The sequence below is a fragment of the Rhodococcus sp. 5A-K4 genome, assembly GCF_046097995.1.
In the GTDB taxonomy this organism is placed as follows: Bacteria; Actinomycetota; Actinomycetes; order Mycobacteriales; family Mycobacteriaceae; genus Rhodococcus_F; species Rhodococcus_F erythropolis.
Map to the genome: position 1 here is coordinate 395,066 of NZ_JBJURM010000003.1, position 46,734 is coordinate 441,799.

45 protein-coding genes, 4 tRNA genes and 1 riboswitch (1 of these 50 running past the window's edge) are annotated in these 46,734 nt (G+C 61.5%); of the genes, 27 read left to right on the forward strand and 22 right to left on the reverse strand.

Going from position 1 to position 46,734, the window contains the following annotated elements; genetic code table 11:
• Positions 1-259: the start of a LysR family transcriptional regulator gene (locus tag ACKAMS_RS06540; RefSeq protein ID WP_021332119.1), read on the reverse strand. Its footprint begins 617 nt before the window's first position; 259 of the gene's 876 nt are visible here — the first part of the coding sequence; it begins with the start codon at positions 257-259; its stop codon lies off the left edge, out of view.
• A 114-nt stretch (positions 260-373) separates the two neighbouring features.
• Here ACKAMS_RS06540 and ACKAMS_RS06545 point away from each other — a divergent pair, with 114 nt between their 5' ends.
• Positions 374-1,591: an MFS transporter gene (locus tag ACKAMS_RS06545; RefSeq protein ID WP_408988774.1), complete on the forward strand. Its 1,218-nt coding sequence runs from the start codon at positions 374-376 to the stop codon at positions 1,589-1,591.
• A 55-nt stretch (positions 1,592-1,646) separates the two neighbouring features.
• Here the strand turns inward: ACKAMS_RS06545 and ACKAMS_RS06550 are convergent, their stop codons facing one another.
• Positions 1,647-2,237 (reverse strand): DUF937 domain-containing protein, encoded by a 591-nt coding sequence (locus ACKAMS_RS06550; RefSeq protein WP_408988775.1) that lies wholly within the window; start codon positions 2,235-2,237, stop codon positions 1,647-1,649.
• A gap of 99 nt (positions 2,238-2,336) precedes the next feature.
• Positions 2,337-2,783 carry a hypothetical protein gene (locus ACKAMS_RS06555; RefSeq protein WP_020970602.1) on the reverse strand — a complete coding sequence of 149 codons (447 nt, stop codon included), beginning with the start codon at positions 2,781-2,783 and terminating at the stop codon, positions 2,337-2,339.
• A gap of 99 nt (positions 2,784-2,882) precedes the next feature.
• On the opposite strand from ACKAMS_RS06555, the gene ACKAMS_RS06560 reads away from it, so the two are divergent.
• Both ACKAMS_RS06560 and ACKAMS_RS06565 read left to right on the forward strand, forming a co-directional pair.
• A complete protein-coding gene (locus tag ACKAMS_RS06560; RefSeq protein ID WP_007733864.1) occupies positions 2,883-3,260 on the forward strand; it encodes an MmcQ/YjbR family DNA-binding protein in 378 nt (125 codons plus the stop codon).
• 45 nt (positions 3,261-3,305) lie between these two features.
• Complete coding sequence (locus tag ACKAMS_RS06565) at positions 3,306-3,890, forward strand: hypothetical protein (RefSeq protein WP_408988776.1); 585 nt, start codon at positions 3,306-3,308, stop codon at positions 3,888-3,890.
• 1 nt (position 3,891) lies between these two features.
• Here the strand turns inward: ACKAMS_RS06565 and ACKAMS_RS06570 are convergent, their stop codons facing one another.
• The 3 genes from ACKAMS_RS06570 to ACKAMS_RS06580 form a co-directional block, all read right to left on the reverse strand.
• Positions 3,892-5,091 carry a low temperature requirement protein A gene (locus ACKAMS_RS06570; RefSeq protein WP_408988777.1) on the reverse strand — a complete coding sequence of 400 codons (1,200 nt, stop codon included), beginning with the start codon at positions 5,089-5,091 and terminating at the stop codon, positions 3,892-3,894.
• 84 nt (positions 5,092-5,175) lie between these two features.
• A complete protein-coding gene (locus ACKAMS_RS06575; RefSeq protein ID WP_408988791.1) occupies positions 5,176-6,264 on the reverse strand; it encodes an NAD(P)-dependent alcohol dehydrogenase in 1,089 nt (362 codons plus the stop codon).
• 29 nt (positions 6,265-6,293) lie between these two features.
• Complete coding sequence (locus ACKAMS_RS06580; protein WP_019745072.1) at positions 6,294-6,767, reverse strand: DUF4334 domain-containing protein; 474 nt, start codon at positions 6,765-6,767, stop codon at positions 6,294-6,296.
• A gap of 120 nt (positions 6,768-6,887) precedes the next feature.
• Between ACKAMS_RS06580 and ACKAMS_RS06585 the strand changes: the two genes are divergently transcribed.
• On the forward strand, positions 6,888-7,430 hold the full coding sequence (locus tag ACKAMS_RS06585) for a TetR/AcrR family transcriptional regulator (protein WP_029256113.1): 543 nt from the start codon (positions 6,888-6,890) through the stop codon (positions 7,428-7,430).
• Positions 7,431-7,524: 94 nt separating this feature from the next.
• Here ACKAMS_RS06585 and ACKAMS_RS06590 read toward each other — a convergent pair whose 3' ends face one another.
• Positions 7,525-8,718, reverse strand: a complete 1,194-nt coding sequence (locus tag ACKAMS_RS06590) for a PrsW family intramembrane metalloprotease (protein WP_269576967.1) — start codon at positions 8,716-8,718, stop codon at positions 7,525-7,527.
• Positions 8,718-9,389, reverse strand: a complete 672-nt coding sequence (locus tag ACKAMS_RS06595) for a hypothetical protein (RefSeq protein WP_269576968.1) — start codon at positions 9,387-9,389, stop codon at positions 8,718-8,720. Before ACKAMS_RS06595 ends, ACKAMS_RS06590 begins: the two co-directional genes overlap by 1 nt.
• 424 nt (positions 9,390-9,813) lie before the next feature.
• Between ACKAMS_RS06595 and ACKAMS_RS06600 the strand changes: the two genes are divergently transcribed.
• Positions 9,814-10,080 carry a hypothetical protein gene (locus ACKAMS_RS06600; RefSeq protein ID WP_139120553.1) on the forward strand — a complete coding sequence of 89 codons (267 nt, stop codon included), beginning with the start codon at positions 9,814-9,816 and terminating at the stop codon, positions 10,078-10,080.
• A gap of 62 nt (positions 10,081-10,142) precedes the next feature.
• A complete protein-coding gene (locus ACKAMS_RS06605; protein ID WP_408988778.1) occupies positions 10,143-10,994 on the forward strand; it encodes an alpha/beta fold hydrolase in 852 nt (283 codons plus the stop codon).
• Between the two features lie 88 nt (positions 10,995-11,082).
• Here ACKAMS_RS06605 and ACKAMS_RS06610 read toward each other — a convergent pair.
• The 3 genes from ACKAMS_RS06610 to ACKAMS_RS06620 all read right to left on the reverse strand — a co-directional run bounded on the left by ACKAMS_RS06610 (position 11,083) and on the right by ACKAMS_RS06620 (position 13,047).
• Positions 11,083-11,155, reverse strand: a tRNA-Lys gene (locus tag ACKAMS_RS06610).
• 12 nt (positions 11,156-11,167) lie between these two features.
• Positions 11,168-12,559, reverse strand: coding sequence for an MFS transporter (locus ACKAMS_RS06615; RefSeq protein WP_408988779.1), 1,392 nt, complete (start codon positions 12,557-12,559; stop codon positions 11,168-11,170).
• Entirely contained in the window at positions 12,556-13,047 is a 492-nt protein-coding gene (locus tag ACKAMS_RS06620) for a MarR family winged helix-turn-helix transcriptional regulator (RefSeq protein WP_021345391.1), read from the reverse strand. Before ACKAMS_RS06620 ends, ACKAMS_RS06615 begins: the two co-directional genes overlap by 4 nt.
• Positions 13,048-13,452: 405 nt before the next feature.
• Here ACKAMS_RS06620 and ACKAMS_RS06625 point away from each other — a divergent pair, with 405 nt between their 5' ends.
• From ACKAMS_RS06625 to ACKAMS_RS06670, 10 genes are all read left to right on the forward strand, one after another.
• Positions 13,453-14,106: a TetR family transcriptional regulator gene (locus ACKAMS_RS06625; protein ID WP_019745065.1), complete on the forward strand. Its 654-nt coding sequence runs from the start codon at positions 13,453-13,455 to the stop codon at positions 14,104-14,106.
• Positions 14,107-14,217: 111 nt separating this feature from the next.
• Positions 14,218-14,290 (forward strand) — tRNA-Glu (locus tag ACKAMS_RS06630).
• Between the two features lie 135 nt (positions 14,291-14,425).
• Positions 14,426-14,499: transfer RNA gene (locus ACKAMS_RS06635), tRNA-Asp, on the forward strand.
• Positions 14,500-14,569: 70 nt separating this feature from the next.
• Positions 14,570-14,646, forward strand: a tRNA-Phe gene (locus ACKAMS_RS06640).
• 241 nt (positions 14,647-14,887) lie between these two features.
• Positions 14,888-16,516: an ABC transporter substrate-binding protein gene (locus tag ACKAMS_RS06645; RefSeq protein ID WP_020970592.1), complete on the forward strand. Its 1,629-nt coding sequence runs from the start codon at positions 14,888-14,890 to the stop codon at positions 16,514-16,516.
• 179 nt (positions 16,517-16,695) lie between these two features.
• Positions 16,696-16,791, forward strand: a riboswitch (SAM riboswitch).
• Positions 16,792-16,795: 4 nt separating this feature from the next.
• Complete coding sequence (locus ACKAMS_RS06650; RefSeq protein ID WP_408988780.1) at positions 16,796-17,875, forward strand: LLM class flavin-dependent oxidoreductase; 1,080 nt, start codon at positions 16,796-16,798, stop codon at positions 17,873-17,875.
• Positions 17,876-17,904: 29 nt separating this feature from the next.
• Positions 17,905-19,299, forward strand: coding sequence for an NtaA/DmoA family FMN-dependent monooxygenase (locus ACKAMS_RS06655; RefSeq protein WP_408988781.1), 1,395 nt, complete (start codon positions 17,905-17,907; stop codon positions 19,297-19,299).
• Positions 19,300-19,368: 69 nt separating this feature from the next.
• Positions 19,369-20,730, forward strand: coding sequence for an MFS transporter (locus tag ACKAMS_RS06660; protein ID WP_164840885.1), 1,362 nt, complete (start codon positions 19,369-19,371; stop codon positions 20,728-20,730).
• A gap of 224 nt (positions 20,731-20,954) precedes the next feature.
• Entirely contained in the window at positions 20,955-22,331 is a 1,377-nt protein-coding gene (ftsW, locus tag ACKAMS_RS06665) for a putative lipid II flippase FtsW (RefSeq protein WP_020908900.1), read from the forward strand.
• A 114-nt stretch (positions 22,332-22,445) separates the two neighbouring features.
• On the forward strand, positions 22,446-23,078 hold the full coding sequence (locus ACKAMS_RS06670; RefSeq protein ID WP_019745059.1) for a TetR family transcriptional regulator: 633 nt from the start codon (positions 22,446-22,448) through the stop codon (positions 23,076-23,078).
• A gap of 3 nt (positions 23,079-23,081) precedes the next feature.
• Here the strand turns inward: ACKAMS_RS06670 and ACKAMS_RS06675 are convergent, their stop codons facing one another.
• Positions 23,082-23,840, reverse strand: coding sequence for an SDR family NAD(P)-dependent oxidoreductase (locus ACKAMS_RS06675; protein ID WP_069145698.1), 759 nt, complete (start codon positions 23,838-23,840; stop codon positions 23,082-23,084).
• A 130-nt stretch (positions 23,841-23,970) separates the two neighbouring features.
• On the opposite strand from ACKAMS_RS06675, the gene ACKAMS_RS06680 reads away from it, so the two are divergent.
• A complete protein-coding gene (locus ACKAMS_RS06680; RefSeq protein ID WP_019745057.1) occupies positions 23,971-24,711 on the forward strand; it encodes a VIT family protein in 741 nt (246 codons plus the stop codon).
• 54 nt (positions 24,712-24,765) lie between these two features.
• Here ACKAMS_RS06680 and ACKAMS_RS06685 read toward each other — a convergent pair whose 3' ends face one another.
• The 3 genes from ACKAMS_RS06685 to ACKAMS_RS06695 all read right to left on the reverse strand — a co-directional run bounded on the left by ACKAMS_RS06685 (position 24,766) and on the right by ACKAMS_RS06695 (position 28,239).
• Positions 24,766-25,656: a universal stress protein gene (locus ACKAMS_RS06685; RefSeq protein WP_020970585.1), complete on the reverse strand. Its 891-nt coding sequence runs from the start codon at positions 25,654-25,656 to the stop codon at positions 24,766-24,768.
• A 48-nt stretch (positions 25,657-25,704) separates the two neighbouring features.
• Positions 25,705-27,240 (reverse strand): CYTH and CHAD domain-containing protein, encoded by a 1,536-nt coding sequence (locus ACKAMS_RS06690; protein WP_408988782.1) that lies wholly within the window; start codon positions 27,238-27,240, stop codon positions 25,705-25,707.
• A 75-nt stretch (positions 27,241-27,315) separates the two neighbouring features.
• Positions 27,316-28,239 (reverse strand): pseudouridine synthase, encoded by a 924-nt coding sequence (locus ACKAMS_RS06695; RefSeq protein ID WP_024487285.1) that lies wholly within the window; start codon positions 28,237-28,239, stop codon positions 27,316-27,318.
• A 140-nt stretch (positions 28,240-28,379) separates the two neighbouring features.
• Between ACKAMS_RS06695 and ACKAMS_RS06700 the strand changes: the two genes are divergently transcribed.
• From ACKAMS_RS06700 to puuE, 4 genes are all read left to right on the forward strand, one after another.
• Complete coding sequence (locus tag ACKAMS_RS06700) at positions 28,380-30,407, forward strand: CocE/NonD family hydrolase (RefSeq protein WP_024487284.1); 2,028 nt, start codon at positions 28,380-28,382, stop codon at positions 30,405-30,407.
• Positions 30,408-30,469: 62 nt separating this feature from the next.
• Positions 30,470-31,714, forward strand: coding sequence for a DUF6986 family protein (locus ACKAMS_RS06705; RefSeq protein WP_279163564.1), 1,245 nt, complete (start codon positions 30,470-30,472; stop codon positions 31,712-31,714).
• Positions 31,715-31,717: 3 nt separating this feature from the next.
• Positions 31,718-32,704 (forward strand): allantoicase, encoded by a 987-nt coding sequence (alc, locus tag ACKAMS_RS06710; RefSeq protein WP_060938101.1) that lies wholly within the window; start codon positions 31,718-31,720, stop codon positions 32,702-32,704.
• A gap of 16 nt (positions 32,705-32,720) precedes the next feature.
• Positions 32,721-33,650 (forward strand): allantoinase PuuE, encoded by a 930-nt coding sequence (puuE, locus tag ACKAMS_RS06715; protein WP_020908892.1) that lies wholly within the window; start codon positions 32,721-32,723, stop codon positions 33,648-33,650.
• Positions 33,651-33,657: 7 nt separating this feature from the next.
• On the opposite strand, the gene ACKAMS_RS06720 is transcribed toward puuE, so the two are convergent.
• Both ACKAMS_RS06720 and ACKAMS_RS06725 read right to left on the reverse strand, forming a co-directional pair.
• Positions 33,658-34,434: a class I SAM-dependent methyltransferase gene (locus ACKAMS_RS06720; protein WP_019745049.1), complete on the reverse strand. Its 777-nt coding sequence runs from the start codon at positions 34,432-34,434 to the stop codon at positions 33,658-33,660.
• A 46-nt stretch (positions 34,435-34,480) separates the two neighbouring features.
• Positions 34,481-35,731 carry an MlaD family protein gene (locus tag ACKAMS_RS06725; protein ID WP_153211727.1) on the reverse strand — a complete coding sequence of 417 codons (1,251 nt, stop codon included), beginning with the start codon at positions 35,729-35,731 and terminating at the stop codon, positions 34,481-34,483.
• A gap of 339 nt (positions 35,732-36,070) precedes the next feature.
• Between ACKAMS_RS06725 and ACKAMS_RS06730 the strand changes: the two genes are divergently transcribed.
• A complete protein-coding gene (locus ACKAMS_RS06730; protein ID WP_021345375.1) occupies positions 36,071-36,382 on the forward strand; it encodes a helix-turn-helix transcriptional regulator in 312 nt (103 codons plus the stop codon).
• Positions 36,383-36,481: 99 nt separating this feature from the next.
• Positions 36,482-37,657, forward strand: a complete 1,176-nt coding sequence (locus tag ACKAMS_RS06735) for an MFS transporter (protein WP_031333776.1) — start codon at positions 36,482-36,484, stop codon at positions 37,655-37,657.
• On the opposite strand, the gene ACKAMS_RS06740 is transcribed toward ACKAMS_RS06735, so the two are convergent.
• The 3 genes from ACKAMS_RS06740 to ACKAMS_RS06750 all read right to left on the reverse strand — a co-directional run bounded on the left by ACKAMS_RS06740 (position 37,624) and on the right by ACKAMS_RS06750 (position 40,765).
• Positions 37,624-38,352, reverse strand: coding sequence for an aspartate/glutamate racemase family protein (locus ACKAMS_RS06740; RefSeq protein WP_019745045.1), 729 nt, complete (start codon positions 38,350-38,352; stop codon positions 37,624-37,626). The two genes, ACKAMS_RS06735 and ACKAMS_RS06740, sit on opposite strands and share 34 nt — an antisense overlap.
• A gap of 5 nt (positions 38,353-38,357) precedes the next feature.
• Positions 38,358-39,932 carry an NCS1 family nucleobase:cation symporter-1 gene (locus tag ACKAMS_RS06745; RefSeq protein WP_070795779.1) on the reverse strand — a complete coding sequence of 525 codons (1,575 nt, stop codon included), beginning with the start codon at positions 39,930-39,932 and terminating at the stop codon, positions 38,358-38,360.
• 107 nt (positions 39,933-40,039) lie between these two features.
• Positions 40,040-40,765 carry a GntR family transcriptional regulator gene (locus ACKAMS_RS06750; RefSeq protein ID WP_020908886.1) on the reverse strand — a complete coding sequence of 242 codons (726 nt, stop codon included), beginning with the start codon at positions 40,763-40,765 and terminating at the stop codon, positions 40,040-40,042.
• Between the two features lie 196 nt (positions 40,766-40,961).
• Between ACKAMS_RS06750 and ACKAMS_RS06755 the strand changes: the two genes are divergently transcribed.
• The 3 genes from ACKAMS_RS06755 to ACKAMS_RS06765 all read left to right on the forward strand — a co-directional run bounded on the left by ACKAMS_RS06755 (position 40,962) and on the right by ACKAMS_RS06765 (position 45,019).
• A complete protein-coding gene (locus tag ACKAMS_RS06755) occupies positions 40,962-43,295 on the forward strand; it encodes an ATP-binding protein (RefSeq protein WP_408988783.1) in 2,334 nt (777 codons plus the stop codon).
• An 88-nt stretch (positions 43,296-43,383) separates the two neighbouring features.
• Positions 43,384-43,647: a hypothetical protein gene (locus ACKAMS_RS06760; protein WP_408988784.1), complete on the forward strand. Its 264-nt coding sequence runs from the start codon at positions 43,384-43,386 to the stop codon at positions 43,645-43,647.
• Positions 43,598-45,019: a LuxR C-terminal-related transcriptional regulator gene (locus ACKAMS_RS06765; protein ID WP_408988785.1), complete on the forward strand. Its 1,422-nt coding sequence runs from the start codon at positions 43,598-43,600 to the stop codon at positions 45,017-45,019. Before ACKAMS_RS06760 ends, ACKAMS_RS06765 begins: the two co-directional genes overlap by 50 nt.
• Here the strand turns inward: ACKAMS_RS06765 and ACKAMS_RS06770 are convergent.
• The gene (locus ACKAMS_RS06770; RefSeq protein WP_408988786.1) at positions 44,994-45,230 is read right to left on the reverse strand and encodes a hypothetical protein; all 237 of its coding nucleotides are present in this window, start codon (positions 45,228-45,230) and stop codon (positions 44,994-44,996) included. The two genes, ACKAMS_RS06765 and ACKAMS_RS06770, sit on opposite strands and share 26 nt — an antisense overlap.
• A 190-nt stretch (positions 45,231-45,420) precedes the next feature.
• Positions 45,421-45,960 (reverse strand): C40 family peptidase, encoded by a 540-nt coding sequence (locus tag ACKAMS_RS06775; RefSeq protein ID WP_021332140.1) that lies wholly within the window; start codon positions 45,958-45,960, stop codon positions 45,421-45,423.
• Positions 45,961-46,107: 147 nt separating this feature from the next.
• On the opposite strand from ACKAMS_RS06775, the gene ACKAMS_RS06780 reads away from it, so the two are divergent.
• Positions 46,108-46,533, forward strand: coding sequence for an alpha/beta fold hydrolase (locus ACKAMS_RS06780; protein WP_408988787.1), 426 nt, complete (start codon positions 46,108-46,110; stop codon positions 46,531-46,533).
• Positions 46,534-46,734: the final 201 nt, after the last annotated feature.

Below are 46,734 nucleotides of genomic sequence, written 5' to 3' on the forward strand. Positions count from 1 at the left end.
CCAGCGACTGGATTTCGCTCTGCGCCGCGTCGAGTGAGTGAAGAGCGGTGCGAGCGTGTCGGTAGAGGATCTCGCCGTACCGGTTCAGTTCGAGCCGGCGTCCCTGACGGTCGAAGAGCGTCACTCCGATCTGTCGTTCGAGGCGTGCGAGTTTGCGCGAGAGTGTCGGCTGCGACAGGTGAGTCAGATCCGCGGTAGCGGTCACCTGTTGGGTTTCGGCGAGAACGACAAACCATTCGAGGTCTTCGGTCAGCATCACGAACCCAATCTATATACCTATGACACATATAGAACTCCAAGTTTATGCATTTTCTTTTGTCGAAGCGCGGCGGGAGGATTCTTACCGGAGGTAAGTGATGCCTGGAGGTATGTGGTGACTGTCGAGAATGTGATCGAATCCGAAGTGGTGCCGCTTCGCCGCGGAACATCGGGGTATCGCACGGTGACCGTTGCGCTGTTCGCGGCCGGGCTGTCGACATTCATCTCGATGTACGCGGCACAGGCATTGCTGCCTGCGTTCGCCGAAGGCTTCGACGTCTCGCCCGCGGTGTCTGCACTTTCGGTCTCGGCGACGACGGGCATGTTGGCGTTGGCGATCATTCCGGCCAGTGCGCTCTCCGAGCGGTTCGGTCGCACACGGGTGATGATCGCGTCGGCGTCGGCATCCTGTGTGATCGGTTTGCTTCTGCCACTCAGTCCGACGATCGAGGTTCTGCTGATCGGACGCGCGGCACAAGGCTTGGCTCTGGCGGGGGTCCCGGCGGTAGCGATGGCCTATCTGGCCGAGGAGGTCGATCGCAAGGACCTCGGTGCAGCGATGGGAAGGTACGTAGCCGGCACGACGATCGGTGGGCTGATCGGACGGCTGGTTCCGTCGGCCGTCGTCGACTTCAGTACGTGGCGCTGGGCATTGGTGACTGCGGCCTTGCTGTCAGCGTTGTTCGCGCTCAACATGATCCGGAAGCTACCCGCGTCGAAGTTCTTTCGCCCGCAACCGGTCTCGGTGCGTGCGATCGCGTCGAATCTACGACGCCACCTTGCGAACCCGTCGCTGCGCACGCTTTTCGCCTTGGGGTTCATCCTCATGGGCGGATTCGTCTCGATCTACAACTTCCTCGGGTTTCGGCTCACGGCAGCACCTTTCAGACTTCCCGAAGCACTTGTCGGCCTGGTCTTTCTCTTCTACCTCGCCGGAACTTTCACCTCAGCGGTAGCCGGCGGGGCCTCGGACCGGCTGGGTAGGCGCAGTGTTCTGCTCGGCTCGGTTGTTGTCATCGGTATCGGTCTGGCACTGACCGTTCCGGACAATCTGGCGTTGACTCTCGTGGGGATGCTGCTCTTCACCGGAGGATTCTTCGCGGCACATTCGGTGGCCAGCGGTTGGGTGGGGCTGATCGCGACCGATCACCGGGCCGAGGCGTCGGCGTTGTATCTGTTTGCCTATTACGCGGGTTCGTCCGTGGCGGGCGCCCTCGCTGGTCTCGCGTACGCGGGCGGCGGTTGGGGTGGGGTCAGTGCCTTTGTGGGCGCGCTGCTGTTGGTTGCGTTTGCATTGTCGCTGAAGATGTTTCGATCTTCGACGGTCGAATGACAGAGCACTGCGGCGACCCCGAACGGGATCGCCGCAGTGCGTTCTGTCTAGCGTCTTACTTCTTGCCGCCGCCGAGGAGGCCGCCGAGCAGGTCTCCGAGGCCGCCGCCACCGGATCCACCCAGGATGCCGCCGAGTGCGCCGCCGATGCCGCCGCCGGAATTGCCGCCACCGCCGAGAATTCCGCCGAGGAGATCCCCGAGCCCGCCGCCACCGGAGGCCTGGGTCTGCGCGCCGGCGCCGCCACCGGTGAACTGCTTGGCGAGGTAGGCCAGGACGATGGGAGCGAGGATCGGCAGCAACTGCTTCACCAGATCGTTTCCACCGCCGCCACCGACACCGCCCAGTGTGCTGGCGACCTGATCGGTGTTGCCGCCGAAGATGTTCGAGACGATCTTCTGACCGTCAGCGGTGTCGACTTTGCTGATGTCGACGCCGTCGTCGAGAAGGCTGGTGTCAGCGTGCGACTGCAGCGCACTTTCGAGTGAGGCTGCGCCTGCGGGATCCTGAGCGTTGGCGCCGAGGCCACCGACGAGGGTCGGAAGTGCAGTCTTGACCGCCGATTCGGCAGTTGCCTGGTCCACGCCGAGTTGCTGCGCGATCTGGTCGATGGGGATCTGGGATAGAAGGTCGTCAAGCGATGCCATTGATGCCCTACCTCTTCTGGGGTACTACTCGTCAGTACCCGGCTGTTGCAGACACTAGTGAATGTCGGCGTCGACGGTAACCCTCCGGTTGCCGAGCGGTCAGGCTCGGGTCTTCTCGCGGGGGACCAGACACGCTAGGAGAGCGAGAATCAGTCCGCCGGCCGTCAAGATGAATCCTGTCTGATTTGTCAGGATCGTGGAGTAGTTTTCCCTGATGACATTGTCGAATTGATCGTTCACTCGGTAGTAGAACGTGCCCAGAGTTCCCAATCCCACGATGATTCCGATCCACGCTGAAATACGAGAACCGAACAAAGCGGCGATCAGAATCAATACGGCTGCAGCGAGCAGAAGTATCGCCATCGAACGGTAGAAGGTCACGGACTGATCGCCGAGTTGCTCGATTGCCCACCCGGCCGGAAAACCGTCCCGCAGGTCCTCGAGGCGAACGTTGTTGGGTTTGACCCCGGCCAGTACGTACATGAACGAGCCGACGGCAACGGCGATTCCACAAATGAGCAGAACCAGATGAACTAACGTGCGCATGCCACTCTCCCCGTGTTCGGAGTTCGGTAACGCGGTCGTCGCCGAGCCTAGCGGTGTCGCGGGTGTCAAGCGCGGTATCGAGCGTGCAGAATCGTCTCCATGCCCGACAACATGCGTCGACTCGAAGAGATCTCGTTGTCCCTGCCGGAGGCGGAGCGCGTCGACATCGAAGCGTGGGACGGCCACCCGACCTTCCGGGTCCGCGGCAAGAACTTCGTGTTCTGCAACGTCGAAGCCACCTCCTTGACCGTCAAGTTGAGCAAGGAGGAAGCCGAAGCGGTGGTGGCCACCGAACCAGGTGCAAGCGCTGCCGGCTACGGTCTCGGTCGTCACGGGTGGGTTGCGCTCGACATCGGCACCGACGTTTCCGAGGAGAAATGGTCGCAACTGGAGGAGTGGATCTACACCTCGTTCACCCTCGTTGCTCCGAAGCGGCTTGCCCGGATCGTTCTCGATGCGGATGAGGAACGCCCGTAACGGATAGATTCGTCAGTACAGACGCCGACTAGACGAGGATTTGTCATGACGACACCGGAAACTTCACCGGCCACCGCAAAACCGGGCATGCCGCCGTGGGTGAAGAAGGCCATCGGGATCGCAGTGATGGCGGTGGTCCTGGTCATCGCTTACTTCATCCTTGCCGCCTTCCTTCCGCGTTGGTGGGCGCAGCGAATTGCGTCGTTGGCGAACGGCAGCTTCAGCGCCGGAATCGCGTGGGGACTGCTGTTCGGTCTCGTCTGCACCCTGGTCCCGCTCATCTTCTTCCGGGCGGTCTGGCAGGTGCGCAAGCGCAAGCATGCTCGAATCATCCAGATCACGGCTCTCGCGTTGGGTGTGATCTTCGCGCTGCCGAATCTGCTCTCTCTGACAGTTGTTCTCGGCAACAACAATGCAGCGCATGCGGGCGAGCGGATCCTCGACGTCGACGGCCCCGGTTTCCGCGGAGCCTCCGTTGTCGGTGCAGTCCTGGGCGTTGCGTTGTTCCTGGGTCTTGTTGCGCTCGGCTACATGTACAAAAAGCGTGGCAAGGATCTCGACAAGATGCGCGGTGAGCTCAAGCAACACGAGCCGCAGAGTAAGGGCGAGGCTCCGGCCCCGGAAATCTGAGTCAGCTCTTCGACCGAGTGCTCAGGCCGACACCGACTCCGACGGTTCCCGCCGCCACCAGTCCGGCGAGCGGGACCGCCCAGTGTCCGGCAAATGTGCAGGCGAGAACCAGGATTGCGCTCACCGGTAGAACAGCCTGCTCGATCCTGTCACGCTTGAAGTGTCGTGAGTGCATGAGCCACACGAAGATCAGGAACATCGCGGCGGGGATCGTGACCGCGGCAGATGCTGCGAACGTCGAAATGTGCGCCTCGCCAACTGCTTCCTCGACGGCTACTTCGATGCCGGCGCCGATGGCCGCAGCGGATCCGAATACGAAGTAGTGCCCGTATCCCCACAACAGGACGGCGCGATTGCCCTGGTCTGCGAGATACTCGTGGATCGGGACGGCGAAGTAGATCCACAACGCGGAGAACACGATCAGAACTCCGCCGACAGCAATCGGAATCAGTAGGTCGGCGGCGTCGAAATCACGAATGCCGGATTGGACCGCGATGGTGGCGGCAGCAATGGTTTCGCCGAGCATGATGATGGTGAAGAGGCCGTAGCGTTCGGCGATGTGTTGCGGGTGCCACGGCGTCTGGTGGTTGCGCTCGGCGATTGCCGGCACCGCGAGTTCGGTGATCATGAGAACGAAGAAGCCGGGTATCCACGCCGACGCCGGCATCAGGAGCAGCACGATCCAGCCGGCCTGGACGATCACGAGCCCGGCGGCGTATTGCAGAGCAGTGGTTCGCGCTGCACCGGATTCACCGCTGGCGGCTCGAAGCCATTGGCAGGTGAGCGCAATTCGCATGATGAGGTAGCCGACGATGGCCGTCGTACGGTCGGTTCCGTCGAATGCGTCGGGGATTCCGGCGGCGAAGACGAGCACGCCACAAATCTGTACGAAGGTCGCGACCCGGTAGGGGACGTCGTCCGTGTCGTAGGCAGACGCGAACCAGGTGAAGTTCACCCACGCCCACCACAGCGCGAAGAAGACGAACATATAACCGGCGATGCCGTCGACGTAGTGGCCCTCGGCAACAGCATGCACCAGTTGAACTCCGGCCTGTGCGGCCGCAACCACGAAACACAGGTCGAAGAACAGTTCGAGTGGCGTCGATGCGCGATGGTTCTCGTCGCGGCTGCGTGCGCGCATCCGGATGATCGGCATAACGGCCCGGCCGTGGCCCGCGCCCGTACTGGTGTGTTCTGTCATCGTCCCCACCTTGCTCCGACGTCTAGTGCAGGAGCGCAGTCTAGGGCGAATTCCGTCGGGTCGACGAATGAGACATTTCGCCCCTCACCACACGAGAACGGGTTTGATGACGCGCCCCGACGCTTGATCTTCGACGGCTTTGTTGATGTCGGAGAAGGCGTAGCGCGTCACCAAGCGGTCGATCGGAAACCGGCCACCAGTGAAGAGTTCGACGAGTTCGGGGATGAACGTCGAGACTTCCGACTCTCCTTCGATGCATCCTCGAATTGTCTTTCCGCTCAGCATGATGTCGGCCATGTTCACCTCGACCGTGGATGCTCCGAGTCCGACTACTGCCAGTGTTCCCCGTGCTCGAAGTGATGTGACGGCTTGATTGATCACGGAGCCGATTCCGGTGGTGTCGAGGGAATGCGTCGAACCTCCGTCGGTGGCGGCGCGGACCGCGTCGAGCGCATCTTCATTCGAGGGATCGACAGTGACGGCGCCGAATTCCTCGGCGAGTTCGCGCCGCTGCGCAACGGGGTCCACGGCGACCAGGGTGGAAACGCCGGCAGCCCTCGCCGCCAGCAGCGCTGCGAGTCCGACGCTGCCTGCCCCGAAAACGACAAACGTCGAGTCGGGCTCGGGGCGAAGTAGATTCAGCACGGCACCCGCGCCGGTTTGAAACCCGCAGCCGAGCGGAGCCGCGACGGTCAGGTCCACCGCAGGATCGACGACGACGGTGTTGTCGGCAGAGGCGATGACGTATTCCGCGAAGCTGGACTGGCCGAAGAATGCGGACCGTATCGGAGTTCCGTTTCGCCGGACCGGCGTCGAGCCGTCGGTGCGTGCGCCAGAGCTGTTGAGCCCGTGTGAGCTTACGCAGTACGCCCGATGGCCGCTGAGACATTGCCTGCATACACCGCAACTGCGGTAGCTCAGCAATACGTGATCACCAGCCGCGATGTTGTCGATCGACGAGCCAACGGCTTGCACGACGCCGGCGCCTTCGTGTCCGAACACGCAGGGCCCGAGCTTTTCCGGTAGCACCGTCTTCGTGAACAGATCCGTGTGGCACAGGCCTGTCGCGACGATGCGAACCAGGATCTCGTCTGCGCGGGGTTCGTCGATCTCGACGGTGTCGAGTGTGAAGGGGGAGTGCGGGCCGTGTGAGAGCGCCGCTGTCATCTGCATGGCGGACGTCGAATTCTGTTCGGCGCGAATCACGCTCGCTCGAGCAGGAAGTAGTAGTGCTGTCCGCCGTCGAGAACCAACGCCGATTTGCCGTTCATGATGCCCATGAGCGTCGAATCGTCGACTTTCTTGAAGTGGTCGAAGATCGGCGCGCCGTCGTAGACCATCGTCGCCGTGACTTCGCCACGAAACTCGATGTTCCACAGACTTGCCTCGCCATTGCCGCTCTTGACGTCGGAGTAGAGGTTGCCGTCTTCGTCTCGGCAGATCAACGGCTTGGCATCCTCGACGGAATTGAAAGTCTTGCCGTACCAGCGGCTCGCGAACAGTTTTTCGTGCAGACGATGACCGGTGGCGAAGTCGTCGCCCTTCCATTCGCCGAGGATTTCTTCGGCGGCAACGGTTTCCAGCGCGGCCCACACTTCGTCGAGTTCTGCTGGTGAAACACCACTTTCCGATCCACGGAGCCGGGTGAATGCGGTTCGAGCGTCATCGAGATTCATGTCTCTCCTTGCGTCGGCGGGTGAGTTGGCCGAAGTTCGCGAACCAAATTGTTCGTCAACTCTGCACGCTACGCCGAACCGGATGGTTCGGCAACGGTCGATTCGTTCTAGGCTGTGAACATGCGCTCAGCAGGGGAAGCCACGAGAGACCGCATTCTGGCGGCCGCAAAGGACGAATTTGCGACGTACGGCCTGGCCGGCGCGCGGATCAATCGGATCGCCGCGCAAGCGCGTGCCAGCAAGGACCGTCTCTACGCGTACTTCGCGAGCAAGGAAGAGTTGTTTTCTGCCGTCACTGAGCAATGGACGTCCGAAACCACAGCGGAGACAGCGCTACGAGGTGATGATCTGCCGGGGTATGCAGGTCGACTCTTCGACAACTACGTCGCGCATCCCGAGAACGCTCGATTGCAGCAATGGGCGGATCTCGAAGCACCGGACGTCATGAGCGAGGACGACATACGAAGCAAGACGTTCCGGCCGAAGGTAGCCGAGATTCGCAAAGGTCAACTCGAGGGACACATCGACCCCGAGTGGAATCCCGCGGAGTTGATTCTGTTGATCACCGACATCGCCCGGATGTTCGCGCTCAAGTCGTCCCGTCCCGTCGCTCAGCGTCGCGAGGCTGCGGTCGGGGCGGTTCAGCGGTTGATCGCGACGTGACGAACCGGATGTGCAACGTGATCAATGGCCAACGCCGCGTTCCCTTGTGCTCTCGCACGAGGGGACGCGGCGTTGAATTCCAGTTCGGAGCGGGTCAGAGCTTGACCGACGGCTGACCACTCCTGATGCGACTTACCTCGGATCGAGCGAATTCGACTCGGCCGGTGTTGGTTCCGTGGGAGTCTGCCAGAGCGTCGGCGAGGTCTGCCGCGGCTTCGAGGACGTATTCGGCGCGTTTACGGGCCGCGTGTCCGCCTGCAGATTTGCGGAAAGCCCTGCGTGCCTTGTGGTCGCCGCACAGAGCGACGAATTCTTCGTCCGTGATGACACCACGGTCGACTTCCGGTGCCAGGATGTCGCTCAGGAACTGGCGTTCACGTGGAACCGTCATTCGAAACACGCGGACCACGAGGGTCAATGCAGCGGCGACCATGACAAAGAAGAGCGGAAAGAGGAGTGCATTCTTGCCTTGTGCCAAGGCACCGGCGGAATCCCACAGGCCGTGGAGCAGCATCGCGGTCGCCATCAGCGCGAGTCCGCGCCCCACACGACGCGGTTCCGCCGGCCGTCCCAGTAGATAGACGAGTCCGGCACCGAAGATCGCACTGTACAGAGTGTGTGCGGCCACTCCGAATACCATGCGGAGGATGATCGTCGGCATCGCAGCGCCGACCGGATCGGCTCCGAACTGCGACGCGGCCGAGTTCAAGGCGTACAGAACGTCTTCGAAGATCTGGAAGCCGAGTCCGATGAAGGCGCCGAGGATGAATCCGTCGAATGCGGTGCGCACCAATCGAGATGCCAGTGCGATGAGCAGGAGCAACCCGATGCCCTTGGCGATTTCTTCGGTGAACGGAGCTGTCAGGCCGGGGCCCCAGTCCGATGCCCACGCCTGTCCGAATGTCTTGGCGTACAAGGACAAGATGGCGTCGTTGGCGTTTGCGGCCATCACCCATGTAGCGGCGAAGCTGCCCCACAGGAACGCAACGACGATCAGTTTGACCGGTTGGCGCGCGTACCTGTCGATGTGCTGCGTGAACCACCAGAAGATGGCGCCGTACACACCGAACAGCACCAGCGAAAGCGCGATGGCTTCTCCGTAAGCGCCGGCGGACGACGACAGCAGCGAGAAGAATTTGAAGGCGCCGCTCACCACCAAAGCGAGGTAAACCCAGAAAGCGGCGTTGCGCGGCTGGTAGAACGTGAACGACCTACCCCAACCGGAGTTCTCGATCGCACCGGCGCGGGTGAGGAGATCGTTTGCGGGTTGTGTTGTGGGAGTGCTCATCAGGAACCCTCTCCGGCTCGGTGGCTGATGCTCACGATCATTTGAGCAATGTCGTCCGTGATGGTCGGAGCCACATCGCTCGGCCCGGTGGAGACAACTTCGATGCCTTTTCCGTCGACGACAAATGCTGCGATCACGCCGTCGGCAGTCGAGTTCGAGTAGCTGGTGATGACACCACGAATGCCGCTCGCCGTGGTGATCGAGGAAGAGTCGCCGCTGACGCGCAAAGACTCTGCTGTTGCCAGGGCGTCCGAGGTCTTCTTGATCTGTTCGAGTAGAGCGTTCGCGTCACCGGCGAAGGGTGCCGTGTAGACGGTGAACAGTGCACCGCTGTTCACCAGAGTTGCGCGCTGTGGGAACGAACCGGAGACGGGAGCATCAGTTTCGCGGACCCCGTCTGTGATTCCCCAGCCGACGGCGGGAACGAAGGTGATGCCGTCTTTGAGTTCCATGACATCCCCGGCCACGACTTCGTCGTCGTAGGCGACAGAGTTGTTGACGGCCGGGATGAGGATGCTCATGACTATCGCAACGGCCAGCACTATCGCTGCCGGGATGATGGTCGCTCGGTCCAGGCCGAACCATCTACGGTCGACGGGAACCCAGCGATCCTCGGGTTCGAATGGCGTCCGCGGCGGGTCGTCCCGCACTGTGGTTTCCGTTTCGGTCATGTTTGCCCGGGCTTTCGTGAGTGCTTGGTAAGGCGTTCGCGGGCCGCAGTATCCGATTTGTACTGCACGCCGTTTGTGCTGGGTCGACAGCGAATCTGAGGAGTGCGCCTCAGGGGGTAAAAGTACCAAACAGAACGATTCAGGCAGGACGTGAACCTGGACATCGCTTTGGGGGAGTTTCGAAAGGCGCCGGCCCGGCGTCTGCACGATGTTTACGTGATTCTCAGTATTGGTGCGTAGCTTGGTCGTTGGCTCGTTGACGCCCTCGGGATGTTGACGTGCCGCCCAAACTTTTGTTGTCGACTGTTCAGATACTGGTGAGCTAAAGGATCGCGGCCGGCCACCCGTACTGAATATCGTCGACACGCAGCGTGTTCCTTCGGCGCGCGCACCTGTTCAGTATCTGGAGTGGAACCGTGTCTCAGTGGCCGTGCCAATGAAGATCTCGAAGAAGGTAGCCCTGGTGCTGGTGGCTGCATTCGCGTTGACGTTGGGTTCGGGGGAAGTCGGAACCGCCCGCGCAGACACGCCTGTCCGGGTGAGTGTGGCCGGTCATGTTGTGAGCGCCGGACACTTCGAGCAAGTGCGGCGCCCCAACCGGTGTGTGAAGGCTGGGCCGGGGAAGTCGAAACCGAGCGAGCAGAAGTCCACGAATCGCAGTGGGCGTCGAGGTAGCGGGGGATGCTTCTGACGGTGGTTGCGAAGTTCCGCAATCAGCCGTCCTGAATCTGTAACACGTTCTAATCTTGCGTGATGGACGTGACCTATGAGGGGACCAAACGCGAAGTCGCTACCGACAAGGGGACTTTGCGCTTTCACGAGGCGGGCGATGGTCCGCCGTTGATCCTGTTGCACGGCTCAGGGATCGGTGTGAGTGGTTGGCGGAACTATCGGGGGAACCTCGAGGTATTCGCGAAGCATTTCCACTGCTACATCCTCGAGTTCCCGGGTTTCGGCGTGAGCGATCCGGTCGCCGGCCATCCGGTGATCACGGCAGCGTCGTCGGTGATCCGATTCATGGACGCGCTGGGAATCGAATCGGCTGCGATGATCGGCAATTCGATGGGTGGGGTTGTCGGCGTCAACGTCGCGATGAGGTTCCCGGAGCGTGTCTGCAGGCTGGTCACCATCGGTGGCGTCGGCCCGAACATCTTCAGTCAGAATCCAAGTGAAGGTACCCGTCTCCTGCAGGACTTCGCCGACGCTCCCAGCCGTGAGAAGTTGGTTCGATGGCTCGAATGCATGGTGTACGACAAGACTGTCGTCACCGAGGCGCGGATCGAGGAACGATGGGAAACGGCCAACGATCCGGCCTCGCACCAGGCATTGACCGCGATGTACGGATCCAAAGCCTTTGCCGCTCAGCAGCAGATGATGTCCAACTCGGATGTGCCGCCGTACTGGTCGATGATGCACAAGGTGCAATGCCCGACCTTGCTGACATGGGGGCTCGACGACAGGCAGTGTCCACCGGACATGCCGATGATTCCGATGCGACTGATTCCGAACGCCGAACTGCATGTATTCCCGAACTGCGGGCACTGGGTGATGATCGAAGCCAAGGAGGCATTCGAGCGCGTGACCCTCGAGTTCCTGCTTCGATGACCTGCTGATGCATTCACGTGGCACGGATTGATGTGGCACGAACGCACAAGACCCGGCGCCTCCGAATGAGGCGCCGGGTCTGTGTTTGTGCCCCCAGTAGGACTCGAACCTACGACCTGCGGATTAAAAGTCCGTAGCTCTACCAACTGAGCTATAGGGGCGCGGCGCAGAGTCTAACGGGACCGCAGAGTCCGTGAAAACACCACCCCCACCAGAAGGGCGATTCCGATGACGGCGATGGTCCCGCCCGTGCGATGCAGACCCGCGTCGTCGATGGTTCCGCGCATGGTCAGCTCGATGACGACGGCCGCAAGGTTGGCGCCGATGTACTGGATTGTTCGGTACAGGCCGATCGCGGTCCCGACGTCGGCGGAGGTGGTCACCGAGTTGATCAGGTTCTGGTTTCCCATGTTGTTGAAGCCGTTGGGGATGCCCAGGATCGCCGCTATCAGCAGGAGTGCCACAAGGGGAGTCGAACTAGATTCGACAAAGGCGATCAGAATCCCGCCGACAGCCAACGCGGCGGTGCCGATCAGGAGGGTGATTCGTGCGCCGAATTTCCCGTACACCCTGGACGCGGACATGGTCGCGAAGATCCCGACCGCAGCGACGGGCAGCATGAAGAGCCCGGCGCTGATCGGTGACATTCCGCGGGCTACCTGTAGCCACTGGGGGAGTCCGAAGAAGATGCAGTAGAACGCTGTGTAAGTCAGCAGGGTCCGGCCGAGAGTCATGCTCAGTGCGCGGTTTCGGGCGACGGCACGGACGTCGATGAACGCCGAGGCGGTTCGACGTTCCCACCAGACGAACAGGAACGCGAAGAGGGCCGTCGACGGGACGAGATACCACTTCGCGTGCTCGGCGAGAGACAGGAGAAAAAGCATCGTCGACGTCGTCAGGGCCAGAAACAGCGTGATACCGAGTGGGTCGAGTGACTTGAACAACGCAGTGGCGCCGGCCCGGTCGGGCAGGGCGGAGTCGCTCGGAGCGGCGAAGAAGACCCATATGGCAGTGACGACGACAAGCGGGAGGTTCACCCACATGATCGACTGCCAACCGAGTGTGCCGACCAGCAACCCGCCGAGAGTAGGCCCCAGCGCGACGACCGATTGAGCGCAAATGGTGAGTGTTGCTATAGCTGAACGGGTTTGAGCCCGGTGACGGTCAGCGTATTCGCGGATGACGGTCATCGCATTCGGATACTGTGTCGCCGTGCCGATTCCGAGCAGAATTCGCGCCGCGATAAGCCAACCCAGCGACGGGGCGAGCGAGCCGAGGATCGATCCGGCAGCGATCAGACCCAATCCCGCCAGATAGACGCGTTTGGCGCCGAGGATCGATCCGAGTCGCCCCGCCGCCGGTGCCGTGACTGCAGTCGCGATGTAGAGAGCCGAGATGACCCACGCTGTGCCCGAACTGGAACCGAAGTATGTGGCGATCGGGACGATTGCCACCGCAATCATCGACGAGTTCAGTGCCTGAAGAACGGTTCCCGAACCGAGAGCAAGACTCAGTTTCAGGGGAACGGAGGCTTGGGGTGTCGACGTTTCGACGACGGCGGTCACGGGTTCATCAGTGACTCCTCTGATATCGATGTCGATGCTGGGGACGCGCCCTGGCCTAGTCTGCGCAGGATTCGGCCGGCGATCAGAAGCAAGTCACGCTCGGCTTCGGTGCACTCGGCGTCGATGACCTCGGCCAGCCACTGCGTGCGTTTCGTTCGGTCTTCGTGAAGGGTCGACGTGCCTAGTTCGGTCATCGTGACCAAGGCCGCGCGGCCGTCCGATGGATCCGCCCTTCGCGTCACCATGCCCTGTTCCTCGAGCGCGGCCACGGTCTTTGCGATGGATTGCGGTGTGACGCGCTCGAATTTCGCCAACTCTTTTGCGGTCAACGGACCTTGTCGGTCGAGGTGGCCGAGAGCTTGGATCTGGCTCGGCGTGAGTTTGTGGTCGTGGCGTTTGGTGCGGAGACGCCGGACGAAGGCACCCAGATCGTCCCAAAGTACGTCGATCTCGTCCCGAGTCTTGCTGCGACCCTCGCCATCGTTCATTTAGACAGTCTAACTGTGTTATTTCGATGCTGCCAGCACGGTTTCGACAAAAGCTGGGGAATAAACAATCGCATTAGTTGTTTAAAACCTTGGGATTGCCGTTCATTCGTCGGCGAAGTAGTTCCGTCTGCGAGGTCGGATTATCGGAATCTCGGACACGAAAAAGCTCGGATGCGCACCCCCTGCAGCGCACCCGAGCGGCCAAAACCATACCACTTGGTGTCTTTTGGGCATAAAGTCGGTTGTTGTCCCCCGAACAGCCGATTGCCTCTAGTACTTTTGGCGGGTATCGCTCTAGTCCTTACGTAGGGTGTGTTGGAGGGGATATTGTGAGGTTTCGGGGGATGACAGGCGCCGATCACGGCGATTCTGCGTACCAACTCTGCGAGAGGCACAACACCGTAAATGGCACGTCAACAAGAGCGTGCGCGGCGTACCCGCGCCGCCCTGGTCGAAGCGGCTGCAGTCGAATTCGCCAAGCGCGGCTATGCAGCTGCGTCGGTGAACACGATCCTCGAGGGCTCCCGCGCCACCAAAGGCGCCATGTATTTCCATTTCCAGTCCAAGGAAGAGTTGGCGCGAGCGGTTCTGACCTCGGCTATCGAAACCTTCACTGGAATCACTGATCGTTGGGCCAAGAGAACAGACCTCGATCCATTCGTCGCATTGCACGGGCTCGTGCTCGACATTGCCGAGGTCTTCCGTACCGAGGTAATCGTGCAGGCGGAATTCCGGCTGATCATCGAGCCGGAGTTCTACAAGGATGTGCAATCTGGTGGCGGGCAGGTCTGGGGAAAGACCGCCTACGAGTTGGCATTGCGCGCCAAGGACGACGGTTTGCTCCGCGAAGACGTGGACCCGGAGAAATTCACGCGCGTACTGGCAGCGAGCCTTGCCGGCCAGCGGTACATGGCGGACCTGATTGCCTCGAGTGGCGATCTGGGTGTGTGGTTCGAGGAGTCCCTCGAAGTGGTGCTCGAAGCCATGGCTACACCGGAGTGGTTGGAGAAGTTTCATCGCGACGGCTGGCCACAAGTGGAGTTCCCCGACGCGGAATAGTCCACTTTTCGCCCATGACCAGGCGATTTGTGATTTCCGAACGCTGTGCCATAAGCTATCCAAGCTCCCAACGGAACGCCGTTGGGGTACTAGTTCGGAGAGATCCGGCGGGCCCCCTTCGTCTAGCGGCCTAGGACGCCGCCCTTTCAAGGCGGTAGCGCGGGTTCGAATCCCGTAGGGGGTACGTTTTGCGAAAGCGAAACGATGCAGTATGGTTTGACCCGCACGACACGCTTTGAGATGCACAAATGCCAGGCCAGGACAGTGGTTTGGGAGCGGCTCGAAGATGTAGTACGGTTTCACAGCAAGGAAAAAGCAAGGCCCTGTGGCGCAGTTGGTTAGCGCGCCGCCCTGTCACGGCGGAGGTCGCGGGTTCGAGTCCCGTCAGGGTCGCAAAGCTTTGTTCTCAACCAATTGGTTGAGAACAAAGCAATGCGATAGGCATTCGGTTCGGGTGCCGTCCGGCCAGGTAGCTCAGTTGGTACGAGCGTCCGCCTGAAAAGCGGAAGGTCGCCGGTTCGATCCCGGCCCTGGCCACCATAATTCTTATCGACAAGCTCCAATCTCATGTTCTTCGAACATAAGGTTGGAGCTTTTTCGTGCTCGGATGTCAGTCGCCGTCAACCACTCGGCCCGATCATCTCAGTTGTGCGCATCCTTTGTCTCCGTGAATGTTTCCGGTCACCGGGAACGTGCTGGGCGTCACTCCACAGAGGACATCACTATTAGCCGATTGCGGCCGATCCGTGGCTGCGTCTACTGGAAGTGAGGTGGAATCTCCGTGTCGCACTCGAGATCTTGGCGCATCGGGAAAGTCAGCCGGGTCGCCGTCGCATTGCTCGGTACCGGGGTTCTGTTGGTGGGCTGCGCGAGCAACGGTGACGACAGCGGGACCGATACGACGAACACGTCGGGGGACGTCGTGACCGGCATGGTCAACGAGCAACCGGACCCAGGCGACGCGGTCGCCGGCGGGACCATGACGTACGGCGTGCAGGTGCTCGTTCCCTCACTCGACCCGACCAAGACGGCAGCGCGCGGCGGTTCCGGCGGTGAGGCCTTCGCTGCGGTGTACGACGTCCTGATGAGTTACGACACTGCGAGCGGCGAGTTCGAGCCCAAGTTGGCTGAATCGCTCGATACCAGCGACGACGGAAGCACGTGGACGTTGAAACTTCGCGACGGTGTGAAGTTCAGCGACGGTTCCGCGCTCGACGCCAACGCCGTGATCACAAGCATCGATCGGTACAACGCGGGCAAGGGCAATGGCGCCGAGTTGTGGCTGGCTTCGGTGGAATCGGCGCAGGCAAGCGGTCCCACGACGGTCGACTTCAAGCTGAAAACGCCGTGGATGCGCTTTCCGTCGATGCTCGCTCTCGGGCACGGGATGATCGTCGCCCCGAGTTCGCAGCAAGGCGACAAGTTCACCGCGGTGGGTGCCGGACCCTTCACCGAAGATCTCTTCACACCGAGTGTCGAGCGAATCTTCAAGGCCAACCCGTCCTACTACGGCGGTGCTCCCAAGCTGGACAAACTGCGGATGGTTGCACTCAACGGTCCGCAGGCCAATCTCGAATCATTGAACAGCGGTCAGCTCGATGTTGCCTACATTCGCGGCCTTACTTCGGCGATCAATTCCGCCAAGTCCGCTGGTTACCCCGGCTACATCGACGTGCTCAACGCCGGTAGTGCCGAGATTGTCAACAATCGTGAAGGCCGACCGGGCTCGGATGTTCGCGTTCGCCAGGCTATCGGCTACGCGCTGGACACCACGTTGATCGATCAGCGCGTGGAAAACGGTGAGGGACTGCCTGGCTCGGAGTTGTTCGGTCCGACGTCGCAATGGCACGTAGACACACCGGGTATTGCCTACGACCCCGAAAAGGCCAAGGAGCTTCTGAATCAGGCGAAGGCAGACGGATACGACGGCACTCTCGACTACGTCGTGCTCAGTGAGCCCAAGGACCACGCGATCGGCCTCGCCGTGCAGTCACTGTTGCAGGCCGTCGGGTTCGAGGTGAACTTGATCTTGGCCAACAACGCCGGCGACATCGTGCAGAACGTCTACGTCAAGCACGATTTCGACCTCGCGCACGCGGGCATCGGAATGTACGAGTCGATTCTCGATCTCGGATTGTTCTCCACGACCAACAGCACCTCGATGGCGAATACTGCTGGATATGCGAACCCGGCGATGGATCAGCTGATCGCAGATCTACAACAAGCCAAGGATAATTCGTCGACCCTGGCGATCATCGGCAAGATTCAGACGCTGTGGAACGAGACGGTTCCGTCGGCGCCGATCGGCGGGCTCACGTCGTTCTGGGCTTGGCAGAAGAACGTGCACGGTGTGGTTCCGACTGCAACCGGCATCATGCTGTTCGATCAGGCATGGATGGGCGCGAAGTAGCGTTCCAGCGCACACCGAGAGCCCCGTCCGACGCGAGTCGGGCGGGGCTCTTTGGTGTCTACGTCGGCTAGCGTTGCGCAACCCTTTCGATCAGGATGATTGTATTGAAATATGTTGTAGGTCAATATGATTCGTCAAGTGCGATTTGACTTGTTCAGTGTCGCCCGCATAGATTGCATCCACCATCCAGAGTGGCTGAGAGACCTGGCTCGATGATGCCGCAGCAACCCGCTACCTAACCGCAGTGTGGGTGCTACCGCCAGGACCGATGGAGGACACATGACTGTATTTGCCGTGGGTATCGAACTGGACGGCGAGGGCACTCACCCCGCTGCCTGGCGCCGAAGCTCACATCGCCCGGATCAGTTGCTCACGGGTAAGGCTGTGCGCGATCGCGTCGCGGCTGCCGAGAATGCGGGCTTCACCTTCGCGACGTTCGACGATTCCATCCTCCCTCCGAGTGGTGACGTTGTCGGCCGCATCGATGCCGTCTCCAGGGCGTCATACGTGGCGGCGACGACCAGCACGATCGGACTGGTCTCCGTCGTCGGGACCACGTACGCCGAACCGTTCCACACCTCTTCGCAATTGGCGACATTGGACTACTCCTCGCGTGGGCGTGGCGGCTGGCTTGCTGTTCCGGTCGAAGACGATGCCGCGGCGAGGGCGTGGGGGAGGGCTCCGGTAACGACGGAGTCGGCGCGTCAACAGGAGCAGCGGGATTCGGTTGCCGTCGTGACAGATCTCTGGGATTCGTGGGAGGACGACGCAGTCGTCCGTGACTATCTCAGTGGGCGTTTCCTCGAGCGTGATCGTCTGCATTACGTCAATTTCGAGGGCGACACCTTCTCGGTGAAGGGGCCGTCAATCGTTCCGCGGCCGCCGCAAGGCCAGTTGGTGGTGTTCGGCCGCTACGGCGCCATCGAACCGCACCAGGCCCATGTTGTTCTCGTTTCCGGTGATTCGGTGAAGGCCGTTGCACAGTCGGCTGCCAAGGCGCGCGATGAGGGCGCGTCATTGGTGGTCGCCGAGGTCGATGTGGCATTCGATACGCCGAATCTGTCTGCGGCGCAGCGGTTGATCGAGCTGAACTCGTACGGGAATGCCGTCGTCACTGGCCGACTGCTCCTGGCTGCAGATCCGGGGGAAGCGGCCGTGGTTCTGAAGGAATTGGCCGGACACCTCGACGGTGTTCATTTCCACCCTCTCGTGATCGACGAGGACCTTCCGGTGCTGGCCAAATTCGTGCTTCCGGCGCTGTCGAAGTCCGGGTTGACGCGACGCCCGGTTCCGGGATCGACTCTGAGGGGCAACCTCGGCCTGCAGCGGCCCGCAAATCGATTCGTCCACTCCTCCTGACTTGACTTCGCGCTAAGGACATTTCGGCTATGACTGCATCACGCTCCGCCGTACCTCGACCCGACGCTCACGTTCACTTCGGCGTCTTCTTCCAAGGGGTCAACCACACCACCATCTGGTCCGATTCCTCGAGCGGATCCCAGATCGACTTCGAGACGTTTCGGCGGTTGGTACTCACCGCCGAGCGAGGTCTGTTCGACGCCTTCTTCCTCGGTGAGGGCCTTCGTCTTCGCGAGCAGAACGGCAAGATTCTCGATCTGGATATCGCCGGCCGCCCCGACGCCATTGCGCAGTTGGCCGCCCTCGCCGGTATCACCGACAAGATCGGGTTGGTCGCGACACAGAACACCACGTACAACGAACCGGCCGACCTCGCCCGTCGACTCTCCGGTCTCGATCTACTTTCCGACGGACGGGCCGGCTGGAACGCGGTGACCACCGACAACGCTTGGACGGGAGAGAATTTCCGTCGCGGTGGTTTCCTCGACCACGCCCTGCGTTACGAGCGTGCCGGACAGTTCATCGAAACTGCACGGGCACTGTGGGATTCGTGGTCCGACGACGCGATCTCGGACTCTCGCACGTCCGAGAACTGGTCGACTCCGGGAGCCGTGAGCGACGTACGCCGCCAGACTTCGCAGTTCGACATCTCCGTGACGCCGACGCTTCCCCGCAGCAGACAGGGACATCCGGTCATCTTTCAAGCGGGCGATTCGCCGACTGGACGCGATTTCGCGGCGACGCACGCCGACGTCATCTTCTCGCGACACGGGACGCATTTCGACGGCGCGCTCGACTTCGCCGACGACATTCGGGCTCGGTTGCGTAGCGTCGGGCGACCGGAGGACGACGTCAAGATCCTGCCCAGCACGCAGATCGTGTTGGCGGAGAACGAGTCCGAGGTCGAAGAGAAGGCGCGGTGGGTCCTCGAAGGTCAGTTCACCGGCCAAACCGCACTGTCCCTTGTCGGATTGGTTTGGGGGAAGGACCTTTCCGACCGAGACCCGGACGGTCCACTACCGGAGGAAGATCCGGTTGCGCGCCCGGTGTCCGAGACGCGCGGTTCCGCGCGAGACGGCAACGACCCCATTGCGATTGCACGTGAATGGCGGGCTCTCGCCGAGGCAAAGAACCTGTCGCTACGTCAGGTCGCCATCGAGACCTCGCAGCGTTCGGGTTTTGCGGGCACTCCGGGGCAGGTCGCAGATCAGTTGGTCCATTGGGTGCGCAACGGAGCTTCGGACGGCTTCAATATCTCGCCGTACCTGGTGCCGACCGGGCTCGACGAGATCGTGGACTGGTTGATCCCGGAACTGCAGGAGCGTGGGGCGTACCGCACCGAGTACTCCACGTCGACGCTGCGAGAGCACTTGGGGTTGCGACCGCCGCTCACGCGTCGGGCCGCGTCTGAAGTTGCGGGGTAACGGGTCCTGTCCCACACGGTCACAGCGGCGGCCGAATCCACCAAGCTCGATTCGGCCGTCCGCTGGGAGATCATCGTCTGCGTAGCCGCGGGCTTCACCACCCTTCTCGATTCGGCGGTGCTCGGAATCGGGGTTCCGTCGATCCGGGCGTCGCTGGGCGCGTCGACCTCCGAGGTGCAGTGGATCCTTGCGAGCTATTCGCTGACTTTCGGCTTGGCCCTTGTGCCGGCGGGCCGACTCGGTGACGTCGTCGGGCGTCGACGCTTGTTCTTGGCGGGGCTGAGCATTTTCGCTGTGATGGGAATCCTCGGAGCATGTGCGTCGGATCCGTCGATGATCGTGTTGGCTCGTCTTGGGCAGGGGATCGGCGCAGGCACCATCAGTTCGCAGGTGCTCGGCATCATCACCGACCGGGTGTCCGGAAAGGCTCGGGCGAAGGCGTTAGGCGCGTACAGCACCGCGGGTGGTCTGGCCGGCGTTTCCGGACCGATCCTCGGTGGCGTTCTGCTGAAGTATTCTGACGCCGACTTCGGATGGCGGTTGCTTCTCGTTCTCAACGTGCCGTTTGCCGTGATCACTCTGATTTTGGCGTTTCGCTTTCTGCGCCGTGATCGAACTACCCGATCGGGCGCATCGATCGATCCGGTTGGGCTGTGTCTGCTGGCGACTACGACCGGGCTCCTGTTGTGGCCCATCGTGACCCGAACCAGTGTCACTGTGGCTGCGGCTTTCCTGATCGGTGCGTTCGGCGCTGCCGTTGCCTTCTGGTTCTGGGAACGTCGGTACGCCGAGCGCGGCGGGACGCCGGTACTGCTTCCGTCGTTGATCGCCTCGAGGGGCTTCCGGTTGGGTACGACGGTTGCACTCTTCTGGTTCGGATCCATCCTCGCCGTCAACGCGGTGCTCAGCCTCTATCTGATCGAGGGTTTGGGCTTCGCCCCGCTGAGTGCGGCGTTGATCATGACCGGTAGCTCACTCGCGATGGCATTGACGTCGGCTTTCGGATGGCGGCTGGTTGCCAGGTTCGGCCGAAGTGCGGTGGTTTTTGCCATCGTCGGCGAGATCCTTGTCATCCTCGGCTACATCGCAGCGGTCAATCTGATTCCGCGGGAACATCTGATCCCGGTGCTGGTGGTCCTGGCGGTGTTGTCGGGAGTTGCCAGCGGTTTGGTCGACGCGCCCAATCGGGTGCTGACTCTCGAATATGCACCGCCGGGCGCGAACGGTGTTGCGGCGGGTTTCCTTCAACTGTCTCAGCGCCTGTCAGCGACCATCTCGCTGGCCGCGGTATCGGGGTTGTATCTCGGTGTGCTCGGATCGTCGCCCGACGGATATGGACGTGCGTTCGGGATCGCGCTTGCCGTCTGCGTGGTCATGTTGACGCTCTCGTTGGCGGGAGCGGTGGCAGACCGACGCCGGCGAAGGACGTGACCTGGTATTTCGTGGGTCTACATGGACCTCGGGAGGCCGAGCCCGTGTGACTCATGGGACTTGTGTTACCCATGGGTTAGGAGTCGTGGGACGATACTTGTGTGGTGACCGGTCGCAGTGAAGACAAGCCCAACGGTCGCGGGAGTGGAGAGCCAGTTAACTCACCCCGTGGATCGTCGGACAAACGTGACCGCACATCGACACCCTTCCGCGCTCGAACGGCGATGTGGACGAATCGGCCACTGTTCGATTTCCATATGATCGTCGGTCTGGTCGTGCTGATCGTCGCGTTCGGACTGCTGATGGTGCTGTCGTCTTCGGGCGTCGAATCCTATGTTCTGTCCGGGACGTCCTACGCCCGCTTCTGGCCGCAGTGCATGTTCGCAGCGATCGGTTTGGTGATGTTCGTGGCGGTCGTGCGGTTGCCGACCGAAACGATGCGTAGAGCCTCACCATGGCTGCTGATCCTGTGTCTTGTTCTGCTTGTCCTGGTGCTGATTCCAGGTATCGGCTCGGAACAGATGGGTGCTCGCAGCTGGTTTGTGATCGCGGGTATTTCCTTCCAGCCGTCGGAGCTGGCCAAACTTGCTCTGGCGATCTGGTCCGCGGCGACGGTTGCGTCGTTCATGAACGCGCGGATGGATGTCAACCGTGCGCTGCCGGTGATCGGCGGTACGACGCTGCTGGTTCTGGTTCTGGTGGTGTTGGAGAAGGACCTCGGAACCACGATCACGATCGGCATCATCTTCATGTCGGTGTTGTGGTTCGGGCTGTTCCGGATGAAGACGTTCATCAGCCTCACGCTCGGTTCCGCAGTCGCATTTCTCGTGCTCGGGCTTACTGCTGGTTACCGCTCGGATCGCATCAAGGCTTTCCTCAATCCTGATCTCGACCCGCAAGGCTTGAACTTCCAGAGCACTCAGGCCAAGTACGCATTGGCGAACGGCGGCATCTTCGGTCGCGGTCTGGGGCAGTCCGACGCCAAATGGAGTTACCTCCCTCAGGCGCACAACGACTTCATTTTTGCCGTGATCGGTGAAGAGTTGGGTCTGGTCGGTGCGCTGATCGTCGTTGCTCTCTTCGCCGCGGTTCTGATCGTCGGACTGCGAATCGCGAAGCGGTCGACCGATCCGTTCCTCAAGGTCATGACGGCGACGGCAACGACGTTGATCGTCGTGCAGGCGTTCATCAACATCGCCTACGTCGTTGGCCTGATTCCGGTGACCGGTCTGCAACTACCGCTCATCTCGGCGGGCGGAACGTCGATGATCACCACCTTGCTGATGTTCGGGCTCATCGCGCACGCAGCCTTCCGTGAGCCCGAGGCTGTCGCCTCGGCCGAGAGCAGCGGTCGCGGTTGGATTCCGCTGGTCTTCGGCAAGCCTCGGTTCGGCATTGCCAAGAAGCCACAGACTGACCGACGTCGGCCGCCTGCTCGCCGCGCCCAGCCGGCCCCTACTGGTCAACGCCGACCGGAGCGACGGGCGCCGCAACCCGACAGGCGCCGGACTCAAGCGCCGGGCCGACGCGCACCGTCGCGCGACTGGTCGGAAGATCCACGTAGACGCGGCCGATCCGATCGGCCGCGGCGCGCTTCCTGATCTCGGCCAGTCTTACTGGCGGCCAGCTCGGAAGCGGGCAGTCATGCACCCGACGATTGCGTTGGGCGGCTACATTGGGAGTCGGCAAAACGACGTCTAATTAGGGTTGTGGACATGGCAGGTGGCGACAAGGCAGACCAGTCGGTGGTCGAACGTAGCTCGGTGACCGGACGTCGTACGACGCCGTCGCAACGAGCGCGTTTTCGCCGGATTGTCGACGCCGCAATGGAATCCGCCTCCGAAGGCGGCTACGACGCGGTGCAGATGCGATCGGTCGCCGATCGCGCCGGCGTCGCGATCGGCACTGTTTACCGGTATTTCCCGTCCAAGAACCACATGCTCGTCGTCGCATTGTTGTGGATGTTCGAGGGTTTGCGTGACAGATTCCAGGACTTTGTAATCCCGGGCGAGACTCCGTCGGACCGAATTCTGTTTGTGCTGCGCAAGAATACGGAGGTCCTCGAGACCGATCACCTCCGTTACGAAGCGTTGGTTCGGGCGTACATGTTCGCGGACGCATCGGCGACTCCGGAACTCAACGCGCTCGGTGGGGTCGTGACCGAGATGTTCGCGAAGGCGATCGGCGTCGAGGAAGTCTCGCAACAGCAGATGGATGCGGTGAAGGTCATCGACGACGTCTGGATGTCGAGTCTGGTCTCGTGGGTTGCCGGCCGGATGACGACGGACGAGGTGATGGCGCACCTCGAACTTGCCGTGCGACTGGTCTTTCGCAAGTTGGGTGGATAGCGCTCAGACGGTGTAGCCGCCGTCGACGTTGAGCTTTTGACCGCTGATGAATCCGGCCGCGTCGCTTGCGAGGAAACATACTGCTTCGGCGATGTCGACAGCTGATCCGAAGCGCTTCAACGGAATTCGGCTCATTGTCACGTCGAGTGCGCTCTGGTCGAGTTCGGCGGAGTTGATCAGTCGCTCCGCCATTCCGTCCGTCAACATGCCTGGTCCTACCGCGTTGAACCGAACGCCGTAGCGTCCTTCCTCTGCGGCGAATCCGCGAACAAGTTGTTCGACAGCCCCTTTGGTGCCTGCGGAGAGTCCGTCGCGCACGGGAAAACGATCCGTTGCCGCGGTTGTCACCGCTACCACCGAACCCGAAGATGCCCGCAGCGCAGGCAGGGCGGTGTGGACGAGTGTGAAGAACGCCGCGGCTTCCTGGTTCAGTTGTTCGGTGAAGAACGCCGGCGTCACGCGTGAGAGGTGCGTCATCGGGACGTGCGGTCCCGCAGCGTGGACCAGTGTCGTCAACGCTCCCAGATCACTGACCGCATCGCGGACGGCGGAGCTGATCGACAACTCGTCGGTCAAGTCGAGAGAGTACGAGTGGGCGAGCACGCCATGCGCTCGAATCTGCTCGCTCAGTTGCTCGGCAGCGTCCTTGTTGTTTCGGTAGGTGAAGGCGACGTCGTGCCCGCGGTCGGCGAGAGTCAGGGCGATCGCTGACCCGATTCCACCGGTTCCGCCGCTGACAAAAGCGGTGCGTACTGCGCTCACAATGCCTCCAGAGGTGTGCGTTTCATAACCTAGCAAATGCTTGGTTGGGTTATGTCAGGGAATATATCAGTACGCGAAGGACAGGCTCAGATTGCTATCGCAACCGGACTGATCGTCCTAATCTGTTGCCATGTCCGGAGACAGTGTGCAGTTGACCGACGGGGCGCCCGGTGGGGAATCGGAACCTCACGCACCGAGTTTGAACAATCGCCTGAATTGGCTGCGTGCAGGTGTTCTGGGGGCAAACGACGGAATCGTCTCGACCGCAGGCCTCGTGGTCGGTGTCGCGGCAGCCACAACCGAGCGCTCCGCGATCTTCACGGCCGGTTTCGCTGGCCTGGTTGCCGGCGCTGTGTCCATGGCGTTGGGTGAGTACGTCTCGGTCAGCGCTCAGCGAGACACCGAACGCGCACTCCTGCAGAAGGAGAAGAAGGAACTCCTCGAGACACCGGAGGCGGAACTCCAGGAACTGACCGAGATCTACGAGAACAAGGGATTGAGTCCGGAGACGGCCCGCCGCGTCGCCGAAGAATTGACCGAGCACGATGCTTTTGCGGCACACGTCGAAGTCGAATTGGGTATCGACCCGGATGATCTCACCAATCCATGGCATGCGGCGATTTCGTCGGCAATCTCGTTCACGATCGGTGCGGCGATCCCGTTGGTCGCAATTCTGTTGCCGCCGACGGGTATCCGCGTCCCCATCGCCTTCTTCGCAGTGCTGATCGCACTTGCACTGACCGGGACGATCAGCGCGACGCTCGGCGGAGCCCGCAAGACCAGAGCGGTGCTACGAGTGGTGATCGGCGGCGCGCTCGCGATGGCTGTGACCTACGGAGTAGGTCAGTTGGTGGGCACGGGCCTCGCCTGACCCCTGCTGTGCGCCTTTATTAACCGCGGGGGGTTAATAAAGGCGCACAGCAATTCAGGCGCGACAGATCATGACCGGCCCTGGCGCATGGTGCAGCAGATTCTGGCTGGTCGAGCCCATCACGGCGGCGGCCATCGCACTGCGGCCATGGCTTCCGACAACTATCAACTGCGCGTCGTCGGCGTACTTGAGCATGACGGGGGCGGCGGCGCCGGGTTCACTGATGCGGGTGACCGGCACGTCCGGGTACTGATCGGCCATGCCGGCCAGGTTCTCTGCCAGCAGTGCCGATTCCTCCTGCTCGACGGCCTCCCAGTCGATGAGGATTCCCGCTCCGCCTTCGCGGAAGGTGGACGAGCCCTGCCAGGTGTGGACCGCGATAAGCGGCGCGTCGAACTGATCGGCATAACGAAACGCGTACTCGACGGCCTTCTTGCTCAACGCACTTCCGTCGACTCCGACGATGACGGGACGTTGATCCGGACCGGGATTCTCCGCCGAACCACGCCAGACGGTGACCGGACAGGTTGCGTGATTTGCCACCTTCAGTGCGGTCGATCCGAGCAGTCGCGAGCGCAGTGCGCCGGATCCGGTCGACCCCATCACGATCAGGCGTGCGGTACCCGAGGATTCGAGGATGTGCGTCGACGCCGGGCCCGGTGCGATCTCGGATTCGATGGTCAGTTCCGGGAATTCAGCTGAAATCACCGCGGCGGCGGCATCGACGATCGCTTCGCCGTCTTCGCGGATCTGGCTGAGGAACTGCGACTGCAACATCACTGCAGCGGGACTGTAAATCGGACCCTCCTGCGGCAGGGCATGCACCAGAATCAGTCGTGAGTTCACCGCGTTCGCGACCGAGGCTGCCCACCGGGCCGCCGCCGTCGAGGCCTCGGATCCGTCGATACCGGCGACGACGTCCTGGTGTCCTGCAAGTGTGTTCATGTCTACTCCTCTGAAATGATCGAGATCGGTCGACTGGTTGCAGCCTGGTCACCAGAGTGACGACGCTGATTTGACGGCTTCCTTCCACGTCTTGCGGAGCAGTGTTGATTGCCCGTCGGCGATTTCCAGTTCTCGTCGGTAGGCCATGCCCAATCCGAAACTGGTGAGCGAGGTGTGCTCCTGCTCCGCAGCAATTTCGAGCAGGTGATGTTGGGCTACAACGGAATCCTGATGCTCGCCGAGAACATCCTGGAAGTGGCTGAAATGCTTCAAGGCGCGCTTGGCCCGGCTCTTCGACACCGGTTCCATGACCTCGATCGCGTACTTCATCCGCTTGGCGCCCTTGCGTGCGCGGTGCATTCGCTCGTCACGCTCGGTGCGGGTATCGGCATCGAAGACGTGATCGACTCGCTTACCGACCTTGTGAGCTAGATGGCGCAGGGTATGCGCCAGCTCTCGTGCCGACGCCTTTTTTCCTACACGGTGGGCGGCAGTGTCGAATTCGAGGTCGCCGACGTACTCGTCGAGTCGATCGAGCAGTGCGGTGTAGCGCTCGGAATCGAGCGCTTCGAGGGCGGTTTCCTGCGCGGTTTCACCGCGGGCCGAGAAGTACTCGTCGATTCGAGCGCGCACTGCTTCTCGCTCGGGCATCTCGTCGATTTCACCGAGTCGTTCCACAAGACGCTCCCACTGGACCTCGACGTCGCGGGCGTCACCGAACTTTCCACCGATCCACCGAAGATCCGTGATGAGATCGTCGGTCTTGGGGGAGTGACCGGCGTACGACTGTAGAGCGCTGCGGATACGACGTGCTGCGACCCGGAAGTCGTGAACGGCTTCGTCGTCGGCGCGGCGCGTGCCGAGATCCGCGGCGACCAGTGCGCGCAGTTGTTCGATGAGGTAATTACGCAACAGAATTCGCGGATTCGACGCTTTGCCAGTGGTTACCTCGTGGCCGACGTATGGAGTGACCGAAGTGCCCAGTGCTCGTTTGAGTTTGGACGGACTCGCAGAACGCTCGAGCCCCGCGTCCAGTAGAACCGACTCGATTGCATCGGCCAGGGCCTGCCCGCCTGCGCCTTGTTCGACCTCGACTTCCTGCCACGTCGACTCACCGGAACCGTCTGCCTTGCAGGCGATGACGGTGTCGGAGACCACTTCGGCAAGCAGAACACCGTTTTCGCCGTTGAGTCTGGTGCGCTCCCGATCGGTGATGATCAGGGCGACCGGCACCAGATCGTGACCGCGGATGACCGCCCGGATCAGACTCGCCAGCGGCGAGGGCACATCGGTGCTCTCGTCCGGGGGAAGCTGGATTTCGGTTCTAGTGTCCTCGCCTGCGGGAAGTTTCATGTGCCACCCCGCGTCGTCGCCGCCCTCACGCTTGCGCAGCGTGATCTTCTCGGCGAGTAACCGGTAGTCGGCGGTGTCGAAGTAGGTGGCAGAGAGCTGTATCGAGTCGTGGACCGGTTCGCCGACGACACCGGGAAGTCCACCCAGCGCGGGAACTTCCTGCTCGGCCGGCGCCTCGTACTTGCGCTCGATCTCCCGTACGGCTTCGGGTACGACGGCGGTCTTGCTCATCTGGTCTCCTCTTGCGGTGCGGTCTGCGCTTCCATCCTCCCGGTATCGGAGGCGCAGTGGAAGGGTCCGGGGTCCCTACGGCGAGTCGCCACGGCCTGATTCGTCCGGCCAGGACAGTGTCCGCCGACTTTCGAACCGTTGCAGCCGGCCGGTCGTGGGATCCTCGAACTCGAGAACCTTCGACAGCAGGCGCAGCGGGTTCGAATAATCCTCTGCGGCAACGTCGTAGAAGTCGGGATAGAAGTTGTCGCCGTGGATCGGTAGCCCGAGCGAGGTCATGTGCAGGCGAAGTTGATGGGTCTTGCCGGTATGGGGAATCAACCGGTACCGCGCGAAGCCGTCTCGCGTCTCGATCAGTTCGATCCGCGACTCGCTGTTGGGTTCGCCCTCGATCTCCGCGGCCTTGAGCACGCCGCGTTCTTTCACGATGCGACTGCGCACGACCACGGGAGTGCTCACCTGCGCGTCGTAACGCGCGATGGCCTCGTATTCCTTGGTGACGCGGCGCTCGGCGAACATGGTCTGATAGCCGCGCCGGGCCGCCTGATGCACGGTGAACAGCAGCAGTCCTGCCGTGACGCGGTCGAGGCGATGCGCTGGACTCAACTCCGGCAGATCGAGATCTCGACGCAACCGCACCAAGGCCGATTCGGCGATGTATCGCCCGCGGGGCGTGCTCGCGAGAAAGTGCGGCTTGTCCACGACCAGGATGTTTTCGTCCCGATAGAGGATGTCGATCTCGAACGGCACCCGCGCTTCGACCGGAGCGTCGCGGTACAGGTAGACGAAACGCCGGGGGGCGAAACCGCTCGTCTCGGTGATCGCGACGCCCTTCTCGTCGACGACCTCCCCGGCTGCGACTTTCTCCCGTAGGCGGACGGCGTCCTGGGGAAACCGTTCGAGCAGGTAGTCGAGCGTCGTCGCCCACATGCCGTCGTCTGGCTGACGGATGCGACTCGGGTTCAGGCCGTCGCGGACGGGAAGGGGAGATCGTGACACATCTTCAAAGCTAGCCGTCCGGGCGGCATCGAGACCTATTGACGACATATGGGACGGAAGTTACTATCCGGTAAGTTCATGACGCCGGTCACTGTCGTGGGGGCAGGGCTGGGTCATCACAACAGAAAATTGGGGTTTTCGTGAGGACACGACTTCTACGTCGAAGGTCGACAACGATTGCGGTGGGGCTGTGCGTCGTGGGATTGACGGTGCCGAGCGCCGTCGCTTCCGCGGATCCGACGGGAGGGTCGGACGGACAGACCTGGCTCGCGGCCACGGAGACTGCGCCGCAGTATCCGGGCGTCTCCGTCGAGTGGGACGTACCCATCACGATGAGTGACGGCACGGTTCTGCAGGCAAATGTGTACCGACCGGCGGATGCGTCCGGGCGCGCTGTGGAATCGAAGGCGCCTTCGGTTCTCAACATAACTCCGTACACGAAACTGCTGGACACGTTGGTGGATTCAGCTCTGTCGATCCCGCAGGTGGGTGAGACGTTGATGGACGTGGCGAACTCGCTCGACCTCGCGGCGCCGTTCGACGGAGTCTCGGAGTTGACGGGCGTCATAGCCGGCGGAGGCGCCAGGGTTCTCGGCGTCAACCGTGATCTGGTCCAGAACGGATACACGCAGGTAGTGGTCGACGCACGTGGAACCGGCTTCTCCCAAGGTAATTGGGACGTGCTCGGCAAGCGCGAGCAACAGGATTCGGTCGAAGTCATCGATTGGATGAGCAAGCAGGGGTGGTCCGACGGCAAAGTGGGGATGGCCGGAATCTCGTACTCCGCGATCAACTCCGTACAGGCCGCGAGTAACAATCCGCCTGCGTTGAAGGCAATCTTCCCGGTCGAACCAGGCAACGATCTGCTACGCGACATCGTCGGAACCGGTGGCGGACTCGGAGTCGGGTTCATGCCGTTGTGGCTGACCGCGGTCAACGGGCTCAAACTCATTCCGAACGTTCAGGACATCCTGCAAGGCAACTTCGATCCACTGTGGTTGGCGAGCCGCCTCGAGGATCCCGGCACCCTGATTCCTGAACTGGTACAAGCGATGACGGCCCAGAGAATCGAGGACGTGTCACCGTCGACTCTGCAAGTCGCACAGGACGGTCAGTTCTATCAGGACCGATCCGCTGACGTCGGCAACATCACTGTTCCGACGATGGTCTACGGCGGTTGGCACGACATCTTCGCCAACAGCGAGCCGCGGATCTACAACGGAATCGATCTGCCGGCCGGGCAGAAGCAGTTGATCATGGGCAACGGCTATCACGTCACTCCCGGTGGAGGATTCGGCAAGGACGGTGCGCCGCCTCGCCTCGACGTACTCGAACGCGCGTGGTTCGACAAGTGGCTCAAGGGCATCGACAACGGAATCGAGCGATACGGTCCGGTGACGATGTTCCAGCAAGGTGGCGGATGGATCACGGATGATCAGTTCCCGCGAGCGGGCGCGACGTACGAACGTATGTATCTGAACTCCGCGCCCAGCGGAACTGCCGCACACGCGGCCTACGACGGTTCACTGACCAGTGACCAGCCCAGTGCCGCAGCGCGATTGACAGTCGCACCCGGACTGCGAGGCTTCTGCTCCGGTGACGGAACTCAGGGCACTGCCGGGATCTCCGTGGTGCTCGGTGCGTCGTGTTCCAAGGATTCCCGATTCCAGGAAGCGGAGGGTCTGACGTTCACCGGTGAGGCAGTCACGGAGCCGACCTCACTCTCGGGCCCGATCAACGTCCACCTCGAGACAGTCCTGGACGTGACGGACGGATTCTGGGCAGCGACGGTCAACGACGTAGCGCCGGACGGAACATCGACACCGATCACGAACGGCGCTCTGACTGCGTCGCTCCGGGCGGTCGACGATTCCAAGAGCACTCGCTCGGCCAACGGTGACTACAGTGAACCGCACCACTATCTGACGATCGACACGCGTCAGCCGGTGGTTCCCGGTGAGGTCACCGCCGTCGACATCAACATGCTCCCGACCGACGCAGTGCTACAACCCGGTCACCGGCTCCGCGTCGACGTCTACGCTGCCAGCGTGCCGCGATACCTGGCGCTCGGGCCGATGCTTGCCGACAGCCAACTGAAGCCGCAGCACATCGAATTGGCTGCGGATCGGCCGAGCTTCGTCAACGTTCCGTTCGTAGGGGGTCGCTGACCCGGACTGGATCGGCGGCGTGAGAACCTGCGGGCTCGCGGACGTTCTGCGAAGATCGTCCGATGACAGAATCCCGACTCTCCGCCGCCGTCCACGATCGTCTGGACGGACTTCTGGATCCGGTGGACGAGCGGCTCGCGGCGCAGTACCCGGGAAACCGTGACGAGATCCAGCCCGTGCACACGATTTACGTCAGTGCCGCGGATGCAACCGTCGACACCCCTCGTCTCTGGGGTGAGCAGGCGATCGCGCTTCTCGATTCCCATGCGCATGTGTTCGCCGATCTCGACACGGAGAATGCGCTCGCAGATGTGCGAGTTCAACTCGGCCGCAAGCCGGTCCAAGACTTTCGGATCGATTTCGAGGACGGGTACGGACGCCGCAGCGACGAAGAAGAAGACGCAGCAGCGACGTCGGCCGGGCGGACACTTGCAGCGTTGAGCGCTGATCCTGCCGGGCCGAACTGGGGCGGCATCAGGTTCAAAGGGCTGCCGGCCGGTGAGCGTCGACGCTCGATCAGGACGCTCGAGCTTGTGCTCGACGCGGCAGGCGGAGTGCCGGACGGATTTGTCTTCACCGTTCCCAAACTGCGCGCGGTGGAGCAGGTCACGGCGACGGTGGTGCTCTGCGAAGAACTGGAGAAGGCGCACGGACTCGAGACCGGTTCGCTTCGGTTCGAGCTGCAGATCGAGAGCCCGCAGGCGGTCATCGCTGCCGACGGAACTGTGGCAGTTGCTCAGGCCATCCATCGCGGTGCCGGCCGTCTGACCGGTTTGCATTACGGCACTTACGATTACAGTGCGGCTTGCGGAATTGCATCGCGTCATCAGTCGCTCGAACATCCGGTGGCAGACCACGCAAAGGCTCTCATGTTGGCTGCTGCCGCGCAGACCGGCGTCTGGGTGTGCGACGGGTCAACTCAGGTCGCGCCCGTCGGGAGCGCCACGGCGATCCGCGACGCGATCACTCGGCACCATCGCCTCGTCACGCGGTCCCTTGAACGCGGTTACTACCAGGGGTGGGACATGCACCCCGGGCATCTGGTCACCCGCTGGCTCGCCACGTTCGGCTTCTACCGCAACGCGCTCGGCGCCGCTGCCCCGCGCATCCAGTCGTACCTGGGGCGCCAAGGTGGCGACGTGATGGACGAACCTGCAACTGCCCAGGCGCTGGCAGCGGTGGTACTGCGTGGGCTCGACGCGGGGGCTTATCCAGAATCCGACGTTCTCCGGCTCGCCCCGAGCGCGGACACCAACGCACTCCACCACCTCGTAGGACGCACCACACCGATCACAGGAGAACACTGACCGATGAGCACCACCGAATTCACCTTGCTGCCCGACCTGGCACTGCGCACCCTCGGCGGAGCCGTCATCTGGGCGAACGACGAGGCATTCGCCGAGCGCGAGGCCCTGATCCGACCAGGTAAAGCCGGATACCAGCCGGCGACGTTCGGACACAAGGGGCAGGTGTACGACGGTTGGGAGACGCGTCGTCGCCGTGTGGCAGGCCATGACGAGGCGATCGTGCGCCTCGGTGTTCCTGGAGTGGTGCGAGGCGTCGTGGTCGACACCGCGTGGTTCAAGGGCAATTACCCGCCCGAGATCTCGGTGGAAGCAATCTCCGTCGACGGGTATCCGGATCCCGTCGACCTGGCCGGATCCGGCGAGTGGACAACCATCGTCGAACGCTCGACCGTGCACGGTGACTCGGAGAATCCGTTCTCGGTGGTTTCGGAGGATCGATGGACGCACGTCAAGCTGACCATTTATCCGGACGGCGGCGTTGCGAGATTCCGTGTTCACGGTGAAGCACGGCCAGACCCGCGTTTCCTCGATGCCGGGCCGTTGGACCTTGCAGCACTCGAAAACGGTGGCCGCGTGACCGATTGCTCCAACATGTTCTACAGCTCACCGCAGAACATTCTGTTCCCCGGACGCGCTGCTTCGATGGGGGACGGGTGGGAGACCGCCAGGCGCCGCGACGACGGAAACGACTGGGTGCAAGTACAACTCGCGGGTGAAGGCGTGTTGAGTTTCGTCGAGATCGACACCTCGTACTTCCTCGGAAACAGTCCAGGTGAGGGCGCTCTGACCGGCCGAACTCCGGAAGGGGAGTGGTTCGAACTGTTGCCGCGTACGACGCTGCGTCCGGACACGCGCCATCGCTTTCCGATCGATTCCGAAGTTCCGGTCACCGATGTTCGTCTGGACATCTTCCCGGACGGTGGCCTGGCGCGGCTGAGAGTATTCGGCGTACTCACCGACGCTGCTCGCGCTGTGATCTCCGGGCGCTGACGGTAAAGTTGTTGCCATGAGCGACTATCCGCGCGACGACTATCCCCGGGACATGGTGGGGTACGGCCCTCATCCGCCGCATCCGCACTGGCCCGGCGACGCGCGGATAGCGGTTCAGTTCGTACTCAACTACGAAGAGGGAGCCGAGAACAACGTCCTCGACGGGGACGCGGCTTCGGAGACTTTTCTGTCGGAAATGACTCCGGCGGAAGCATTTCCGAATCGACACATGAGCATGGAATCGCTGTACGAGTACGGCTCCCGGGCCGGGTTGTGGCGTGTCCTGCGGACCTTCGAGCGGCGAAACCTGCCTCTCACAGTCTTTGCGGTGGCGCGGGCAATGCAGCGTAACCCGGAAGCAGTCAGTGCTTTTCAGGAGTTGGGTCACGAGATCGCGTGTCACGGATTACGTTGGAAGTCTTACCAATCCGTGGACATCGAGCGTGAACGCGCCGACATGGCCGAGGCAGTCCAGATTCTGCAAGATCTGACGGGTTCGGCGCCTCTCGGTTGGTATACCGGACGCGATTCACCGAACACCCGCGAATTGGTGGTCGAGCACGGCGGCTTCGTCTACGACTCCGATTCGTACGCCGACGATCTGCCGTACTGGGTAGACGTTCCGCGTGGCACAGAGTCGGTGAAGCATCTCGTCGTTCCGTACACGCTCGATACCAACGACATGCGTTTCGCCTCTCCAGCAGGATTTCCCAGCGGCGATCAGTTCTTTGCGCACCTACGTGACGCCTTCGACGTGCTGTATGCGGAGGGAACGGCCGGATCACCGAAGATGCTCTCCGTCGGGTTGCACTGCCGCATAGTCGGACGCCCTGCCCGAGCTGCCGCCCTCGAGCGTTTCCTGGACCATGTGCAGTCACACGAAAAGGTCTGGATCTCGCGGCGAATCGACATCGCCGAGCACTGGAAGACCATTCACCCCGCGTAATGCGGGGCTATTTGCGCGCCTCGATCAGAAATCGACTCGAGTACGCGACAAAAGATCCGTCTCGACGGATCTGCTGATCGAGTTCCCGGAGCCGGTCCAGATACTGCGCGACGGTGAATCCCGGAACCATCCAGATCACCTTGCGTAAGAAGTAGACAACGGCGCCGATATCGAAGAATTCCATGCGCAGACGCTCGAAACGAAGGTCGACGACGGTGAGCCCGGCCGAAATCGCGTCGGCGCTTTCGTCCTCGTAGTGCCGTCCGCGACGAGCCTGCGGCTGAGGACCGAGGAAGAACTCGACGAGTTCGAACACGCTGGCGTGACCGACATGTTGAGCGAAGTACGTTCCTCCCGGTTCGAGTACCCGAGCGATCTCGGCCCACCACACCGTCGCAGGGTGTCGACTGGTCACCAGATCGAAAGCCGAATCGGCAAACGGTAGCGGTGGCTCGTCCGGATCCGCGACCACCACCACACCTCGGGGACGCAGAAGCGCGGTGGCCTTGGTTACGTTCGGTGGCCAGGATTCGGTTGCCGCCATCACCGGCGGGAGTGTCGGTGCAGCGGCGAGGACTTCGCCGCCGCCGGTCTGGATGTCCAGCGCAGCGCCGGCACCACCGAGACGTTCACCCATCAACCTCTGATACCCCCACGACGGACGCTGCTCCGTGGCGCGCCCGTCGAGCCACGAGAAGTCCCACCCGTCGACGGAGGCGGATTCGGCTTCGGCGACAAGTTCCTCGAAACTTCGTGACGTCCTCTCAGGCGTTCCTTGCGACATCACATCATCATCGTCGCGGAGCGTCGACGGTGCCAGTTTTTTACGGCTACTTCGGGGTGGCACCGAGCATCGGTGCGAGTTGTGTGGCAATCGGGTTCAGGTTGAGCTTGTCCGGGTCCACCTTGGGCTTGCTGTCCCACGGTTGCGAGGTGTTCGGGTCGGCGAACGCGATGCGGTTGGCGCTCCGAACTCCCGTTTCGCTGCCCTGGGGTGCCTGGCAGTTCGCGGCTGTGTTCAACGGGAAGTTCTGCGTCGTGTCGTCGAAGTTCGGGTCCTTGCGCTTCATCTCGTCGAGGATCGCCATGGTCCCTTCGTAACCGACGGTGCACGAGAGCGGGTTGTTGGTCTCGAGTACCAAGCCCAGATGTACTGTGCCGTCTCCCGGTGCAACGGTGGGCGCCGCCCCGGCGAGGGCAGGCAGGAAGAGCAGGAAGGGCTGCAGCGAGGGCAGTGTCGGGGCGGCTGCCGCTGCAACGGCGGAGAGGTTGGAGAGGTTGGTCGTGAGCGCGGGGCCGGCTTCGGTGACGAGAGAGCCGACTTGTTCGCTGGCCGGTATGCCGTTGTCGATCACGCGTCGGATGTCGGGGTCGCTGGTGCGCAATTGCGCAGTCAGTGCGTCGAGGTCGGTGCTGAACTGCTTGATCGCCGACGATTGATCGGACTGGGTCGTGAGTACCGTCTGGCTGTCGCGGATCAGTCCGAGGGTCTGGGGAAGGGTGTCGAGGCCCGACTGGGAAATCCCCGACAGCGAGTCGGCAAGTACCTGCAGATCTTCGCCCTTGCCGTTGAATGCCGCGCCGAGTTCCTTCGCGACGGTGTGGAGTGCGTCTACCGGAACGGAGTGCACCAGACCGTTCGCGCTGGTCAAGACGTTCTCGATGGGGATCGGCGTGGTGGTGTCGCCCACGGCGATCACCGAGCCGTCTTCGAGGAACGGGCCCTGGTCGGTATCGGGCTGAAGGTCGACGTACTGCTCGCCGATGGCTGAGCGATTGGCCACCACGGCTCGCGCGGATGCGGGAATCTGTGGAGCATTGCTGTCGATCAACAGGTCGACTTCGATTCCGTCGGACGTGAGCGACATGTCGCCGACGCGTCCGACGGGTACACCGCGATAGGTCACTTCGGCGTTGGTGAAGATGCCACCGGACGTCGCCAGTTCGGTTTTGACCGTGTATTGGCCGAATCCCAGAAGATTGTCCAGCCGTACGTATTTCGCTCCGACGTAGATCAAACCCAGGAGTGCAACCACGACGAGTGCGACCAGCTGCCACTTGGCGAGCTTCGACATCACCATGTGGGGACGGCCCTGAACTGATGCGGTGTGTTCATGGTTCGACTCCCGAATGACTAGCCGGGTACGGCTGGTGTTGAGCGAATTGTGTTCACCCGCGAGCATTCTCGGGCGAACCGGAAACTTCCGGCAATTCGTTGTTGGCGATAACTATAAACAAGTCGTCACAGATAGAAAGTCGGCGCTGAGATTTCCGCAGGTCGTCGAAACGTAAGTGGCACAGCTCACTTCAAATGCGTCGATGTGACGTACGTAGCTTTGCGTCCGAATCGGGCTTGACTTCGCCAAACATATCCATAAAAGTAGATGCGTTCCGGTTGGCGAGGAGAAGGGGTGCGGTCCATGGATGCTTTGGCGATCTTCAAGGCGCTGTCCAACCCGACTCGTCTGCAGATCTTGGAGTGGCTCGCGCATCCGGCGAAGTATTTCGACGAGGACTCGTACACGCAACAGGATCTCGGGTTTCATATCGGAGTCTGTGTCGGTGATATTCAGGGGCGGTCGGGACTTGCCCAGTCGGTGATCTCGGGGTACCTGCAGGGCATGAAAGATGTAGGTCTGCTCGAGTCCGAGCGCATCGGGAAGTGGACGTACTACCGACGAAACGAAACCGTGATCGGCGAGTTCAGGGAATTCGTTCGCGAAAAGTTGTAGCGGTCGGATTGCCCTCGACGGCCGGTTTTGCTCAATCAAACATATCTATATATCTAGATATGTATCTGTCTTGTGTGGCGTAGTAGTAAGGAGTGTGTCGTGAAGTCGAAATTGTTGATACCGGTTCTGGCGTTGGGTGTATTCGGAATCATCACTACGGAGATGGGCATTATCGGGGTTCTGCCTCAGGTCAGCGAAAAGTTCGGTATCACCGCGTCCACTGCCGGATGGTTGGTCGGTGTGTTTGCGCTCGTCGTGGCGGTGACCGGTCCGTTCACGACGCTGATCACCTCGGGAATCAACAGGAAAACCGTTCTGTTGGTGGCGATTGCAGTCTTTGCGGTCTCCAACATGGTGTACGCGAGCACGTCGAGTTTCGAGGTGATGTTTGTATTTCGGATCATTCCCGCCGTGGTTCACCCGGTCTTCTTCGCGCTCGCACTCGCGAGTGCAGTTCGACTGGTGCCACCGGAGGAAGCAACTGCAGCTGTGACGAAAGTATTTGCGGGTGTCACAGTAGGATTCGCATTCGGTGTACCGCTGACGTCGTATCTGGCCGAGAACTTCTCGGTGTCCACGGCTTTCGTTTTCGGTGCCGTGGTCAACGTTCTCGCGTTTCTCGGGATTGTCGTACTTCTGCCCTCGGCTCCGGTGACACAACGCCTGTCGTACGGCGCACAGGTCGGGATCCTTCGCCGGCCGCGCGTGTGGTTGACCATCCTTTCCGTCACCTTCGTCTTCGCAGCCATGTTCTCGGTGTACGGATACTTCGCCGAATACCTCGGCGGAGTGACGGGCATGAGCGGATCGTGGATCAGCGCGATGCTCTTGGCTTTCGGTGTCGTGATGATCTTCGGCAACTTCGTCTTCGGGGCGGTGCTCGCCAAGAGTGTGGTGCGCACGGTTGTGGCTTTTCCCTTGCTGTACATCGTCGTCTACGTGATGCTCTATCTGGCAGGCCCGTACTTCGGTGCGATGGTTGTAGCCGTGTTGGTTTGGGGTGTAGTGCATTCCGGTGGTCTGGTGGTTTCGCAGAGTTGGATGGGGCGAGACGCAGTCGACGCGCCTGAATTCGGCAACAGCCTTTTCATCTCGTTCTCCAACTTGGGGATCACGCTCGGAACTGCGGTCGGTGGACTGTTTCTCGCGCATTTCGAAACCCGCCAATTAGTCTGGGCCGGAGTATTGTTCTCGGTCCTGGCACTGGTGACGATCGGTGCTCGACTCTCGCTCGGGCACGTTCACAGCGAGAACGGTGTCAGTGTGCCGGTGTAGATTTTGGGCAGTGGCCGTGTGAACTCGCCGCGCGCACTGGTCGACAGTCCGAGGGTGACCAACGATTGAACCATCGTGACCCCAGCGGCAACGCCGTCGACTACCGGGACACCGAGTTCGTCGGACAAGTCCTGGCACAGGTCCGCCATGCCGGCGCAACCCAGCACGAGGACGTCCGAGTCGTCTTGCTCCAATGCGTCGAAACAGGCTTCCAAGATCACCTTTCGCGCGTCGGGATCACGATCGAGTTCCAGAACCGGAATCTCGCAGGAGTGGATACCCCGGCACCGAGCCTGCATGCCGTACCGGTCCACCAGATCGGCTGCGCGGCCGCGGGTTCGACCGAGGGTGGTCACGATGCTGAATCCGCGTCCCAGGAAACTTGCGTAATTCATTGCCGCTTCGGCAACAGCTACGACGGGGCCCTTGGCCAGCTCTCTGGCTGCATCCAGGCCTGGGTCACCGAAGCAAGCAATGACGTAGCCGTCGACTTCGTTCTTTTCTCCGGCGGCGATCTCGGCCAGGATTCCGGGGATGCTGAGAGCTTCGTCGTAGTGGCTTTCGATCGACGCGGGACCCATCGCAGGGCTGACGGCCTCGACGAATGTGCCCGAGCCCGCGACGGCCCGGGCACATTCCTCGATCTTGGCGGTCATCGCCCACGTGGTGTTGGGGTTGATCACCTTGATTCTCATGACGATCAGTCGACCGTCACAGTGTCGGGAGAAGAAGCATTCCGGACAGCCAGGGAAGTGCGCGTGGCGAGTAGGTAGTAGACGGCAAATCCGAGCCCGCAACCGATGAACCAGCTGTACTGCGCTGCGGTGTACATCCCGGTGAGGTCCTTGCCCAGGACCGGGACCATTGCGACGACGGCTCCCACCACGGTGGCGATCACTGCAGCAGGATTGTATCCCTTGCTGTACCAGTAGGTTCCGGTCGGCGACATGCTGAACAGTTCGTCGACGATCACCTTCTGCTTGCGCACGAGGTAGTAGTCGGCAATCAGGATTCCGAACAGCGGACCGATGAAGGCTCCGAGGGTTTCGAGCGTGTAGTGGATGACGTCGGGATTGTTGTAGAGGTTCCACGGGGTGATGAGGATCGAGCCGATCGCCGCGATCATCCCGCCGGCGCGCCAGCTGATCTTCTGCGGGCTCACGTTGGAGAAGTCGAAGGCCGGGGAAATGAAGTTGGCCACGATGTTGATGCCGATCGTGGCGATGGTGAAGGTGAGTGCGCCGAGGACGATGGCGAAGGTGCTGTCGATTCGTGCCACTGTTGCGACGGGATCGGTGATCAGTTCGCCGTACACCGGCAGTGTCAACGACGCCGTGACGACGACCAACACCGAGAATACGAGGAAGTTCAATGGCAAACCGAGGAAGTTGCCCTTCTTGACTGCAGCGAACGACTTCCCGTAGCGGGAGAAGTCACCGAAGTTGAGCATCGGTCCGGAGAAGTACGAGACAACCAGAGCGATCGCACCGAGCATGACCGGCACGGCGTCGAAACCGGAGTACTTGACGTCGCCGAGTGTGAGATCGACAGCGCTCCAGCCTGCCTGGTAGATGAGGTACCCGCACAGCATGAACATCACGACATACACAGCCGGCCCGCAGAAGTCGATGAAGCGGCGGATCGATTCCATGCCTCGCCAGAAGACGCAGGCCTGAAGTACCCACAGGAGCATGAAACTTCCCCAGCCCAGTGCGGAGAGTCCGGCGAATCCGTAGTCTTCGACGACGGCATACGGTGCGAGTGACGGAAAGAGTTTGATCAGTACGACATCGAGGGCTGCCGAAGCGAGAAAGGTTTGAATCCCGTACCAGGCCACGGCAATCAGGCCACGAATGATTGCCGGGATGTTCGCGCCGAGGACACCGAACACGCTGCGGCAGATCACCGGATACGGTACGCCGGTAACTTGGCTGGGCTTGGCGACGAGATTGCAGAAGAAGTAAACGATCGTGATACCGACCAGCAGGGCGACGAGTACTTGCCAGCTGGCCAATCCCAGTGCGAAAAGACTACCGGCAGTGACATATCCGCCGACGCTGTGTACGTCGGACATCCAGAAGGCGAAGATGTTGTACGACGACCAGGTCTGCTTGCGAAGCGGCGCCAGATCCTCGTTGGTCAAACGAGGGTCGTAGCCCGGTTTGATCAGTCCGCCGCCGACCGGGTGGCCCGCGGCTTCTACGAGGTCGGCCGAGCCGGTTTCCTTTGGGGGAGTTGGGGTAGTGGTCGTTCGGGACGGAAGAATGTCGGTCATGACAGCTCCTGTGCATCAGTGCAGGAAATCAGCGGACAGTGCACGAGCTCTCAGCGTCAGTGATGAAAACTGTGTTGAGAGAAAGGTATCGACGCTGTGTTGCACAGCTATTGCGCAATCGGTATATCTTTCTCGGCCAGTAGGCCGGTGTCTGTCGGCAGAGTCGCGATCACGGTGTTGAGTCGGCGATGATGGATTTCGGAAGCACTCAGAAGAGCGGCTGCGTCCCGACGCAGGAATGCGTCCAGCATCGCGGTGTGATCGGAGTGCAGAACCTGGCGATCGACGCCGGCAACATGGACCATCGGCTGTACCGGTTCGGTGATGTTCCAGGCAGCTTCGAACATGTGCAGAAGTCGAAGCATTTGCGACGGTCGGGTCAGTGCGAGGTGAAAGTTTCGGCTCTCACAGTGATAGGACTGAGAGTCGTCGTAGCGCAACGCGATCTCCAGACGGGAATTCACCTCGACGGCGTGTTCGTGATCCTCTTCGGTGGCCTGCTCGACGGCGACGGCCAATGCAGCTGATTCGAGAGTTTCGCGGACGATGTACATCTCGCGCAGTTCTGCCGGCGTCAACTGAGCAACGGTGTAGCCGAATTGGTGGCGGTGGTCGACCAACGACTCTCCGACCAGGGTCTTCAGCGATTCCCGCACTGGTATTCGGCTGACCCCGAACACATCAGCCACGTCGCCGAGGGGGATCGGGGTACCCGGAGGCGCCGAACCCGACAGAATCACTCGGCGCAGTTCGTCGAGGATCGTTTGTTGTGGACTGCCGGGAGCATCGATTACCAGTTGCGTCAGTAGTACCGATCTACGGCGCGGTGGCATGTCGGTCTCCCTTCTCGTCGCTGCCAGGGTAGAAATCCGTTGTTTCGGGCGCGTGACACCGGCATGGCCGTCGTGAATCGCATGCGTGAGGGCCGACATTTCGACTGCGATGACGAAGCACAAGTGAGCGCTGCTCAGGGCGACGAACGCGGGGGTAGCGTTGATTTGTAGTGGTTGGCAGAAAGCGAGTCGGTCGATGGCATCCGTTGTGCGATCAGAAGCCGACCAGCGAGTTGTCGGCAACTTGCCGTTGGAGTTGACGAGTTTTGTCGGTCGGCGGCGTGAGTTGGCCGATGCCAGAAGATTGTTCGAGTCGTCCCGTTTATTGACGCTCACCGGTATCGGAGGTGTCGGCAAGACGCGGCTCGCGATCCGGCTTGCGAGTGCGCTCCAGCGGGTGTTCCGAGACGGCGCGTGGTTGGTGGAGTTGGGCGAGCAGACGGATCCAGAACTCCTCGAGGATTATGTCGCCGTGATTTTGGGGGTGCGGCCGGTGTCCTCGTCGGACCCGCTGCACACTGTGATCGACTACTGCTCCGATCGCAGTCTGCTGTTGGTACTCGACAACTGCGAACATCTGGTCGATGCCGTCGCTCTGTTTGCCGGTGCGATCCTACGGCGGTGTGCCGGTGTCAAGATCTTGGCGACGAGCAGAGAATCGTTGGGAATGGGCGGTGAGGTGACGATGCGCGTTCCCTCGCTCACCACACCGCAGCAACAGCCGCGCGAATTCGAGGGACTTGCCCAGTACGAATCCGTGTCGTTGTTCACCGAGCGTGCGGCTTCAGTCGTCCCCGGTTTCACCCTCACTGAGGAGAACAAGCGCGCCGTTGCTCATATCTGTCACGACCTGGATGGACTCCCGCTTCCGATCGAGTTGGCGGCCGCTCGCCTGCGCGGTATGTCGGCGGAGCAGATCATGGATCGGCTCTCGGATCGTTACCGCCTTTTGACTTCCGGTGGACGCGACGTACCGAGTCGTCAGCAGACTCTCCGCTTGTCGATCGATTGGAGTTACGACTTGTGCTCACCTCCGGAGCAGCAGCTGTGGGGTCGGCTGACAGTATTTTCCGGCGGGTTCGAGCTTGACGCAGCCGAGGGAGTGTGCGGGCAGGAATCGAGTTCGACGGAAGTGCTCGATCTCGTCACTGCGTTGGTCGAGAAGTCCATCCTCATTCGTGAGGAGATCGACGGCACCGTTCGCTATCACCTGCTCGACCTCCTGCGGGAGTACGGACGAGAGAAGGCCGAGATCTCGAACGACTACGTGGAACTTCAACGGCGCCAACGTGATTGGTTCGAAGCGCTGGTCGTTCGTGCGGAAGCCGAGTGGATCAGCGACCAGCAAGCTGCGTGGATCGCACGGCTGGGTCGTGAACAGCACAACGTCTACGACGCGCTGGAGTTTTCGATTTCCACTACCGGAGAGGCGCGATCCGCGACGCGAATGGTCGCTGCGTTGTACAGATTCTGGCTTTCTGGTGGATTGCTTGTGCAGGCACGGTATTGGACGGATCGAGCTCTGAATACAGAGGATCGGGAGCTCGACCCGTTCCGCGTTGATGTCTTGGCCATCGACGCTGTGAATCACGCGATGCAGGGGGAACTCGAACGGGCACAAGCGCTGGTCGACGAGAGTTGGCACCTGGCGAATGCCTTGGCGGACGTACGCTCACGCGGTCTCGCGGCATGGGGTGACGGATACGTCGATACGTTCAGAGGCAACTTCGATACCGCTACAGCCAAGTTGGAATCCGCGTTGACGCTGTTTCGATTGGACGAAAATCTGCTGCATGTGGTGATCGGCCTGGACACCCTGGGGATTGCGTACTTTCTTTCCGGGGCCCTCGATCGCTCGGTGGAGTGCAACGAAGAGACTCTCGCTATCACCGTGCCCGCCAACGAAGTCATGTTCCAGGCTTTTGCGTTGGGAACCCTCGGGCTGGTGGGCTGGCTCCGAGGTGAACTAGATGACGCACGTGATTATTTGACGCGGAGTCTGAGAATTCTCGATGCCCCGATGAACTCGGCGTGGTGTATCGAACCACTGGCATGGATTGCTGCAGCGCAACGTGATTGGAAGAATTCCGCGGTTCTGCTCGGCGCGGCAGCCATGTATTGGCAGAAGGTCGGGGGTCGGCTGGCGGGCCTGCCGGGTTTGTCGCCTCATCACGACACTGCGGCAGAGACTGCTCGTAGGGCTATGGGTAAGAGCGCTTTCGACAAGTCGTTTCGCAACGGATTTGTGATGTCCGAGGGTGAAGCTGTCGCGTATGCGCTCGACGAGCGCCGCAGTGTTCCGGGTTCATCGTCAACTGAGGCACCTCACCTCACCCGTCGTGAGCAGCAAGTTGCGGAACTCGTTGCGCGGGGCCTGACCAATCGCGCTATCGCGGAACATCTCGTGATCTCGCTTCGCACGGCTCAGGGGCATGTGGAGCATGTGCTGACCAAATTGGGTTTCACCTCCAGAGCGCAGATCGCGGCGTGGTTCGTGTCGACCGAGCAGGAGACCGACTCCCGAGGCTGAGATCGCGGGCAGTGGTTAGCGCTTCTCGGGTGCAGTTCGCGGGGGTAGCGTTGCTTTTGGAGTGAAATCGCAGAAAGCGAGTCGGTCGATGGCATCCGCTGTGCGTGCAGAAGCCGATCATCGGGTTGTCGGCAACTTGCCGTTGGAGTTGACGAGTTTTGTCGGTCGGCGGCGTGAGTTGGCCGACGCCAGAAGATTGTTCGAGTCGTCCCGTTTGTTGACGCTGACCGGCGTTGGGGGCGTGGGCAAGACGCGTCTGGCGATCCGGCTTGCGGTGCGGGCAGGAATCGAGTTCGACGGAAGTGCTCGATCTCGTCACTGCGTTGGTCGAGAAGTCGATCCTCATTCGTGAGGAGATTGATGGCACTGTTCGCTATCACCTGCTCGACCTCCTGCGGGAGTACGGACGAGAGAAGGCCGAGATCTCGAACGACTACGTGGAACTTCGATGGCGCCACCGGGATTGGTTCGAAGCGCTGGTCGTTCGTGCGGAAGCCGAGTGGATCAGCGACCAGCAAGCTGCGTGGATCGCACGGCTGGGTCGTGAACTGCACAACGTCTACGACGCGCTGGAGTTTTCGATCTCGACGCCGGGTCAGACGCGATCAGCGACGCGAATGGTCGCGGCGCTGTACCGATTCTGGGTTCTCGGCGGTCGGATCGCTTCGGCGCGGCACTGGGCGGATCGAACCCTGAGAGCTTCCGATGGGGAGCCGGACACTTATCGCGTGGAAATTCTGTGTATCGACGCCGTAGCGCATGGGATGCAGGGTGACCTCGTCCGGGCGCGCGGACAGGTAGCGGAGAGTTGGCGCCTTGCCGAGGTCGTGGGAGATGTACGCTCTCGAGGCCTGGCTGGATGGGCGGACGGATATGTCGACACGTTCAACGGCGAATTCGACACTGCCGCCAGGAAGTTGGAGGCTGCCGTATCGCTTTTCCAATCAGCTGAGAATCTGGAGCACAAAGTGGCCGGCTTGATTACCCTCGGGCTCGCTTGCATCTTTACCGGCGCGCTGGAGCGGTCGGTGGAGTGTTTCGACGAGTCCCTTGCCATCACCGGACCGCCGCACGAAGTGATGTATCAGGCGTCGGCGCTTAGCAATCTAGGGCTTGTGGACTGGTTTCGAGGTGACCTCGAGCGCGCACGTGACCATTTGGCGCGAAGTCTGCGGGCCACGGCCGCTTCAATGAACTCGGCGTGGTGTATCGAACAGTTGGCGTGGATTGCTGCAGCGCAACGTGATTGGAAGCAATCGGCGGTTCTGCTCGGCGCTGCGGCGATGTACTGGCAGAAGGTCGGGAGTCGGCTCGCGGGGCTTCCGATCTTGTCACCCCACCATGACAAGGCGGCAAACGATACTCAAAAGGCATTGGGTAAGAGTGCTTTCGACAAGGAGTTTCACCGGGGAATTGTGATGACCGAGGGTGAAGCTGTCGCGTACGCGCTCGACGAGCATCGCAGAGTCCCGGACACATCGTCGACCGAGGCGATTCGACTCACCCGTCGTGAGCAGCAAGTTGCGGAACTGGTTGCTCTTGGCCTCACCAACCGCGCTGTCGCAGAGCACCTCGTCATTTCGCCACGCACAGCACAGGGGCACGTGGAGCACGTGCTGACGAAATTGGGTTTCACCTCCAGAGCGCAGATCGCGGCGTGGGTGGTATCGACTGCGCAGGAGCGTGACTCGCGCGAGGTCAATGGTTCAGCAGATCGGAACTGAAGTCCGATTGCAGTTCTCCCCGATCGTCGCCGCACAGGCAGAACACCGGGTACCGCTTACCTAATTCTCGCCGTTGAAACAATACTCGCAGCGGTCCGGACGCATCCGCGCGCGGGGATTCCGTGAGCGACGTGTACAGCCACGGCCCCTCGTCCAATTCGACGATGGCGAGAACGGTCGTGGGGTCGCCGTGAACCGTTCGCCAGGACACGACAGTGCCGTCTCCGCAACACCGCGTTACGTCCAACCGCGCTCCGCGACACCTGGTGCAGACCGCGCTCGCGGGGGAGAGGATGGCATCACATTCCGCGCATTGGGGGAGTGTCAAGCATTCGGATCGTGATGAACGGCCCGAATATCGTTGCGATACACGACTTTTTGTCAAGTTGACGTGATACATGTCAGTAGCGCCGGGCGAGATAGTATGGCATCGAGTCCACGGGTGCGCGTTTGACCGACTCCCCGGACGTCGGGGCGTGAAGGACCTCACCGCCTCCGGCATAGATCCCCACATGTTCCCCGCCGTAGTACAGGACTACGTCACCTGGCTGGAGATCGTCCCGGGAAATCGGAGCTCCGCCGACCGCCTGGTCGTAGGTAGTTCGCGGAATTGAAACGCCCGCTTGTGCATAGGCCCATTGAACGAGGCCGGAGCAGTCGAACGAGTCCGGTCCGGTCGCGCCCCAGACGTACGGTGCGCCGATCTTGGACTCTGCGGCTGCCAATGCGCGGCCTCCGTCCGAGGAAGCGAAAGCTGACACTTTCGCCGGATTCGTGACGACGGAAACTCCGGCGGTGTTCCAGTCGGGAAGCAAGGGGGCCTGAGCGTTCGCGGTGTCGATACTGACGGCAAGGGTTGTCAGTGAAAGCGCGCCGATGACAAGCGCCCTTCCGAGTGCGTTCTTCGTCGTGCTGGGGCTGGTGAATCGGTGGTGCGACATTTCTCGTGTTGCCTTCGCGTCGGTGCGTCCCGAAGCAGGTATCCGGCTGGGCGTGATCGGGCTTCGGCTTGTGACACACAGCCTGGTTTCGCCTCGACGTGTTCGCGCCGGTCAGTTGGACGGGATGCATACCTGTCTTCGAGTGGCATGTCGGCAATCGTGACGTCTCGCGAAGTGGCAGAAGAAAGAAGTAGGTACCGATGCAGGTACTACGGTCGTCGCCGCGCCCTAGACCGAGCCGATCGCAACTTCGAAGGTTATGCGGCGTGGGTGACGCGGTTTCTCGACGCGGCCGGAGTTACCGGTCCGGTGACCGTCGTCGGGCATTCGTTCGGCGGCGGTGTAGCGACAGCAGTGGCGCGGGACTTCCCCACGCGAGTCTCGCGCTTGGTTCTGGTGAACTCGGTTGGTGGTCAGGAGCGCCCGATTCGTGAACGTCCGTGGTGGAACTGGTGTGGGTCGGCGATGGTCGAGGCTGCCGAGTCGGTACACGCTCGCAGAATCCCACAGTTTCGATTCGACGAGTCCGCGCGATGCCTGTTGTCGTGTTGTGGGGAGCTGATGATCATGTGATTCCGCGAACGAGTTTTCATGCTGTCTGCGCCGCCTTGGGTGATCCCGAGGTTCGCGAGGTTCCTGGCAATCACAATTGGCTTATCGACGATGCGGAGTTGTTCGGCCAGGTGTTGACGGAATCACAGGCCGGACCCTCTCTGTCAGGATTTAGTGAGACACTCGGAGGCAACCGAGATCACTCACTGAGGGCATGAAACG

What these genes read in the sequence shown, in the direction of transcription:
- ACKAMS_RS06680 (WP_019745057.1), top strand. Translation starts at nt 23,971, where the DNA reads ATGTCCGGAGACAGTGTGCAGTTGACCGACGGGGCGCCCGGTGGGGAA.
- ACKAMS_RS06780 (WP_408988787.1), top strand. Translation starts at nt 46,108, where the DNA reads ATGTCGGCAATCGTGACGTCTCGCGAAGTGGCAGAAGAAAGAAGTAGG.
- ACKAMS_RS06750 (WP_020908886.1), bottom strand. Translation starts at nt 40,765, where the DNA reads ATGCCACCGCGCCGTAGATCGGTACTACTGACGCAACTGGTAATCGAT.
- ACKAMS_RS06555 (WP_020970602.1), bottom strand. Translation starts at nt 2,783, where the DNA reads ATGCGCACGTTAGTTCATCTGGTTCTGCTCATTTGTGGAATCGCCGTT.
- ACKAMS_RS06740 (WP_019745045.1), bottom strand. Translation starts at nt 38,352, where the DNA reads ATGAGAATCAAGGTGATCAACCCCAACACCACGTGGGCGATGACCGCC.
- ACKAMS_RS06560 (WP_007733864.1), top strand. Translation starts at nt 2,883, where the DNA reads ATGCCCGACAACATGCGTCGACTCGAAGAGATCTCGTTGTCCCTGCCG.
- ACKAMS_RS06650 (WP_408988780.1), top strand. Translation starts at nt 16,796, where the DNA reads ATGACTGTATTTGCCGTGGGTATCGAACTGGACGGCGAGGGCACTCAC.
- ACKAMS_RS06685 (WP_020970585.1), bottom strand. Translation starts at nt 25,656, where the DNA reads ATGAACACACTTGCAGGACACCAGGACGTCGTCGCCGGTATCGACGGA.
- ACKAMS_RS06550 (WP_408988775.1), bottom strand. Translation starts at nt 2,237, where the DNA reads ATGGCATCGCTTGACGACCTTCTATCCCAGATCCCCATCGACCAGATC.
- ACKAMS_RS06590 (WP_269576967.1), bottom strand. Translation starts at nt 8,718, where the DNA reads ATGAGCACTCCCACAACACAACCCGCAAACGATCTCCTCACCCGCGCC.
- puuE (WP_020908892.1), top strand. Translation starts at nt 32,721, where the DNA reads ATGAGCGACTATCCGCGCGACGACTATCCCCGGGACATGGTGGGGTAC.
- ACKAMS_RS06720 (WP_019745049.1), bottom strand. Translation starts at nt 34,434, where the DNA reads ATGTCGCAAGGAACGCCTGAGAGGACGTCACGAAGTTTCGAGGAACTT.
- ACKAMS_RS06690 (WP_408988782.1), bottom strand. Translation starts at nt 27,240, where the DNA reads ATGAGCAAGACCGCCGTCGTACCCGAAGCCGTACGGGAGATCGAGCGC.
- ACKAMS_RS06705 (WP_279163564.1), top strand. Translation starts at nt 30,470, where the DNA reads ATGACAGAATCCCGACTCTCCGCCGCCGTCCACGATCGTCTGGACGGA.
- ACKAMS_RS06570 (WP_408988777.1), bottom strand. Translation starts at nt 5,091, where the DNA reads ATGACAGAACACACCAGTACGGGCGCGGGCCACGGCCGGGCCGTTATG.
- ftsW (WP_020908900.1), top strand. Translation starts at nt 20,955, where the DNA reads ATGTGGACGAATCGGCCACTGTTCGATTTCCATATGATCGTCGGTCTG.
- ACKAMS_RS06745 (WP_070795779.1), bottom strand. Translation starts at nt 39,932, where the DNA reads ATGACCGACATTCTTCCGTCCCGAACGACCACTACCCCAACTCCCCCA.
- ACKAMS_RS06775 (WP_021332140.1), bottom strand. Translation starts at nt 45,960, where the DNA reads ATGTCGCACCACCGATTCACCAGCCCCAGCACGACGAAGAACGCACTC.
- ACKAMS_RS06605 (WP_408988778.1), top strand. Translation starts at nt 10,143, where the DNA reads ATGGACGTGACCTATGAGGGGACCAAACGCGAAGTCGCTACCGACAAG.
- ACKAMS_RS06730 (WP_021345375.1), top strand. Translation starts at nt 36,071, where the DNA reads ATGGATGCTTTGGCGATCTTCAAGGCGCTGTCCAACCCGACTCGTCTG.
- ACKAMS_RS06760 (WP_408988784.1), top strand. Translation starts at nt 43,384, where the DNA reads ATGGCATCCGCTGTGCGTGCAGAAGCCGATCATCGGGTTGTCGGCAAC.
- ACKAMS_RS06725 (WP_153211727.1), bottom strand. Translation starts at nt 35,731, where the DNA reads ATGGTGATGTCGAAGCTCGCCAAGTGGCAGCTGGTCGCACTCGTCGTG.
- ACKAMS_RS06585 (WP_029256113.1), top strand. Translation starts at nt 6,888, where the DNA reads ATGCGCTCAGCAGGGGAAGCCACGAGAGACCGCATTCTGGCGGCCGCA.
- ACKAMS_RS06580 (WP_019745072.1), bottom strand. Translation starts at nt 6,767, where the DNA reads ATGAATCTCGATGACGCTCGAACCGCATTCACCCGGCTCCGTGGATCG.
- ACKAMS_RS06670 (WP_019745059.1), top strand. Translation starts at nt 22,446, where the DNA reads ATGGCAGGTGGCGACAAGGCAGACCAGTCGGTGGTCGAACGTAGCTCG.
- alc (WP_060938101.1), top strand. Translation starts at nt 31,718, where the DNA reads ATGAGCACCACCGAATTCACCTTGCTGCCCGACCTGGCACTGCGCACC.
- ACKAMS_RS06565 (WP_408988776.1), top strand. Translation starts at nt 3,306, where the DNA reads ATGACGACACCGGAAACTTCACCGGCCACCGCAAAACCGGGCATGCCG.
- ACKAMS_RS06575 (WP_408988791.1), bottom strand. Translation starts at nt 6,264, where the DNA reads ATGCAGATGACAGCGGCGCTCTCACACGGCCCGCACTCCCCCTTCACA.
- ACKAMS_RS06655 (WP_408988781.1), top strand. Translation starts at nt 17,905, where the DNA reads ATGACTGCATCACGCTCCGCCGTACCTCGACCCGACGCTCACGTTCAC.
- ACKAMS_RS06620 (WP_021345391.1), bottom strand. Translation starts at nt 13,047, where the DNA reads ATGAACGATGGCGAGGGTCGCAGCAAGACTCGGGACGAGATCGACGTA.
- ACKAMS_RS06755 (WP_408988783.1), top strand. Translation starts at nt 40,962, where the DNA reads ATGGCATCCGTTGTGCGATCAGAAGCCGACCAGCGAGTTGTCGGCAAC.
- ACKAMS_RS06625 (WP_019745065.1), top strand. Translation starts at nt 13,453, where the DNA reads ATGGCACGTCAACAAGAGCGTGCGCGGCGTACCCGCGCCGCCCTGGTC.
- ACKAMS_RS06595 (WP_269576968.1), bottom strand. Translation starts at nt 9,389, where the DNA reads ATGACCGAAACGGAAACCACAGTGCGGGACGACCCGCCGCGGACGCCA.